We start from the raw sequence: 57,671 nt of genomic DNA, 5'->3' as shown, positions 1-57,671 counted from the left end.
TGCAGCAGGCCGATGACGCTGAATTTAACCAGAAGCTGAATATCGCCTTTGATAATCGCCTGGGGCTGTGCAAGGTAGAGAGCGAGCGTCAGGTGTACCCGTTGACCGGGCGCTATGCGCGTCAGTTTGCTGCCCACCGCCTGGCGCTGGTCGGCGATGCGGCGCACACCATCCATCCTTTGGCCGGGCAGGGCGTGAACCTGGGCTTTATGGACGCCGCCGAGCTGATAGAAGAGCTGCGCCGTCTGCATACACAGGGCAAAGATATCGGGCAGCACTTCTATCTGCGTCGCTACGAGCGCAGCCGTAAGCACAGCGCCGCGCTGATGCTGGCGGGAATGCAGGGTTTCCGCGAGCTGTTTGCCGGTGAAAACCCGGCGAAAAAACTGCTGCGCGACCTCGGCCTTGCGCTGGCCGATACGCTACCCGGCGTCAAGCCGCAGCTGATTCGTCAGGCGATGGGCCTCAACGACCTGCCTGAGTGGCTTCGTTAAGTTGCTCACACTTTTACTCCCGGTGGTTCTACCGGGAGTCTCCTTCCTCATTTGAAAAATTCTAATTTCACGCCATTTTTCGCATTAGTTTTATTAATCCATGCGTTTTCATGTTACGGAAAAGTCGCCCTGTTTTACGCATAAAATATTATCTTATGCTGAATTGTTACCCGTTGTTGTTAATTAAATGTGGTGTATTTCGCTTTTTTGCAGTCGATTCCTCTGTATGATTTTTCGCGACTTTTGGTCATAAGCTAATGTGATGTCCCCTTTCTCAGGATGGTTTACCACGATGTTCGGTGGTAAGTTCAGGGAAAAGAGAACGTTTGCGTCGGTGCCCAAATGGGCGTCGGCGTTTGGTTTTGTGGTGCGATATATTCAACGAGGACATGATGGCTCAACAAACGCCTTTGTATGACCAGCACGTGTTATGTGGCGCGCGTATGGTGGATTTTCACGGCTGGATGATGCCGCTGCACTATGGCTCACAAATTGATGAGCACCACGCGGTGCGTACCGATGCCGGGATGTTCGATGTGTCGCACATGACCATCGTCGATCTGCACGGACCACGGACCCGAGAGTTCCTACGCTATCTGCTGGCAAACGATGTTGCCAAGCTCACCAAGCCCGGCAAGGCGCTCTACAGCGGTATGCTGAATGCATCGGGCGGCGTGATTGATGACCTTATCGTCTACTACCTCACCGAAGATTATTTCCGCCTCGTCGTAAACTCCGCCACTCGCGAAAAAGACCTCTCCTGGATTACCCAACACGCTGAACCTTATGCCATCGACATCACCGTCCGTGATGACCTGTCGCTGATTGCCGTACAGGGTCCAAACGCGCAGGCGAAAGCGGGCACGTTGTTCACCGATGAGCAGCGTCACGCAGTGGAAGGCATGAAGCCGTTCTTTGGCGTGCAGGCGGGTGACTTCTTTATTGCGACCACCGGCTATACCGGTGAAGCGGGTTATGAAATTGCCCTGCCAAAAGAGCAGGCCGCCGATTTCTGGCAGAAACTGGTACAGGCAGGCGTGAAGCCTTGCGGCCTGGGCGCGCGTGACACGCTGCGTCTGGAAGCCGGGATGAACCTCTACGGTCAGGAAATGGATGAAAGCGTTTCTCCGCTGGCGGCCAACATGGGCTGGACCATCGCCTGGGAACCCGCAGACCGCAACTTTATTGGTCGCGACGTGTTGGAACTGGAACGCGAAAAAGGCACCGAACAATTGGTCGGCCTGGTGATGACCGAAAAAGGCGTGCTGCGCGGTGAACTGCCGGTGCGCTTTACCGATGCTCACGGCAACGCGTGCGAAGGTGTGATCACCAGCGGGACTTTCTCGCCAACCTTAGGCCATAGTATTGCGCTGGCTCGCGTCCCGGCTGGGATTGGCGAGACGGCGATCGTGCAGATCCGCAACCGCGAAATGCCGGTCAAAGTAACGAAACCTATTTTTGTGCGTAACGGCAAGGCCGTCGCGTAAGCCCTTTTTATTCTGGAGATTTTTTGATGAGCAACGTACCAGCAGAACTGAAATACAGTAAAGAACACGAATGGCTGCGCAAAGAAGCTGACGGTAGCTACACCGTTGGCATCACCGAGCACGCACAGGAATTACTGGGCGACATGGTCTTCGTTGACCTGCCGGAAGTTGGCGCGACCGTTAGCGCGGGCGATGACTGCGCCGTGGCGGAATCCGTTAAAGCGGCATCCGACATCTATGCACCAATCAGCGGTGAGATCGTTGCCGTGAACGAAGAGCTGGGCGACTCGCCGGAGCTGGTGAACAGCGAACCGTACGCGGGCGGCTGGATCTTTAAGATCAAAGCCAGCGACGAAGCGGAAGTGGCCGCGCTGCTGGATGCGACCGCGTACGAAGCCCTGTTAGAAGACGAATAAGGATTTGCTCCCTCTCCCTGAGGGAGAGGGCCGGGGTGAGGGTGCTCTGGCATCGTCACCCCAAACTTCTTCCTCCGTGAAGAGGCAATCTTAAAATCACCGCACGTTTCAGGAACCATCGCTCATGACACAGACTTTAAGCCAGCTTGAAAACCGTGGCGCGTTTATTGAACGTCACATCGGGCCGGATGCCCAGCAGCAGCAAGAGATGCTCAAAACAGTTGGCGCGGATTCATTAAACGCACTGATTGCGCAGATCGTGCCGAAAGATATCCAGCTTGCTACGCCGCCGCAGGTAGGTGAGGCCACCACAGAATTCGCCGCGCTGGCGGAGCTGAAGGCCATTGCCGGTCGCAACAAGCGCTTTAAGTCATACATTGGCATGGGCTACACCCCGGTACAGTTACCGCCGGTTATCCAGCGCAACATGCTGGAAAACCCGGGCTGGTACACCGCGTACACCCCGTATCAGCCAGAAGTCTCTCAGGGACGTCTGGAAGCGCTGCTCAACTTCCAGCAGGTCACGCTGGATCTGACCGGTCTCGATATGGCTTCCGCTTCTCTGCTGGACGAAGCCACCGCTGCCGCTGAAGCGATGGCAATGGCGAAGCGCGTGAGCAAACTGAAGAACGCCAACCGTTTCTTCGTCGCCGCCGACGTGCATCCGCAGACACTGGACGTGGTACGTACCCGTGCGGAAACCTTTGGCTTTGACGTGATTGTTGACGACGCTGACAAAGCGCTGGAGCATCAGGACGTCTTCGGCGTACTGCTCCAGCAGGTTGGGACAACCGGTGAAGTTCACGACTACAGTAAGCTGATTGCTGAGCTGAAATCCCGCAAAGTGGTGGTGAGTGTTGCCGGTGATTTCATGGCGCTGGTGCTGTTAACCGCGCCGGGCAAACAGGGCGCGGACATTGTCTTCGGTTCTGCCCAACGTTTCGGCGTACCGATGGGCTACGGCGGCCCGCACGCGGCATTCTTTGCCGCTAAAGATGAATTCAAACGCGCCATGCCTGGCCGTATTATCGGCGTATCGAAAGATGCCGCTGGCAATACCGCGCTGCGCATGGCGATGCAGACCCGTGAGCAGCATATTCGCCGCGAGAAAGCGAACTCCAACATCTGTACCTCGCAGGTACTGCTGGCTAATATCGCCAGCCTGTACGCGGTCTTCCATGGCCCGGTTGGTCTGAAGCGTATTGCGAACCGCATTCACCGCCTGACCGACATTCTGGCGGCCGGCCTGCTGCAGAAAGGGCAGAAGCTGCGCCATGCGCACTACTTCGACACCCTGTGCGTGGAAGTGGCGGATAAAGCCGCCGTGCTGGCGCGCGCTCAGGCTGCGGAAATCAACCTGCGCAGCGATATCCTCAACGCCGTAGGCGTCACCCTGAACGAAACGACCACTCGTGAAGACGTGCTGGCGCTGTTTAGCGTGATTCTGGGTGATAACCACGGTCTGGACATCGACGCGCTGGATAAAGACGTGGCGCTCGACAGCCGCTCTATTCCACAGGCGATGCTGCGTGACGACGCGATCCTGAGCCATCCGGTGTTTAACCGCTACCACAGTGAAACCGAGATGATGCGCTACATGCACTCGCTTGAGCGTAAAGATCTGGCGCTGAATCAGGCGATGATCCCACTCGGTTCCTGCACGATGAAGCTGAACGCCGCAGCGGAAATGATCCCTATCACCTGGCCGGAATTTGCTGAACTGCACCCGTTCTGCCCGGTTGACCAGGCGGAAGGCTACCATCAGATGATCGGCCAGCTCTCCGAGTGGCTGGTGAAATTGACCGGTTACGACGCGCTCTGCATGCAGCCGAACTCCGGCGCGCAGGGTGAATATGCGGGTCTGCTGGCGATTCGTCACTACCACGAAAGCCGCAACGACGGTCATCGTGATATCTGTCTGATCCCAAGCTCAGCGCACGGTACCAACCCGGCTTCCGCACAGATGGCGGGGATGCAGGTGGTTGTCGTGGCTTGCGATAAGAACGGCAACATCGATCTGCCGGATCTGCGCGCGAAAGCGGAGCAGCATGCGGACAATCTTTCTTGCATCATGGTGACCTACCCGTCCACCCACGGCGTGTACGAAGAGACCATCCGTGAAGTATGCGAAATCGTCCACCAGTTCGGCGGCCAGGTTTATCTCGACGGCGCGAACATGAACGCCCAGGTCGGCATTACCTCTCCGGGCTTCATTGGCGCGGACGTCTCGCATCTCAACCTGCATAAAACCTTCTGCATTCCGCATGGCGGCGGTGGCCCAGGTATGGGTCCTATCGGCGTGAAATCACACCTGGCACCGTTTGTTCCGGGCCACAGCGTGGTGCACATTGAAGGCATGCTGACCCGTCAGGGCGCCGTTTGTGCAGCACCGTTCGGCAGCGCCTCCATTCTGCCAATCAGCTGGATGTACATCCGCATGATGGGCGCAGAAGGCCTGAAGCAGGCAAGTCAGGTGGCAATCCTCAACGCGAACTATATTGCGACTCGCCTGAAAGATGCCTATCCGGTTCTCTACACCGGTCGTGACGGTCATGTGGCGCACGAATGTATTCTGGATATTCGTCCGCTGAAAGAAGAGACCGGCATCAGCGAGCTGGATATTGCTAAGCGCCTGATTGACTACGGTTTCCACGCGCCGACCATGTCCTTCCCGGTCGCGGGTACGCTGATGGTTGAGCCGACGGAATCCGAAGGCAAAGCTGAGCTTGACCGCTTCATTGACGCGATGCTGGCTATTCGCAGCGAAATCGACCGCGTGAAAGCGGGCGAGTGGACGCTCGAGGACAACCCGCTGGTCAACTCCCCGCACACTCAGAATGAGCTGGTGGCGGAGTGGAACCACGGTTATACCCGCGAAATCGCCGTCTTCCCGGCAGGCATGGCGAACAAGTACTGGCCGACGGTGAAACGCCTCGACGACGTTTACGGCGACCGCAACCTGTTCTGCTCCTGCGTACCGATGAGCGAATATCAGTAATTCTCTGATTAGGCTATCTTTTAAAGGCGCTGCGGCGCCTTTATTTTTTGGGAGACGCGAATGGCAATAGCATTAGTGACCGGCGCCAGCCGGGGAATCGGCCGGGCGACGGCGTTACAGCTGGCGCAGGAAGGATATACGGTGGCAGTGAACTATCACCGTAATGAAGCCGCCGCCAGCGAGGTGGTAGGTGCGATTATTGCGCAGGGTGGCAAGGCCTTTGCCGTTCAGGCTGATATTGGCGATGAAGCGCAGGTGGAAGCGATGTTTGCGCGCCTCGACATGCAGGGCGAACCGCTAACGGCACTGGTCAACAACGCGGGCGTGCTGTTTACCCAAAGCCGCGTCGAGGCGCTAACCGCCGAGCGTATTAACCGAGTGCTGACCACCAACGTTACCGGCTATTTTCTCTGCTGCCGGGAAGCGGTAAAGCGAATGGCGATACCGCACGGTGGGCAGGGCGGGGCGATTGTTAACGTCTCCTCGGCGGCTGCACGTCTAGGCTCACCGGGTGAATATGTGGATTATGCGGCTTCGAAAGGGGCGATTGATACGCTGACGACCGGGCTGTCGCTGGAGGTGGCGGCGCAGGGTATTCGGGTGAACGGGGTGCGGCCTGGGTTTATCTATACCGAGATGCATGCCGACGGCGGGGAGCCGGGGCGTGTTGATCGCGTGAAGTCGGTGCTGCCAATGCAGCGCGGCGGTCAACCGGAAGAGGTGGCGCAGGCGATAGTCTGGCTGTTGAGCGAGAAGGCGTCGTATGTGACGGGGAGCTTTATTGAGCTGGCGGGTGGGAAGTAGTGCGGTCAGCCCCCTCACCCTAACCCTCTCCCCAAAGGGGAGAGGGAACCGATGGTGCGGCTATCTGATATTAAGCTCGGACTGCTTTGCCCCCTCTCCCCTTTGGGGAGAGGGCCGGGGTGAGGGGGAAACAGACTTACAGACTCTCGCCGTTGCTAGCAATCACCGCTTTATACCACTCAAAACTCTTCTTGCGTGAACGTGACATATCGCCCGTGCCGTCGTCGTGCTTATTCACGTAGATAAAGCCATAGCGCTTGCTGTACTGCCCGGTAGTGAACGACACGCAGTCGATGCAGCCCCACGGCGTATAGCCCATCAGATCCACACCGTCATAGGTGACCGCTTTCATCATCTCTTCGACGTGCGCGCGCAGATAATCAATGCGGTAGTCGTCGTTGATGCTGCCGTCGGCTTCGACTTTGTCGTACGCGCCAAAGCCATTTTCCACGATGAACAGCGGTTTCTGGTAGCGCTCGTACAGTTCACACAGCGAGTAGCGCAGGCCGACCGGGTCAATCTGCCAGCCCCAGTCTGATGCCTTCACGTGTGGGTTCGGTACACTGCCTTCAAAGCCGGAGATTGCGTCACCGCTGCCGCCTTCCGCCTTCACGGCGTTGGTCATGTAGTAGCTGAAGCCGAGGTAGTCGCAGGTGCCTTCACGCAGAATCGCCTCGTCGCCCGCTTCCATTTTGATGTTGAAGCCACGGCGTTCCCATTCGTTCAGCACGTAGCTTGGGTAGTAACCGCGCAGCTGCACGTCGGTGAAGACGTAGCGCTCACGCATCGATTCCTGGGCAAACATCACGTCTTCTGGTTTGCAGGAGAACGGATAGAGCGCCACCATTGCCAGCATGCAGCCGACTTTCATCTCTGGGTTGATGCGACGAGCGGCTTTCACCGCCAGGGCGCTGGCCACGAACTGGTGGTGCAGCACCTGGTACATGGTCTCTTCCGGATTTTCATGTTCGGTGTAGACCACGCCGGAGCAGCAGTAGCCGAACAGCGGCGCGCGCCAGTTACGCTGGTTGTTGATTTCGTTGAAGGTCATCCAGTATTTGACCTTATTCTTGTAGCGCTCAAACACCACTTCAGAGAAGCGAACAAAGAAATCAACAACTTTGCGGTTAGTCCAGCCGCCATACTGCTGCACCAGGTGCAGCGGCATTTCGAAGTGGGAGAGGGTGATCACCGGCTCGATGTTGTACTTCAGCAGTTCATCGAACATGTCATCATAGAATTTCAGCCCTTCTTCATTTGGCTGAGTTTCGTCACCGTTCGGGAAAATACGCGTCCAGGCGATAGAGGTGCGGAAGCATTTGAAGCCCATCTCGGCGAACAGCTTGATGTCTTCTTTGTAGTGGCCGTGGAAGTCGATGGCTTCGTGGTTCGGGTAGTATTTGCCCGGCTCGACCTGCTGGGTAATTTCGCGCGGAACGCCGTGGGCGCCGCCGGTTAGCACGTCACAGATGCTGGGGCCTTTGCCGCCTTTATTCCAGCCGCCTTCAACCTGGTGCGCAGCAACCGCGCCACCCCATAAAAAGTCTTTCGGTAAGGTCAGTTTTTTCATCTTTGCTATGCTCAGTTATTGGGCTTAATAAGGCTGAGTCTAACAAAGGGGAAATAAATGTCACGATATAACAAATCCCACAACAGGGAATATGTTACATCGAAAAAACACCCTGTATTTTTATGCTAATTTCTTCGCCAGCTTACGGCCTAATGATTCCAGAATATAGATAACCGGGATCTGGGTCGTAATATCGTAGACGCCGCCGATGCGCGTTTGCGGCACGTGCCAGGAGAGGTTGAAGTCGGCAAGCTTTGCCAGTCGTGAGTGTTCATGGCTGGTGATGGACATTACTTTGCAGCGATGCAGGCTGAACTGCCCGGCAAAGCGCAGAATTTCTTCGGTTTCACCCGATACTGAAAGCACAATAGCCAGCGCGTTTTTTGCCATGTCGTTGGTGACGGGGAAATAAGGATCGTCGATATGGTTGCTGAATTTCCCTATATTCGAGAAAAAACGTGCGCCATATTTTGCCAGCGAACCAGAGGTTCCCGCACCGACAAATATAATACGTTCTGATGCGAGAATAATATCAACCGCATCATCCAGCAACTTATCAAATTCGTCATTATTAACGCCTTTGAAAAAGCTGATGATTTCGCTGGCACCAAAATTTGCCTGTTGCGGTTCATCCTGCTCTAAATACAATTTGAAGCGCACCCGAAACTCCGAGTAACCTTCGCAGTTGAGCTTTTTACAAAAGCGCATCACCGTGGTGGTGGAGACGCCCGCCGCGTCGGCCAGTTCACGGATGGTCATGTACATCACCGTGTCACGATTTTTAATGACGTAGTGATAGACCATCATCTCAAGATTATTGAGGCTGGCAACGGCGGCGTGGGAGAACATGCTCACGGTGATGGATACTCGTAAAAATAGATGACCTGAGGGAATGATAACATGCAGCCAAACGACATTACTTTTTTTCAGCGCTTTCAGGACGACATTCTCGCCGGACGGAAAACCATTACGCTGCGCGACGCGGCTGAGTCGCACTTTAAGGTCGGGGATGTGTTGCGCGTCGGGCGCTATGAAGATGATGGGTATTTCTGCACGATTCGTGTGGTGGCGACCTCAACCGTTACGCTGGATACGCTGAGCGAGCGCCATGCGGAGCAGGAAAACATGAGCCTGCCGGAGCTGAAAAAGGTGATTGCCGATATCTATCCCGGCGAGAACCTGTTTTATGTGATTGAATTTAAACGCGTTGAATGAAAACGTGTACAGGTGTTAGCTGAATGATTTTGTTAACTAATTGATTATTCTTAGTTTACAAAAATTCATCTTTTTATTTTAGCTTACATGTGTTCACTGGAACCATTCTCAGTTACGCTAGGGTGTTTGCTTTATTTGTCGTTCGCCCGGAGCGCGTAATGGATAAGAAACCACTCATTAAACAGGGATATTCTCTGGCAGAGGAAATTGCCAATAGTATCAGCCACGGCGTTGGCTTTGTCCTGGGAATTGTCGGGCTGGTTTTGCTGCTGGTTCAGGCGGTTGACGCCAATGCCAGCGCTACGGCTATCACCAGCTATAGCCTGTACGGCGGCAGTATGATTCTGCTGTTTTTGGCCTCTACGCTGTATCACGCTATTCCGTCACAGCGCGCCAAAGTATGGCTGAAAAAATTCGACCACTGCGCTATCTACCTGCTGATTGCCGGTACCTATACGCCGTTCCTGCTGGTGGGGCTGGACTCGCCGCTGGCGAAAGGGTTGATGATTGTTATCTGGAGCCTGGCGCTGCTGGGGATCCTGTTTAAGCTGACCATTGCGCATCGCTTTAAAATCTTGTCGCTGGTGACCTATCTCACGATGGGCTGGCTGTCGCTGATTGTGGTCTATCAGTTGGCGGTGAAGCTCGACATTGGCGGCGTTACGCTGCTGGCGGTGGGCGGAGTGGTTTATTCGCTGGGGGTGATTTTCTACGTCTGCAAGCGCATTCCTTACAACCACGCTATCTGGCATGCGTTTGTGCTGGGCGGTAGCGCCTGTCATTTTCTGGCGATTTATCTGTACGTGGGGCAGCACGCGTAGGAACGGAGCAAACCCGGCGGCGCTGCGCTTGGCCGGGCTACGGTTAATGGGTAGACCGGGCGAGGCGTTTACGCCGACCCCGGGGAAACACCTGACTCAATTACTCTTCGTCTAACGAATACGGCAGCGGCTTGATGCTCAACGTGTTGGCATCGTCGCGCACGCGGAACACGCTGTCGGCTTCCATATCATTGTTCATCACTACCTGCACCAGTACCTGACCATCTTCCAGCTGTACGGCGGCCAGCACGGTGCCGGTACGTCGCCAGTTGTCGCCCATTTTGAGCTCAAGATCTTCACCGGCTTCCGGTACGCGAGCGGCTTTACCTGCCAGCGTCCACAGCGCGCGTTTGTTGGCTCCGCGGAACTTTGCGCGAGCAACCATCTCCTGCCCGGTATAGCAGCCTTTTTTGAAGCTGATACCGCCCAGCGCCTGTAGGTTGGTGGCCTGCGGAATAAACTGCGCGCTGTTCGCTTCATCAATCACCGGCAGACCGGCTTCGATATCCAGCGCCAGCCACTGTTGGCTGTTGTTGAGCTGTGCTTCACCGCGCAGCGCGTCGGTAACGCGTTCTGCGGTCGCAGTATCGGTCACCAGCAGGAAACGTTCTTCCGGATGGGCAAACCACAGCAGGGACGTTTCACCTTCTTGCAGGCATGGTTTCTCGGCGTTTGGCAGCGTTGTGAACAGGTTAGCCAGCGCAGCGCGAGCCTGGAAACCGGCGACGCCGAGCAGGACAACATCGTCGTTTGGCGCAATCACCACCTTCGAGAAGACCGCGTACTTTTTCAGTTGGGTCAGTTGCGCTTCGCGCACGCTTCGACGTTCAATAAAAGCGAAGCCATCCTGACGACGGAACAGACGCAGGTTACTCCACATTTTGCCTTTGGCATCGCAGTGGGCGACCAGCAGATGCTGATGCTCACCCATCTGGGCCACATCTGCCGTGACCTGACCCTGCAGGTATTTCTCACTGTCGGCACCGGTAACGGTCGCCAGCGCCCAATCATCAAGCGTCATCAGCGTCAGCGGCAAACGGGCTGCAACGCCGGGCTGACGTGGAGGAAACGGAGTAAAAGCCATATTGATGTCCTGAATAGAGTTGCGAACGCACTTATCCACTCATGGTAAAAGAGATGCTTACCATTGCAAGCGGTTTTGCAGGGCGTTTTGTGCCCTCTGCGCGTTCTGCGAAGCGGATCGAAAGAAAAATAATCCCATTCATTTTTAAGGGGTTTTATCGGAATATGACGCGCATAATGTGATATTCCGGTAAGGTAACGGCAAAAAACACGTTAAACTAGACGCAACGTAATGCTGGAAGGAAATTATGGACATCAATAATAAAGCCCGTATCCACTGGGCATGCCGCCGCGGTATGCGCGAACTCGATATCTCCATTATGCCGTTTTTTGAGCACGAGTACGACACGCTCAGCGATGAAGACAAAGCCATTTTCATTCGTCTCCTTGAATGCGACGATCCTGACCTTTTCAACTGGCTGATGAACCACGGTAAACCTGCCGACGCTAACCTTGAGCGCATGGTACAACTCATTCAAACACGGAATCGGGAACGTGGTCCTGTGGCAATCTGATTTACGCGTCTCCTGGCGCTCACAGTGGCTTTCCTTGTTACTCCACGGTCTGGTGGCGGCTTTCGTGCTGCTGATGCCCTGGCCGTTGAGCTACACCCCGCTCTGGCTGCTTTTGCTCTCTCTGGTGGTCTTTGACTGCGTTCGCAGCCAGCGACGCATTCATTCGCACCAGGGGGAAATTAAGCTGCTGATGGATTCAAGGCTGCGCTGGCGTAATCAGGATTACGAACTGCTTGGTGCGCCGTGGATGCTGAATTCAGGGATGATGCTGCGGATTCGTCGTCTGGAAGGAGGCCGTCGTCAGCACCTGTGGCTGGCGGCAGATAGCATGAATCCTGAAGAGTGGCGTGACCTGCGGCGGATACTTCTGCAACAGCCCACGCCAACGAAGCACTAGGAGAACTGCTCGGCCATCTCGCCGAGAATCTGTTCGCACCAGCTCTGAATGCGTTCATCGCTAAGATCGTACTGGTTGGTTTCATCCAGCGCGAGACCGACAAAAAGCTGACCATCAGCAATAACCGGTTTCGGGCTGGTGAACTCGTAGCCTTCGGTTGGCCAGTAGCCGACAAACTTCACCCCTTTAGTCGCCAGCTTATCGTGCAGCATGCCCAGCGCATCAAGGAACCACTCGCCGTAGCCGAGCTGGTCGCCCATGCCGTACAGCGCGATGATTTTACCTTCCAGATTGAGCGTATCCAGCTGTTCCCAGACCGCTTCCCAATCTTCCTGAATCTCACCGAAATCCCAGGTCGGGATACCAAGAATGAGCACATCGTATTGCTCCATCAGGGTGGGGGAATCATCTTTCAGGTTATGTAATGTGATCAGTTCCGGGCCGATAATGTCGCGAATTTTTTCCGCTGCCATCTCGGTGTAGCAGGTGCTGGAACCGTAAAAAAGGCCGATATTCATGACGTACTGCTCTCGATTCTTGCGATGATGATGCGCCCAGTGTACCAGAAAGGGGGCTAATTCAGGCATAATGGTGCTGATTTAACACGCAGAGGGGCCGAGGTGGATAAGGATCTTGCACGAATCGAACAGTTTCTCGATGCGCTGTGGCTGGAGCGCAATCTGGCTGAAAATACCCTTAGCGCGTACCGCCGTGATTTGACCATGGTGGTCGAGTGGCTGGCGCATCGCGGGCTCTCGCTGGAGACGGCTCAGAGCGACGACCTGCAAAATTTGCTCGCCGAGCGTCAGCTGGGGGGCTATAAAGCAACCAGCACCGCACGACTGCTGAGCGCCATGCGCCGCTTCTTCCAGCATCTGTACCGCGAAAAATTCCGCCCGGACGATCCCAGCGCGCAGCTGGCGTCGCCGAAGCTGCCACAACGGTTGCCAAAAGATCTTAGCGAAGCGCAGGTTGAACGACTGCTGCAGGCACCGCTGGTCGATCAGCCGCTGGAGCTGCGGGATAAGGCTATGCTTGAAGTGCTTTATGCAACCGGGCTGCGCGTTTCCGAACTGGTGGGGCTGACGATGAGTGATATCAGCCTGCGTCAGGGTGTGGTTCGGGTGATCGGTAAAGGAAATAAAGAGCGTCTGGTGCCGCTTGGCGAAGAGGCCGTTTATTGGGTGGAGAACTGGCTGGAGCACGGCCGCCCGTGGATGCTCAACGGCGTGGCGATTGATGTGCTGTTCCCCAGCCAGCGCGCCCAGCAGATGACACGCCAGACCTTCTGGCACCGCATTAAGCACTATGCCCAACTGGCGGGAATCGATAGCGAAAAGCTGTCACCGCACGTGTTACGCCATGCCTTTGCAACGCATTTATTGAACCACGGCGCGGACTTACGTGTCGTACAAATGCTGCTGGGCCATAGCGATTTGTCGACCACACAAATTTATACGCACGTCGCGACAGAGCGGCTGCGACAACTTCATCAACAGCACCATCCACGAGCATGATGCTGATTTAAAAGGACAGTTTATGAAACAAGGTTTAATGATGTTCACCCTGCTGGCGACGGCATTTTCCGGCCTGGCGCACGCTGACGATGCGGCTATCAAACAGTCACTGGCGAAACTGGGCGTGCAGAGCACCGATATTCAGCCAGCGCCGGTAGCCGGGATGAAAACCGTCCTGACCAACAGCGGCGTGCTGTACGTCACCGATGACGGGAAGCACATTATTCAGGGGCCAATGTATGACGTGAGCGGCGCGCAGCCGGTCAATGTCACCAACGCGCTGCTGATGAAGCATCTGAACGCGCTGGAAAAAGAGATGATTGTCTACAAAGCGCCGCAGGAAAAACACGTCATCACCGTTTTCACCGACATCACCTGCGGCTACTGTCACAAGCTGCATGAAGAGATGAAAGACTACAACGCGCTGGGCATTACCGTGCGCTATCTGGCTTTCCCACGTCAGGGCATTCAGAGCCAGGCTGAGCAGGATATGAAATCTATCTGGTGTGCCAAAGACCGCAACAAAGCGTTTGACGATGCGATGAACGGCAAAGGCGTTCAGGCGGCGACTTGCGATATCGACATTGCCAACCACTACGCGCTTGGCGTGCAGTTTGGCGTGAACGGTACTCCGGCTATCGTGCTCAACGACGGCTACGTGGTACCGGGCTATCAGGGGCCGAAAGAGATGAAAGCGTTCCTCGACGAACACCAGAAACAGACCAGCGGTAAATAATTCGCGTGAAACCACAGACTCAACTTCGCCGCCGAGAGGTGGATGACTCAATCGCACTGCCTGACGAACTGTCGCCGCTGCTGCGCCGTCTGTACGCCAGCCGCGGCGTGAAAACCCCGAGTGACCTGGAGCGCGGCCTGAAAGGCATGCTGCACTGGCGCTCGCTGACGGGTGTGGAAAAAGCCGTCGAGATGCTGCATGACGCGTTTGAAAAAGAGCTTCGCATCATGGTGGTGGGGGATTTCGATGCCGATGGTGCGACCAGTACCGCGCTGAGCGTGCTCTCCCTGCGGGCGATGGGCTGCCACAACGTCGAGTATCTGGTGCCGAACCGTTTTGAAGATGGCTATGGGTTAAGCCCTGAGGTGGTCGATCAGGCCCACGCTCGCGGCGCGCAGATGATCATGACGGTGGACAACGGGATCTCTTCCCATTCCGGGGTTGATCATGCGCATGACCTCGGGATCAGCGTATTGGTTACGGATCACCACCTGCCGGGCGAAACGCTGCCTAACGCCGATGCGATGGTGAACCCGAACCTCATCGACTGTCCGTTCCCATCGAAATCGCTGGCGGGCGTTGGCGTGGCCTTTTATCTGATGCTGGTGCTTTGCAACCATCTGAAAGAGAAGGGCTGGTTCGAAAAACGGGGGATTCCAGCGCCGAAGATTGTCGAATTTCTCGATCTGGTGGCGCTTGGCACGGTTGCCGACGTGGTGCCGCTGGATGCCAACAACCGCATTCTCACCTGGCAGGGGCTGAGCCGCATCCGCGCCGGTTACTGCCGCCCGGGAATTAAAGCGCTGCTGGAGATTGCCAACCGTGATGCAGCCAAGCTGGTGGCAAGCGATCTCGGCTTTGCGCTGGGGCCGCGTCTGAATGCCGCCGGTCGCCTGGACGACATGTCGGTCGGCGTGGCGCTGCTGCTGTGCGATAACCTCGGCGATGCCCGCGTGCTGGCAAACGAGCTTGATGCGTTGAACCAGACGCGTAAAGAGATTGAGCAGGGAATGCAGGCGGAAGCGCTGACGTTGTGCGAACAGCTTGAGCGCAGCCGCGCCGAGCTGCCCGGTGGACTGGCGATGTATCACCCCGAGTGGCATCAGGGCGTGGTCGGCATTCTGGCCTCTCGCATTAAAGAGCGTTTCCATCGCCCGGTGATCGCCTTTGCGCCAGCGGGTAACGGTCAGTTGAAAGGCTCGGGTCGCTCCATTCAGGGGCTGCATATGCGCGATGCGCTGGAGCGTCTGGATACGCTGCATCCCGGCTTGATGCTGAAGTTCGGCGGTCACGCGATGGCGGCGGGGCTCTCTTTGGAGGAAGAACGCTTCGAAGAGTTTCAACGCTGCTTTGGCGAACTGGTTACCGAGTGGCTGGACCCGGCGCTGTTACGGGGTGAAATCCTCTCCGACGGTGAGCTGAGCCCACAGGAGATGACGCTGGAGATGGCGCAGATGCTGCGCGAAGCCGGGCCGTGGGGGCAGATGTTCCCGGAACCGCTATTTGACGGGCGTTTTCGTCTGTTACAGCAGCGTCTGGTGGGCGAGCGTCACCTGAAGGTGATGGTGGAACCGGTCGGCGGTGGCCCGCTGCTGGACGGCATTGCGTTTAACGTCGATACCGCCGTCTGGCCGGATAACGGCGTGCGTGAAGTGACGCTGGCTTACCGCCTGGATATCAATGAATACCGTGGCAACCGAAGTTTGCAGCTTATCATCGATCATCTCTGGCCGATTTAGCATCTCTTATACTGTAATTAAGGGCGGGAATCCGCTAAGATTCCACTCTTATAACCGCATTTTTCTCGTCCATTAAAAGAAAATAGACCATGTTTGAAATAAACCCGGTAAATAATCGCATTCAGGACCTCACGGAACGCTCCGACGTTCTTAGGGGGTATCTTTGACTATGACGCCAAGAAAGAGCGTCTGGAAGAAGTAAACGCCGAGCTGGAACAGCCGGATGTCTGGAACGAACCCGAACGCGCGCAGGCGCTGGGTAAAGAGCGTTCCTCGCTTGAAGCGATTGTCGACACCCTCGATCAAATGTCTCAGGGTCTGGAAGATGTTTCCGGTCTGCTGGAACTGGCTGTAGAAGCCGAAGACGAAGAGACCTTCAACGAAGCCGTTGCAGAACTCAATACCCTGGAAGAAAAGCTGGCACAGCTGGAATTCCGTCGTATGTTCTCCGGCGAGTATGACAGCGCCGATTGCTATCTCGATATCCAGGCAGGTTCTGGCGGTACTGAAGCGCAGGACTGGGCAAGCATGCTCGAGCGTATGTATCTGCGTTGGGCAGAAGCGCGCGGCTTTAAAACCGAAATTATCGAAGAGTCCGAAGGGGACGTGGCCGGGATTAAATCCGTGACCATCAAAATCTCCGGCGACTACGCGTACGGCTGGCTGCGTACGGAAACCGGCGTTCACCGTCTGGTCCGTAAGAGCCCGTTCGACTCCGGCGGCCGTCGTCACACCTCGTTCAGCTCCGCATTCGTGTATCCAGAAGTTGACGACGATATTGATATCGAAATCAACCCGGCGGATCTGCGCATTGACGTATACCGCGCATCCGGTGCGGGCGGTCAGCACGTTAACCGTACGGAATCTGCGGTGCGTATCACACACATCCCAACCGGGATCGTGACGCAGTGCCAGAACGACCGTTCACAGCACAAGAACAAAGACCAGGCCATGAAGCAGATGAAAGCGAAGCTTTATGAACTGGAAATGCAGAAAAAGAATGCAGAAAAACAGGCGATGGAAGACACCAAGTCCGATATCGGCTGGGGTAGCCAGATTCGTTCCTATGTCCTGGACGATTCCCGCATTAAAGACCTGCGCACCGGGGTTGAAACCCGCAATACGCAGGCGGTACTGGACGGAAGTCTGGATCAATTTATCGAAGCAAGTCTGAAAGCAGGGTTATGAGGAACCAACATGTCTGAACAAAACGCACAAGGCGCTGACGAGGTAGTCGATCTTAATAACGAAATGAAGGCACGCCGCGAGAAGCTGGCTGCACTGCGTGAGCAGGGCATCCCGTTCCCGAACGATTTCCGTCGTGACCGTACCTCTGATCAACTGCACGCTGAATTCGATAGCAAGGACAGCGAAGAGCTGGAAGCGCTGAATATCGAAGTTTCCGTTGCCGGTCGTATGATGACTCGCCGTATTATGGGTAAAGCTTCCTTCGTGACTTTACAGGACGTTGGCGGCCGTATTCAGCTGTACGTCGCGCGTGACGATCTGCCGGAAGGCGTTTACAACGAGCAGTTCAAGAAATGGGACCTCGGCGACATCCTGGGTGCGAAGGGTAAACTGTTCAAAACCAAAACCGGTGAACTGTCTATCCATTGCACCGAGCTGCGTCTGCTGACCAAAGCACTGCGCCCGCTGCCGGACAAATTCCACGGCCTGCAGGATCAGGAAGCGCGCTACCGTCAGCGTTACCTGGACCTGATCTCCAACGATACTTCCCGCAATACTTTCAAAGTGCGTTCCCAGATCCTGGCGGGTATTCGTCAGTTCATGGTTGGCCGCAACTTTATGGAAGTGGAAACCCCAATGATGCAGGTGATCCCTGGCGGCGCGTCTGCCCGTCCGTTCATCACCCATCACAATGCGCTGGATATGGACATGTACCTGCGTATCGCGCCGGAACTGTACCTGAAGCGCCTGGTGGTTGGCGGCTTCGAACGCGTGTTCGAAATCAACCGTAACTTCCGTAACGAAGGTATCTCCGTTCGCCACAACCCAGAGTTCACCATGATGGAACTCTATATGGCGTACGCGGATTATAAAGATCTGATCGAGCTGACCGAATCTCTGTTCCGTACCCTGGCACAGGATATTCTGGGCAACACCGAAGTGCCTTATGGCGACCAGACTTTCGATTTCGGTAAGCCATTCGAAAAACTGACCATGCGTGAAGCTATCAAGAAATATCGTCCAGAAACTGACATGGCCGATTTGGATAACTTCGACTCTGCGAAAGCCATTGCTGAAAGCATCGGCGTTCACGTTGAGAAGAGCTGGGGTCTGGGCCGCATCGTGACCGAGATCTTCGAAGAAGTTGCCGAAGCGCACCTGATTCAGCCAACCTTCATTACCGAATATCCAGCAGAAGTTTCTCCGCTGGCGCGCCGTAATGACGTGAACCCGGAAATCACTGACCGCTTTGAATTCTTCATCGGCGGCCGCGAAATCGGTAACGGTTTCAGCGAGCTGAACGACGCAGAAGACCAGGCACAGCGCTTCCAGGATCAGGTTAACGCCAAAGAAGCGGGTGATGACGAAGCGATGTTCTACGACGAAGACTACGTCACCGCGCTGGAACACGGCCTGCCACCGACCGCGGGTCTGGGTATCGGTATCGACCGTATGGTCATGCTGTTCACCAACAGCCACACAATCCGTGACGTGATTCTGTTCCCGGCGATGCGTCCGGTGAAATAATCGCGATAGCGAGAGGCAAAAAACCCGGCGATGCCGGGTTTTTTTATGCCTATTGTCTGTGGACCGGCTCAGCGACGAGCAAATGCCATAAACGCCTGACGTGCCTCTTCATCGGCCGCTTCCATCACCATCCACGGGCTAAACGCCCACGGCGTTAACGTTAGCGCCTGCAAAATATCGTTAAGCTAGCACCACTGATACTCAATTACTTCATCGTGGTTGGCCTTCACGTCGCTGGTCACGCGCGCGGCATAGACCGGGCAGACTTCGTTTTCCACAATGCCGTTTGGCGCCACGGCGCGGTAGCGGAATTCGGTGGCGATAGGGGTGATATCGGCAATCTCAACGCCAAGCTCAAAGCGGCAGCGGCGGATGATCGCTTGTTCGAAGGTTTCGCCCTGCTGTGGGTGACCGCACACCGAGTTGGTCCACACGCCGGGCCAGGCTACCTTGCTTAAGGAGCGGCGCGTTGCCAGAAGCTGGCCGCGTTCGTTGAATAACCAGCAAGAGAAAGCGAGATGCAGAGGGGTGGAGAGGGTGTGAGCGGCGTACTTCTCCAGAATACCTGAAGGTTTATCGTGCTCGTCGAGCAAAATGACGTGTTCGCCTGTCATGACAACTCCTGAAAATGAATGATGACCCGGCATAAACCCGCCGGGTCATATACTCAGGCAACCAGCGTAGCCCATAAATGGGAAAAAGGCATTACCAAAACAAGCCCCGGCAACATGTTGGCAACCGGGAAAAGCTTAATGTTACAGATACGCAACCCGGTCGCGACCATCAGCAGCCCACCGGCGCAGGAGAAATCGGCCATCATGGATGGAGTGATCATCGGCATCAGGAATACTGCCAGCATCGCCAGCGCCAGCTGAATCACCAGCTGTGGAATGGCAATAGTCATCACCGCAAAGCCTAGCAGAGTGGCGAAAATCCCGGCGGTAAACAGGTCGAGAATCGTTTTGATGTACAGAATTGACGGGTCACCGCTCATCCCTTCGGTCATTGCCCCGAACACGCCCGTACCGCTGGCGCAGAACAGCACCAGAATCGCCACAAACTTCTCGGTGAATTCTTCGTGGCTTAGCCCCTGTACCGGTGGGAAGACCTTGTTGATAAGGCCACGGGTAGAGCCTGCCGCTTTACCAATACCGCGTTCCAGATGCAGCAGTTCGCCAATCAGCGCGCCGACGATCATCGCCAGCACCACCGCAGGCATATATTTCACCTTCAGCACCAGCGTAATCCCCAGACCTACCGAGCACAGCCCGAAGGTCATCGGCAGCGCCGTTTTCACGCGTTCAGGGAGTTTACCGCCCGCCACTGCGCCAATCAGCCCGCCGATAATCACGGCGGACCCGTTAACATAAGGACCGATCAACATAAAAGTATTTCCTTTATCGCACTAGTCGCCGTGGCGCAGTGACCCTTCACCCCAGCGTGGAATGTTGTCCACGTCGATGTCGAACAGGTCCAGCGCGCGATTTACGCTGTGCGTAATAATGTCGTCCGCCGTTTGCGGACGCTGATAGAGAGCTGGAACCGGCGGGAAGATAATCCCGCCCATTTCCGTTACAGCGGCCATATTGCGAATATGGCCGAGGTTAAGCGGCGTTTCACGCGCCAGCAGCACCAGACGGCGGCGCTCTTTGAGCACTACGTCCGCCGCGCGGGTGAGCAGGTTATCGGTAAGACAATGTGCAATCGCGCCCAGCGTTCTCATGGAACAAGGGGCAACCAGCATCCCCAGCGTTTTAAATGAACCGCTGGAGATGGCGGCACCCAGATTGCCAATTGGGTGGACAACGTCAGCCATCGCCATCACCTCATCCAGACGGAAATCCGTTTCCAGTTCACAGGTTTTTTCCGCGCCTTTTGAGACGACCAGATGCACCTCCAGCGGAAGAGGCTGAAGGAGTTCCAGCGCCTTAACGCCATACTGAAAGCCGGATGCGCCGCTGATGCCGATGATGATGCGTGGTTTCATTGTCTATTCCTCTTACTCGAAGTCCGGCAGGAAGCGTTTCACGTCCACTTCTTTGAATTTAGAGCGTTCAAAGTGGTGTTTCAGGTGGAAAGGTACGGTGCAGTCAAAGATGGTTTTGCACGACATGCCCTGTTGCAGAATGCTTGGGCTGTACTCCGGCACCTGAGACGGGTCCAGCGGGTGGCAGCGCACGCCTGGGATGGTGATGGTATCCACGTCGCCCTGGTAGCGAGTTTGCATCGCCCACAGCACATCATCGCTGTCGAAGATATCCACGTCTTCGTCTACCAGAATCACATGCTTCAGTTCCGGGAAGGCGGAGAACGCCAGCAGTGCCGCCTGACGTTGGCGGCCTTCGTCCGCCGGGGAGAATTTCTTGAATTGCATGACCGCCAGCAGTTTGCCGCCGCCCGCAGAGTGCGCGAAGACGTTAAGCAGTTTGCCCGGCATCGCGCGGCCAACCATATCCAGAATGCTCGCTTCGGTTGGGATACCCGCCATGTTGACGTGTTCCTCGCCAGGACCGACGGTGGTGCGCCAGATTGGGTTATGACGATGGGTGACGGCTTTGACTTTAATCACCGGCAACGCGTCTTTGGACTCGCCGGTATAGCCCGGGAACTCCGGCATCGCGCGGCCAGTGTTGGTGTTCTGGTCTTCACGAACGCGCACGTTTGGCAGCAGCTCGCCTTCGATAATAATCTCGGCGTGGGCAATCGCTTTTTCGTTGATAGTCAGGCATTTCACCATTTCAACGGCCTGGCCGCGCAGGGAACCGGCGATGCTCAGTTCATCAAAACCGAGTGGGGTAGTTGGTGGCTCGAAGCAGGCGGCAATCTCAATCGCCGGGTCAACGCCAATGCTGATGGAGATTGGCAGCGGCTGGACTAGCTCTTCCGCTTTCATGCGGAAAGCATCAATGTGACGGCCTGGAGTCAGCCACATAGAGAGCTCATCGCGGCTCTGGACGCATAGGCGGTGAATGGTGATATCCGATTCGTGGGTTTCCGGATCGGAGGCGTAGCACAGCCCCATGGTGATGTACGGACCTGCATCTTCTTCGGTATTGGTTGGCGCTGGCAGCAGTTTGCGCAGGTCAAAATCGGCGTCAGTGGCCAGATGAACCACTTCCTGAGCGACGGCTTTTTCAGTAGTCAGAACCGGTGGAATTGGGCTTTGTACGGAGTCCTTCAGCAGGTGCCCCAGCTTTTCTGGTGGGCAATCGAGGAAGTGGCTGACGCGTTTGCGGGAACCGTTGATGCCGATAGCCACGCTGATGTCGTTAAAGCCTTTAATCTTGTTGAACATCATAACCGGGCCGTTTTTACGGGTTGGACGCTGGCAGGTGCCACCGGCGCCGACGTAACGGTATACGCCGGACAGCTCCGCATGTGGGTCTACTTCGGTATCGGTTTCAACGTATTCACCTGGCAGCGTTTTCAGCAACGCTAACGCAGAACGCAGGTCGCGAACGGTTGTTGTATTTTTCACGGTTTGTTCCTGTTGATAATCGGAAAGAATGTCTGCGCTAACCCTATTCCTTACACAATTAAGGGGCAAATACCGTTTAGCTTGGTCAGGGAAGATCAAAAAGATGTGGGTACAACAATAAAGGCTTCGTGCGTAAACTATAGCAAAGCGAAAAGGGAGCGGAGAGGGCATGGATTTAAAACGATTACGGTATTTCTGTCGGGTGGTTGAGCAGGGCTCGATAAGCCAGGCGGCAAAGGTGCTGAACATGGCGCAGCCACCGCTGAGTAAGCGCATTCAGGAGCTGGAAGATGAGCTGAAAACGCCGCTCTTCCTGCGTCACGGTAACCGTATTGAGCCAACCGAAGCGGGGTTTTTCCTTTACCGTAAAGCCTGCGAAATTCTGCGCCAGGTGGAGGATACCGCGCGCGAAACGATGGAAATCGCACAAAAAGATCGGCTGCAGTTCCGTTTTGGGATGAGCCATCTGTTCCAGTCGTACTTTAAGCCGCTGCTGTTGGCGCTATACCAGCGCTATCCGGAAATTGAAGTGAATATCTCGGTAACGGACTCCAGCCACCTGGAGATGATGCTCAATGAAGGCGCTATCGACCTCGCCTTTATTCAGCGCCCCTATCGCAGCGAAGGGTTTGACTATGTGTCGTTAGACCCGGTGAAGCTGGTGGCGGTTATCAATAAAAAATGCCTGCCACAGCCGCCTGCGAACCCGTTTGATTACAATGCGCTGGGCGCACTGCCGCTGGTGTTGCTTCACCGCGCGAAAGATTCGGGCACTTACGAGATGCTTATCGATCTGTTCCGCAAAGCCGGGGTAAACCCAAAGGTGATTATGCACATCACTCAGCCGGGGGTGATTATCGACTGGCTGGAATCGGGGCTTGCTGCCGCGACGCTGCTGCCATCGTCTGAGGTCTGCGCTGAAAGGCTTAAGGAGTGCTATGTCGTGGAAGTATTCCCTTCACCGCAGATTTTCTACCCGGCGATGGTGAAAATACCGGCGGTAAACTGGTGCTCGCAGGTCATGGAGCTGGTGGCGGAAGGCTACCCGTTTCCAGACAACTCGCCGCGTTGATGGTTTGGTATCCAGCGTGACCCTGCTATCATAGTCCAACCGAACGTTTATGACCTGAGGATTCGTTTTGCGAGCAGGACGCCAACTCTCTTCCCCACTACGTCTGTTAATGTGCCTGATTATCGGGCTTGTCCTGTCTGGTTGTGCTGGAAATTCATCCAAATCAGAAGGCAGCTACAGCGGCTCGGTCTATACCGTGAAGCGGGGCGATACGCTTTCGCGCATCTCGCGGATGACGGGCACGAGTGTAGGGGAACTGGCGCGCCTTAACGGCATCTCGCCGCCGTATAACATCAACGTCGGCCAGAAACTGAGGGTGAGTGGTTCGGCAAAATCCTCCGGCAGTAAGAAATCCAGCGCGACGCAGACGGCGAAGGTTATTCCGTCCTCCGCCGTTCCGCAGTCCTCATGGCCGGCGGTAGGTCAACGCTGCTGGCGCTGGCCCGCCACCGGCAAGGTGGTGATGCGTTACTCCACCTCGGAAGGCGGCAATAAGGGCATTGATATCGCGGGTAGCCGTGGTCAGCCGGTCTACGCGGCGGCGGCGGGGAAGGTGGTCTACGTCGGCAATCAGCTTCGCGGCTACGGCAACCTGGTCATGATTAAGCATGACGAAGATTACATTACCGCCTATGCGCATAACGATAAGCTGATGGTGAACAACGGACAAAACGTGAAGATTGGTCAGCAGATTGCCACCATGGGCAACTCGGATGCGGACTCCGTGAGGCTGCACTTCCAGATTCGCTATCGCGCCACGGCCATCGACCCGCTGCGCTATTTGCCGCCGCAGGGTAGCAAACCGAAGTGTTAAGCGGTTATTTTATCGTCACTTAGCGGCCTAAAGACTTGCCAGGCGAGGCGTAACGTTTATAATGCTCCTCGCACACCTTAGCGGGCGTAGTTCAATGGTAGAACGAGAGCTTCCCAAGCTCTATACGAGGGTTCGATTCCCTTCGCCCGCTCCAAATCTCATTTCTCTATATTTTTCTAATTCATTAATGATGGCGTAAGGTAAGACTCTGGCAAGACTTCCTAAAATCGCCCAACAAGACTGTAGCGCGATTGTAGATAAATAGAATAGCGGAATGCGTATTCGTGCGTTAGCACGTAAATATGGTGCATCCAGAGCGACTATTGCTACAGCTTTACTCAAGGTGGGATAAATAATTACATGCTTTTCCGGCATACATTATAAATAATGTATTCAGCTTCTTTCGGCGTTTTACCGGCTAAATCGGTATAAACCGTGTGGGCGATGTAGTGTGCAAACACGATGTTCTGTTCAGTAATGCCCAGTTTGCCTCTTAACCCTTCTATTTGTTCATCAAACATAGATTGCGGGTCTTGATTATCTCTGCCTGCTGCAATGTTACGGGCCATCGTTGCCCACGAATTACAAAGAGTCTCGTTTTTAGCGCTGCTTAATTCGTTCTCCAGCACTTTGTCACCGGAAATTACGTGTTGTGCCCAAGCTGAATTGTTGGCGATGAATTTCTTCGAATCGGTCGCTATACCGTACTCGACTCGAATGCCACTATCGTGATAGCTCCCGTCACCGTCTTTACTAGCTAACTTTAAAGAAATTCGACAGCCTGGAATTGTTTTATGATCCTTAACTGAAACAAAGACAGTATCCGTGTCGCAATCAGCAAAGCTATCATCAGGGTTAGCGTATGTATTCGTTTTGATGAGTAGTCCGGTAAGACCGTTTTTGTAGCCTTTTGCTGGCAGCGTTTTAAAAGCGTTGCGATCGCCCTTTTTTATTGCTTCCCGAAAGTGATCCATTCCAATGCGGGTTGCTAGTTGATCAATGCTCTCCGCTGCATAAGATAAAGATGGCACAGCGACTAAAATAATGGTCAGCAAAGACTTGGCTGGAAAACTGGACTTAGTAATCTGTGTTTGTGACATGTTGTTATCCTTCAGAATTCACCCCTGCGGCGTTGGTCATCGCATCATAGACCGTTGGCATGGAATGTCACTATTGGAGTGCGGCTCTTTGGTGGGTACCTACGCAAATTCAGGGGAAAGAAAAAAACCTTTGAACTATGTTGTTTCCCGAAGCATTAGCGTGTCTCCTTAGCCTGGAGACCGCAAAATAGCGTTGGCCTCACCCTGGCGTATCTGTGGTCAGATAGGGAAGAATTAAGAACTAGAGTAGTTAAAAAATTTAAATTTTAAATTACTGAATAAATAGTTACCGCGTGCGGTGAATGAACGCATGTTTTATCTAGAACTGCTCGCTTTAAGCACTCTTATCACATTAAAATGCGGGGCGTAACGTAGGTGTTTCAGTGGCGTTTTACTTAAGCAAAGGAGAGCAGATTTGAAAAATAATCATTTAATATCAGATGGTTTACTAACCTCGCTGAGCGTTCTTGAATTACTGTCGCTTCATTCCGAAATTTTAACTGAATTGCGTTCAAGAGATGTAATACGAACCAAGAATAATCCTGTAGGTGACTATGCTGAATGGCTGGTTTCTGAAGCACTAGGTATGACTCTTCTCAGTAATTCGTCGGCGGGCGCTGATGCCATCGATTCTGATGGTTTGAAAGTGCAGATCAAAGCGAGGAGAGTTACGCCGGATAATCCTTCACGGCAGCTTAGTGCCCTACGTAACTATGAAGCAGCCGACTTTGATTATTTAATCGCGGTTATTTTCGATGAAGATTACAACGTTCTTGATGGGTACAAAATTCCGCATGAAGTAATACGAGATTACGCGCGGCATAGCGATCACGTTAACGCACGCATCATTAACCTCAAAGGGGCGATTCTTGCTGATCCTCGAGTCACTTCTATCAAAGAAAGTCTGGCTGTCAGCAATCCAGTTTCAATAGATGAAGCATCTATCCAAACCTCTCCGTTAGAGACTGGGGAGAACGTTTTGGAGCAGCAAGAGAGGATAACAGGCCACGCTACGCTGGCTGAGCACCTCAAGGCTATCGGAATGGAGTGTTTCGTAAACTACTACCATCATTTTGCCGATTCAAACTTATCAAGCGCTGACATCATTGAGCAAATGCACTCATGCGAGGGATATACAGAGAAGAGCTGTCGGACCCGTATCAGTAAAGCGCGAAAAGTGATCAGGGATGGTTTAAGTATTGAAGCGCTCACGTTGATCGCTCACTCAGGGCGAATACAAGATTCTGTCAAAAAAGAGGTACTTGAACTTATCCGTGATCTTAAATAGTACGTGTTGTTGCTTCTCCTGTATTGCATCTAATTTTATTAATAAATTCATATTATTATGTGGTGTGGGGATATTGCCCCCTCCTGGAAGGCGAGTCTCATCGGCACGGATATTATGGCGCGTTGAAGAGACGGCGAAGACGCATATGTCAATGGATACACTTGCCATACCACCACGCCAGGCGGTGAAAATATCGAATATCACCGCCTCGTCGCCCATCATTGTCTCTCCACGTTTTCCCGTTCCGCGGCTATCAGGCGTTGCGACCAGCCATCACGCCCCCATCAACGTCCCAGATGGCGCCTGTCACCCAGCTCGCTTTATCGGAAAGCAGGAAGGAGACCGCTTCTGCAACATCGGCAGATGTACCAACTCGACCAATCGGATGGAAGCTGTCAAAACTATTCATCACAGAGCCAACCTCTTCTTTCGGGATAAAGCCTTCGTAAATTGGCGTGTGTACCACCGCTGGAGAAACCGCATTGACGCGGATCCCATTACCGCCCAGCTCAATGGCCAGGTTTTTGGTCAGCGCGTGCAGACCCGCTTTCGCCATCGAATAAGCCGAAGAAGGCGTGGCACCAATGGCCTGCTGCGCCCACATTGAACCGATATTGACGATAGCGCCGTGAATCCCGGCATTCACCATGTTGCGTACCACGTCACGGGTGATGAAGAAGGTGGCGCGGTTGATGCTCATATACATGTCATAGTCCGCCGTCTCGTGCTCGGTGAACGCTTTTGGGAAGAATACGCCGGCGGCGTTGACCAGCAGGCTGATGTCCTGATGTTCCGCATTAATGGTGTTGATGACGTGCTGCATTCCCTCTTCCTTCATCAGGTCGGCAATGATGATAGAGACCTGACCGTCGGCCATCAGCGCCTGACGAGCCTGTTCAGCTTTATCCTGACGATTCCCGACCAGTACGACGCTGCCGCCATTTTTCAGTACCAATTTTGCGGTTTCAAAGCCCATACCGCTTGTACCGCCAACCACTAACAATTTTTTACCGGAGAATAATGCGCTCATTGCAGACCTCATTTGTCATGTACGTTTCAACGGCGACATGCCGTTTGCTGTGGGGGCATGATGACAGCGAGTACAGAGGGTGACGAATCAGAAGATATCGCTAAGCGGTAAAGAAAAACTATCTCGTGATGCAAGAATGATGGTTCCTCGTGGGATGAGGGCAACGTAAGGCATTACCTGAGAGGGAATACCGTCTTAGGGGATATGAGTAAAGGGGGATAATTAGCTACTAAAAATGGTTGTTTTTATATTTCTAATCATTAATGCCCTCGCTCGATTTCTACTTAATTCGTAGGTTTATTCTTTATATTAATATTATTAGGTATCGTAACTATTGTTGAAAAATAAGTAACCAACGAAACTATTTTTCTTTATTGCATTGATTTTAATGAATAAAATTGTTTTATAAAGATATGTAAGTCTAATGTAAATTAATCTTTTGTGTGATCTAAAACGCTATTTTCGATTAGTCAATCGTGCATTTCTTGAGCTCTGTCACGTCTCTCAATCCGATACATTCATGAAATAAATCTTTACGATCTTGATCACTAAAATATCTTTCTTAAAAAAATAAAATGCAATTTCATAAAAATGAAACATAATTCCAATTGAGGGTTATTGCATGTTTAAGAAATCTCTGGTCATGATTGCTTTATGTGGCGCATCCTTCGCAGCATCCGCAGTGACAGTCGATCTCCGTCATGAATTTATTGATGGTGGCAAAACAGATAAAACTAACGCAGACCGTGTTTCAGTTTCTCACCGCTTCGCGAACGGATTTGGTTTCTCGGTAGAAGCGAAATGGAAATCAGGCGGGGATAATACCGATCAACCGTTCTCCGACTTTGTCGGCAACGGCCATGAAGAATCGATTAGCTACCAATACAAATTCAATAAAAACTTCTCTATTCAACCAGGCTTTAATATCGAAAGTAACGATAGCCGTTCTATTTATAAGCCGAATCTGCGCGTACAATACAGCTTCGATAGCGGCTTCTACGTCGCCGCACGTTACCGCTACGACTACACCCGTTACCCGTCAAATGCTAACAAAGACGATGATAAGGTGAACCGTGGTGACGCATGGGCAGGTTATGTGTTCGGCGACTGGCGTACCGAGCTGAACTACGTTTATGCGCGCAGTTCAGAAGGTAATGCACGTAACAACAATAAACCGTACTCCCAGGAATATAACGTCAAAGTGGCGTACAAAATCGATAAAAACTGGGCGCCATACGGCGAGATGGGTAACGTAGGCGTAAACGACCGTGACGACCGCCAGACCCGTTTCCGTGTAGGTGTGGCATACTCGTTCTAATATATCTCTCTTAGCAATAGCCCCGGCATAATTGTCGGGGCTGCACCTTTTCTTTTTCCATATCGTCAGGTATGAAAATGTAGATTCTTTATTATGCGGCTTCTGCTGCCGTCTATTTTTAATTCTGTGGCATCGTATCGATACTCCTCCATCTCCAACGGATAAAAACTTTCTCGCTGCGTTTTTTTGCGATAGGTGATGATTCATCCCCCTGGACAGGTCTATGCTTAGTCTCGAACCTATATAAAAATTAGAGGCAATGTCATGGATAAGGAACTACTGGACGCAGGTTATCGTGTCTATACCGGGGAGAAGATTGACGTCTACTTCAATACGGCGATTTGCCAGCATTCTGGGAACTGCGTGCGCGGAAGCAGCAAGCTGTTCAACCTGAAGCGCAAGCCGTGGATCATCCCGGATGAAGTCGATGCGCAAACGGTAGTACGCGTTATCGACACCTGCCCAAGCGGGGCGCTGAAATACCGTCATCATGATTAAGCGAGGGATACATGGAAATTCTGGAAGGGCATAACAAGTTTTACGTCAACGACGGCGACGGTAACCAGGTGGCGGAAATCGTCTTTGTTCCCACCGGTGAGCACCTGAGCATTATTGAACATACCGATGTTGATGAGAGCCTGAAGGGGCAGGGCGTGGGTAAACAACTGGTGGCAAAGGTGGTTGAGAAAATGCGTCAGGAACAGCGCAAAATCATTCCACTGTGCCCGTTCGCCAGGCATGAGTTTGATAATACCCGCGAGTATGACGACATTCGTGCCTGAAATGTGGCGCCAGCTTAGGCTGGCGCACCTTTTTTAGCGGAGCTGTTCAACTAACAGGGCAACCGCGATAAGCACCATCAAACCGCCTGAAATACGGCTGACAACCCGTGACGCCTGTGGGCGACTCGCCAGCAACGCGCGTGAACCGTAGCCCACCAGTAAATAGATAATCGTGCAGGTAATAAGGTGCATCACCCCAAGTGCCGACATCTGCATAGCCACCGACCACCGTCCGTGTGGGTCGGTGAACTGTGGCAGCAGCGCCAGAAACAGTAAAAATACTTTTGGGTTCAGGCCGCTGATGCACAGACCTTTTAATGCCCACTGGTTCCAGCCACCACATTCCTGAGAAGCGCTGGCGACCGTTGCCGGATGGCGCAACAGCGATATGCCGAGCCACAGCAGATAGCACGCGCCCAATAGGGTAATGACCGATAGCGCCAGCGGATGTCCGGCAATGAGCACGCCCACCCCAGCCACCACTACGACGGTTGCCAGCAAATGTCCAGACATCAGCCCCGCCACTGCTGGAACGATGCTGCGCCCGTGGATCCCGGCGCTGATGGTATAAGCCCAATCGGCCCCCGGCGTCATGATCAGCAAAAACGAAACCAGCCAGAATCCCGCAACCAAACTCATCTCCATGCCCGATACTCTCCGCGCTTACCCATGACGTTAGCCTTTAAAAACCGTACTGAATGTCAGGAAAGAATATCGTTATTGCCACGCAATGAGCTTTCAATGTTATGCTGAAAACCCGGTCGGAATGAGAGAATCTTCTAAATGGATAGCATTGATCGAAAAATTCTTGCTGAACTACAGGCCGATGGCCGTTTATCTATCACCGAGCTCGCTGAACGGGTGAATCTGAGTTTATCGCCGTGCCACCGACGCTTGCGGGTGCTGGAGCAGGAAGGGGTGATTACCGGCTACCGCGCCAACCTGGACCCAGGAAAAATGGGCTTTAACTTTGTGGCGTTGGTCTTTGCGACGCTGAAAGAGGGCGACAGAAAGGCGGTCAGCGCGTTTGAAGAGGCGGTGGAAGAGATCCCGCAGATCGTGATGGCCCAGCGTCTGTTTGGCGATCCGGACTATCTGATGCAGGTGGTGACGCGCGATCTCTCTTCGTTCCAGAAGCTCTACGATCAAAAGCTATCCGCGATGCCGGGCGTGCAGCACCTGCGTTCAACGCTGGTGATGAAAACGGTGGTGCAGGACCGGCCTTTCCCGCTGGAGACGCTGAAATAATTTCAGTTGCCATGTATTTGGCTGAAACGATTCGTGTGCTAATATTTATGCGTAGGGGATGGCATTCCCCCTTGAACCGCCGTGTGGCTGATGATGCCTGTTTGTATTCCTGGACCGGGAATGAACAGGCACACCTCTATCGCGTCCAGGATGATTAATTCATCTGAGGATGCGTCAATGCTCTCTGAACACTTCGCTCGTAAAAATTCGCTTTTCTTCCTGATACAGTGGCTCTTGCTGGCTGTCGTGATGGCCGTGCTGGTTGGCTCTGCATCTGCGCTGTTCCTCTTTTCCCTGGATTGGGCAACCACCACGCGTCTGCAACATCATTGGCTTATCCTGCTGCTGCCCTTTGCCGGTTTTGCGGTGGGCTGGATTTACCTGCGTGTTGGTCGCTCGGTTGAAGCGGGAAATAACCTGATTCTGGAAGAGGTGCATAGCCCGGCTAACACTATCCCGCTGCGGATGGCGCCGCTGGTGTTTATCGGCACGGTCGTTTCTCATCTGTTTGGCGCGTCTGTCGGCCGTGAAGGGACGGCGGTACAAATGGGCGCCTCGATAGCCGATCGGTTCACGCCGCTGCTCGGGCTTGATAACGATGCGCGTCGCATGGTGCTGATGGCGGGCGTCAGCGCGGGCTTTTCCTCTGTGTTCGGTACCCCGCTCGCCGGGGCGATTTTTGGTCTCGAGGTCATGGCGATTGGCCGCATGCACTACACCGCGATCTTTCCCTGCCTGGTGGCCGCAGTGGTGGCAGACCAGGTTGGCCTGATGTGGGGCGTGCACCATACGCACTACGCGATGTCATCCATCCCGGCGGTATCGGCCTGGACGCTGGCGGCGGTTATCGTCGCTGGCTGCTGCTTCGGTCTGGCTGCGCGCGTTTTTGCTGATGCGACGCATCTGGTCGGGGGCATGATGAAAAAATGGATTGCCTACGCACCGCTGCGCCCGTTTATCGGCGGGGCCGTTATCGCGGCGGCAGTCTACTTGCTGCACGCCGATCGATACATTGGTCTGGGGATCCCCGTTATTGTCGATGCTTTTCAGCATCCACTGGCACCGTGGGACTTCCTCGGTAAGCTTATCTTTACCGTTGCTTCGCTCGGCAGCGGGTTTAAAGGTGGCGAGGTGACGCCGCTTTTTTATGTGGGGGCAACGCTTGGGAACGCGCTCGCACCGCTGCTTCATCTGCCGTTTGCCTTCCTGGCGGGGCTGGGCTTTGTCGCGGTCTTTGCCGGGGCGGCAAATACGCCGATTGCCTCGATGCTGATGGCAATTGAACTGTTCGGTGCTGACGTCGGCGTTTATGCGGCGATGGCCTGCGTGGTGGCCTATCTGGTTTCAGGTTACACCAGTATTTATCGCTCTCAGCGGGTGGCCTGTCTGAAACACAGCATTGTGCCGGAAGGGATAAAGCTGGCGGAGCTTCCTGCCTGGCAGCGTGAAAATCGTCGTCCGGAAGCGGTCGTTGAGGATACGAAAGCATCATGACTCGTAGCTTCATTGCAAAAATGTAAATAACTAACTCAATATTTGTTATTTCAGAATGACTGCGCATTCTGGCTATCTTGATTTCAGCCCACTTTCGGCATCGAATCAGGAGAAACCAGAATGAGCAGACAGATCAAATTAGGGGCTTTCCTTCCCGGCGGCGGCCAGCATATTGCGGCGTGGCGTCACCCGGACTCCCCGGCCGATGGCGCAACCAGCTTCGAATTTCATAAACAGCTTGCCCAGACCGCCGAGCGTGGTCTGTTTGATGCCTACTTCCTGGCCGATGGCCTGGCGATTCCCGCTTCCGGCGTCACCGATGGCGGCACCGCCAAAGTCGCAGGTTTCGAGCCCGTCACCCTGTTTTCCGCGCTGGCCCCGCTGACGCAGAACATTGGTTTTATCGCCACCGCCTCCACCACCTATGAAGAACCCTACAACCTGGCGCGCAAGTTCGCTTCGCTGGACTTGATTTCGGGCGGGCGTGCTGGCTGGAACGTGGTGACCACCGCCACTGAAGCCGCGGCGCACAACTTTAATCTGGACACCCAACACCCGCATGAATACCGCTATCAGCGGGCGAAAGAGCACGTTGAGGTGGTGAAAAAACTGTGGGACAGCTTTGAGGACGACGCGTTTTTGCGCGACAAAGCCTCAGGCCAGTTCTTCGATCGCAGTAAGGTGCATAACACCGATCACGTCGGCAAATTCTTTAAGGTGCGCGGGCCACTGAACGTGCCGCGTTCAGCCCAGGGTCAGCCGGTCATCGTGCAGGCGGGGCAGTCTGAAAGCGGCCGCACGCTGGCTGCCGCCACCGCCGAGGTTATTTTTACATCACACCAACATCTCAACACCGCGCAGGACTTCTACCGCGATATTAAATCGCGTGCCCGCGCCGTGGGTCGCAACCCGAACCACGTGCTGATTATGCCTGGCGTCGCGCCGTTTATTGGCCGTACCGAGGAAGAAGCCAAAGAGAAGTACCACAAGCTCACTTCACTGATTGTGGAAGCTGACGGTATCGCTTTGCTGAACGGGCTGGCCGGTGGCGGTATCGACCTCGGTAAATTTGACCCTGACGGCCCGTTGCCGCCGCTGCCAGTCACTGAAGGCATGAAATCGCGTCCTGAGCTGATTCGCCAGATTGCCGACGAAAACAACTTCACCATTCGCCAGCTCTACCAGTGGGTGGCGACCGCGCGCGGTCATTTCACCGTGGTGGGCAGCGCCGAGCAGGTGGCGGATACGCTGCAGGAGTGGTTTGAAAACGAAGCCGCGGACGGCTTCAACGTGCTGCCGCCGTGGCTTCCGGGCGGACTGGATGACTTTATTGAGCTGGTGGTGCCGATTTTACAAAAACGCGGCCTGTTCCGTACTCAGTACGAGGGCAAAACGCTGCGTGAAAATCTGGGGCTGCCGTTTGCCAGCAATCGCTATAGCGCCGTGCGCGACAGCAAAGTGGCTTAAGGAGGCACTATGTTCTACTCCACGACCCGCATTCGTCTGAAGGCGCGCGTACAGAATAAGCCTGCGTATCTGCTGTGGTACCAGCGCAGCCTGTCGCTGATTGCGCGCTACGGCCTGCTGGTGCTGTTCTTCGCCGGTTGGCAAATCGCCAGCACCGCCGGCTGGCTGAACGCGGCGATTATCCCGCCGCTGGATAAAATCTTTATTGCGCTGTGGAACGGTATAACGCAAGGCGCATTGCTGGGCGATATCACTATCAGTCTCCAGCGCGCCGGGCTGGCTTTTGCCGCCGCCATCGTCGTGGGGATCCCGCTAGGGCTGTTTATGGGGCAAATTCGCCCGCTGGAACAGGCGCTGGACCCCATTTTACAACTGTTCCGCCAAACCTCGGCGCTGGCGCTGTATCCGATCTTTATTCTGCTGTTAGGGCTCGGAGAAACATCTAAAGTGTTCGTGATTTTCTGGGCGGCGCTGTTCCCGATTCTGCTGTCGACCATCAGCGGTGTGAAAGAGGTGGATACCAAACTGCTGGAGATGGCGCGCACCTTTGGTGCCGGACGTATGACGCTGTTCTATCGGGTGATTGTTCCCGCCTCCGTGCCCTCTATTTTTATCGGTCTGCGCCTGTCGGCCACCACGGCGTTGCTGCTGTTGATTGCCGCCGAAATGATCGGTGCGAATCAGGGGATCGGTTTTAGGGTGATGAATGCGCAATATAACTTCCAAATACCCATGATGTTTGCCGCGATATTTCTGCTGGCTTTTGCCGGACTATTAGCTAATGCGATTCTGGTTGTACTTCAACGTCGCTTGTGTCGATGGAATATCCGTAGCCGTTAATTTTGCACGTTATTTTGCGTTTTTACTTATCGCCATAAAGGAATTTTTATAATGAAAAAACAGTTCTATTCTGCGTGGGTTGCGGTGCTTTTCTTATTGGGTATTAGTGCGTCGGTTCGCGCTCAGGATGAGGTGACGATGCGTTATATGGCGAGCTACGGCGGTATTTCCGCTCATGAACTGGCGGAAGCGCTGGGATATTTTAAAGGCACCGGGGTGTCGATTAAAAACGCCGGTTATGCCAGCGGCGGCCCGGAGTCTTTATTTGCTCTGGCTTCAGGCAGCATTGATATCGGGTCGGCTGCCACACCGGCGGTTATCAACGCTATCGCCAACGGTAACGACTTTGTGGCGGCTTATCCCACCAACGGTATCAACGAGACCACCAAATCCATCTTCTACGTGAAGGAGGATAGCCCGATTAAGTCCATCAAAGATTTAGTCGGAAAAAGCGTGGCGGTAAACACCCTGGGCGCCCATCTGGACTACACCCTGCGTGAAGCGCTGCACCAGGCGAATCTGCCGGAAAACGCCGCCAGACCGGTAGCGGTTCCGGGCCCGCAGCTTGAGCAAACTCTGCGTTCTGGGCAGGTTGACGTTGCGGCCTTTGGCTACTGGCAGACGACGTTTGAAGGCGTTGCGCGCAGCCACGGTGGCCTGCGTCCAATCTTCAACGACGCCGACGTGTTGGGGCCGATTGCCGGGGGTTTTACGGTACTGAGTTCAGACTTCGTGAAGCAGCATCCGGACGCGGCACGTATCTTCGTCGTGGAGTCGGCGCGTGCGCTGGACTACGCTCGTGAGAACCCTGCGCAGGTACGTGAGATCATGGCGAAGATCCTCAAAGAACGCGGTGAAAACCCGGATGTGGCGCAGTACTTCACCGGCTACGGTGTACGTAAAGGCGGGCTATCAGAGCCTCATGACGTGCAGTTCTGGCTGGATATTCTTGAGCGCGACGGCGTGCTGAAAAAAGGCCAGCTCAAAGCGTCAAATATTTTGCTGAAAACGGAAGGTGTATGATGACATCAACCCCGCAGACCGCCCGCGGTGATATTTCTATTCGCCGCTTACGTAAGACCTTCTCCCTTGAGGGGAAGCCGTTTGATGTCTTCCGCGACCTTAATTTACAGATTGAAAGCGGGCAGAGTATTGCTATCGTCGGGCCCAGCGGCTGCGGGAAAACCACGCTGCTGCGAATCCTCGCGGGGCTTGAAACGCCGGACGCGGGCGATGTGGTGATTGACGGTCAGGCGGTGCATGGGATGAGCCGCGAACGAGCGGTGATTTTCCAGGAGCCGCGCCTGCTGCCGTGGCTGACGGTGCTGGAAAACGTCAGCTTCAGCCTGGATGTCCAGGGCGTACCGCGTAAGCAGGCCAGAGCGCGGGCGAAAGAGGCGATTGAGCTGGTGGGGCTCAGCCACTGTGAACAGGCGCTGCCCAACCAGCTTTCCGGCGGCATGGCCCAGCGTGTCGGCATTGCCAGAGCGTTGACCATCCAGCCGGAGATCCTGCTGCTGGATGAGCCGCTGGGGGCGCTCGATGCGATGACCAAAATCACCATGCAGGAGGAGCTGGCCCGCATTCGCGATGTGGAAAAGATGACGATGGTGTTGGTCACACACGATCTGGAAGAGGCGATTTATCTCGCCGACCGCGTGATTATTTTACCGAAAATTAAAGGCGACCCGATTCGCATCATTGAAGTGACATTGCCGCAGCCGCGCGAACGTAGCAGTACGGATTTTGTCCTGCTGCGCCAGCAGCTTATGGCGGAATTCGGTCTGCATTAATTTCGTGAATTAAACTGAAATTATTTAAATTTTATTTCCACGCAAATAATACGGATGATTTTTTTAATTAAAAAAAGCAAAGTGGTAATTTGTTAATAACTCTAAGTGGAAAGTGAGTGGTATTTTAAAATAATGTAAAAGTGCGCTACTATTGGCGCACACATTACATTTAGCTATGCGAATATCATCATTATGCCTGCTATTAATAAAAAACTATTTTCTCTGGCGACCATCGCGCTGCTGGTCAATTCAGCGGCTTACGCAAATACCGATACCACCGAAAAAACCGATGTCCTGCTGATTGGCGGCGGTATTATGAGTGCTTCTCTGGGCACCTGGTTGCAGGAATTGCAGCCTGACTGGAAACAGGTGATGGTTGAGAAGCTCGACAAAGTCGCGCTGGAATCATCTAACGGCTGGAATAACGCCGGTACCGGTCACTCCGCCAATATGGAACTGAACTACACGCCGGAACGCCCAGATGGCACCATCGACGTGACCAAGGCGCTAGAAATTAACGAACAGTTTATGATTTCCCGCCAGTTCTGGTCTTCGCAGGTGAAGCGCGGCATTCTGAATAATCCGCATAGCTTTATTAACTCCACGCCGCACATGAGCTTCGTCTGGGGCGACAAAAACGTTGATTACCTCGGTAAACGTTACGATGCGCTGCAGAAAACTACGCTGTTCCAGGGCATGAAATTCTCCACCGATCATCAGCAAATTGCCCAGTGGGCGCCGCTGGTCATGGCTGGTCGTGACCCGCAGCAAAAAGTGGCTGCTACCTGGACGCCAGTGGGCACCGACGTTAACTACGGTGAAATTACCCGTCAGCTGATAGGCAGCTTGCAAAAGAACAACCACTTCACGCTGCAAACCTCCTCTGAAGTGACCGAGTTTAAACGCAACGGCGACAACTCCTGGCATGTGACCATTGAAGATGTGAACAGCGGCAAGCAGCACGCTATCGACGCGAAATACGTCTTTATCGGTGCAGGCGGCGGCGCGCTTAAACTGCTGCAAAAAACCGGCATTCCAGAAGCGGATAACTATGCGGGCTTCCCGGTAGGCGGTTCCTTCCTGATGACGGAAAACCCTGACGTCACGCGTCAGCATATGGAAAAAGTGTACGGCCAGGCTTCCGTTGGGGCACCGCCGATGTCCGTGCCGCATATCGATGCGCGCTTTATTGATGGTAAACGCGTGGTACTGTTCGGGCCGTTCGCCACCTTCTCCACTAAGTTCCTCAAACAAGGTTCGTTCTTCGACCTGTTAAGCACCACCACGACCAGCAACGTCATGCCGATGACTCACGTAGGTCTGGATAACTTCGACCTGGTGAAATACCTGGTAAGCCAGGTGATGCTGAGCGACGACGACCGCTTTGCTGCGCTGAAAGAGTACTACCCAGAGGCGCGTAAAGAAGACTGGAAGCTGATTCAGGCCGGCCAGCGCGTGCAGATTATCAAGAAAGATGCCGACAAAGGCGGCGTGTTGAAGTTGGGTACCGAAGTGGTGGTTGACCAACAGCGCACCATCTCCGCGCTGCTGGGTGCATCTCCAGGTGCGTCTACCGCAGCGCCAATCACCCTGAACGTGATTAAGAAGCTGTTCCCGGAGCAGTTCAACTCACCGGAATGGCAGAGCAAAATTCGCAATATCGTACCGAGCTTTGGCCAGAACCTGAACGGCAACGTCGCGCTGACCCAGCAGGTTTGGGATGACACCGCCGCCACGCTGGAGCTGACCAAACCGCCGGTTATTCAGATGCCAGCGGCACCGGTTGCTCAGGCAAAACCGGCAGAACAGCCAGCGAGCGCGTCACCGCAGCACGACATGGCGCTGTAATCGCATCATGATTGCCGGATGGCGGCTCCGCCTTATTCGGCCTACAAAAAAGCCTGCCAGGTTACCCTGGCAGGCTTTTTTACATCCGCAATTACTAAACCGTAGCCCGTCCAGGCGGAGCGCCGCCGGGAACCGGAATTACCTTACCCGAAGAACATCACCGACACGCACAGCAGACCGACAATCAGCGTAATCAGGCTACCAATAGAACGGTAAGGCTTGAGCGACGGAATCAGGTAGGTCGACAGCGTCGGCATGATAAACAGAATCATGGCAATCAGCGGGCCGCTGATGGCGTAGATCATTGAGATAGCGTTCGGGTTAATGCAGCAGACGATAAAGGTCACCGCCGACACCAGCAGGATAGATAGCCCGCGGTTAAAGGAACGGCTTTTGCGAACGCCAACCTGGTTCAGCGAGGATTTCACCATCTCGCTTGCCCCTTCAATTACCCCGAAATAGGTGCCGAGGAACGATTTTGACATCGCCACCACGGCGACCACAATCCCGGAAATCGACAGCCAGCTCGGTGAGTTCGGCATCATCGACAGCGCAGAAAGAATGGTTACGCCTTCGGCCTTCGCCGTGTTGATATAGGACGGCGGAATCGACATCAGGCAACTGAACACGAAGAACAGCACGCTCAGGCAGATGATCAGATACGCCACCTTCATGATTTTTTTGCATTTACCCATGGCCTGCTCGCCATATTTCTCCCGCCGGTCAATAGCGAAGGTGGAGATAATCGGCGTATGGCTAAAAGCGAAAACCATCACGGGAATGGATAACCACACCTGGTGCAACGTATGCGTGCTGACTTCCATCTGCGTGGTCAGCAGCGACGGCTGCCAGCTTCCGGTCAGGTAGATAGACAGGAACAGGAAGTAGGCAATCAGCGGGAAGACTAGCATGCCCATCACTTTGATGGTCGTCTGACGACCCGTCAGGAAGATCAGGTTCAGCAACAGTACAACGCCAAGACTCACTAACGCTCGCGTGGTGAGGTCGACCGGCATGTGGTGACCAATTTGCTCGGTGAGCGAGTTGGTAATGGCGACCGCGTAAATCAATACCACCACGAAGAAGGCCACGAAGTAGAGCGTGGTAATCAGGTTACCGATCTTCTTGCCGTAATAGTGGCTGACGGCACCGGTAATACCAACGCTTGCCGGGGTGTTAGCAGACAGGATGAACTGACATAGGGCGCGATGCGGCCAGTAGGTCAGGGGCCAGGCGACGAGGGCGGTAATAAACAGCACCACGGCACCGGCGGCGCCAAGCTGGATGGGCAGGAAAAGGGTCCCCGCGCCGACGGCTGTGCCATATAGGGCAAAGCTCCATAGCGTCTCTTCTTTAGACCAAATTTTAGACATTATCTGAATATATCAACCATAAAACCAAAAAAATGGCGGATAATTTACCATAATTAGCTTTTCGTGTGGCTGAACATTTTCAGACCGATTGTTATCGGCCTGAAAAGCAGATTAATTTTGCGCGTAAAGGTTCTGTTGACGGCGCTTGATAATGCGCTCGCGCAGCATGTCGTACACCCAGTTGTAGAGCATGGTGTAGGGCAGGAAGAACAGGAAGAAACCAATCTCCAGCGTGAGGGCCTGCAGAAGCGTTACGCCCAGCACCCACGACACGATGCTTACCCCGATAACGATAAACCCGCACTCAAAGCCGAGCGCGTGCAGCGCACGAACCTTAGCGGTACGGATAACACGGGTTACCGGCCAGAAGCGGTCGAATCCGGCGTTATAGATGATGTTCCAGATCATCGCGGTGGTAGCCAGAATCACCGTTAGCCCGCCCATTTCAAGTACGGAGCGCTGCATCAGGTAGGCCGCGGTAGGGGCGAGGATCGCGGTGGCGATCCCCTCGAAGCACACGGCATGGAAGATACGCTCCGGGAGTTTTCTGCGATGTAATGAATCGTTTTGCATTTTGTGACCTTTGATTTATGGAAGGCAATAGTGCGCATTTTATGGATAAATATGATAAGTAAAAGATAGAAACCATCGATAAAGTAGATACATCATGCGCTATTCTCCCGAAGCCCTGACGGCGTTTGTCGAAACCGTCTCCTGCGGCTCTTTCTCAGCGGCGGCGCGTCGTCTGCGAAAGAGTCAATCGACCATCAGCACCGCCATCGCGCATCTGGAAGCGGATCTCGGCGTGACGCTGTTCGATCGCTCCACGCGCCAGCCGCTGCTCACCGCCGAAGGACAGCGGGTGCTGAGCTACGTGCAGGCCATTCTGAGCGCCAGCGAACGGTTGGATGAGCTGGCGGTGTCGCTGAGTGGCGAGACCGAGGCGCGGCTCACCTTCGTGCTTTCCGATACGCTGCATCCGGATGTGCTTGAAGATCTGCTGGCCCAGTTTGACCGCCGCTTCCCGCATACGGAGTTTGAGTGCCTGGTAGGGGAAGATGACGACGTTGTCGATCTCCTGCAAAAAGGGCGCGCGCAGGTGGGGTTGATTGAAGCGCGGGATAGCTATCCTACCGATATTGGCCATACCCGATTGCCGATGCAGACTCGCATGGCGATTTACGTGTCGCCTACGCATCCCCTGGCCGCCGAGCGGGGGCTGGAGTGGGAGCAGTTGAGCACCTGGCGTGAGCTGCGGCTCAACACCTATCTGGAAAACCACACCACGCCAGCGCGTGGGCCAGTGTGGTCTGCGCCAAACTATCTGATGCTGCTGAGCATGGCAGCACAGGGGCTTGGCTGGTGCGCGTTGCCCTGCGCGCTGGTGGATGAATTTGCGCGGTCCGCAGAGCTGACTATGCTGGATATAGTGGGCTGGCCAATTTCGGTATCAACCGATCTGCTTTGGCATAAGGCCTCACCGCTGGGCGCTGCGGGAAGCTGGTTGCGACAGTATCTACAGCAGGTTTCCGCCTAGCGGATTTGATATGAATTTCCTTTGTGATAAAACTCACTTTTTTTAAACAATTACGAAAATAGTTGATAACAATCATCTACTATACGCGGATAAATTTGCGCTGAGGTCGAGATGAAAGACGTCGTTATCGTAGGTGCTGTCCGCACGCCCATAGGCTGTTTTCAAGGGGCGCTTGCCCGTCATTCTGCCGTGGAGTTGGGGAGCCTGGTGATTAATGCTCTGGTTGAGCGTAGCGGCATTTCTGCCGCGACGATTGACGAGGTGATCATTGGTCAGGTGCTGACAGCGGGGACCGGACAAAACCCGGCACGACAGTCTGCGATTAAAGGCGGTCTACCCAATACCGTTTCGGCTATCACCATCAATGACGTTTGCGGCTCCGGGTTGAAGGCGCTGCACCTGGCGACACAGGCGATTCAGTGCGGTGAAGCCGACGTGGTGATTGCCGGTGGGCAAGAAAACATGAGCCGTGCTCCGCACGTGCTAACCGACAGCCGTACCGGCGCTCAGCTTGGCAACAGCCAGCTTATCGATAGCCTGGTGCACGACGGCCTGTGGGATGCTTTCAACGACTACCATATGGGCGTGACGGCAGAGAATCTGGCGCGGGAATACGGTATCAGCCGCGAACAGCAGGATGCCTGGGCGCTCAGTTCCCAGCATAAAGCCCGCAGAGCTATCGACTCCGGACGTTTTCGCGATGAAATTGTGCCGGTGGTGAATCCGCAGCCGGGCGGCCCGCGAATTGTCGACACCGACGAGCAACCGCAAACTGATGCCAGCGCCGAAGCGCTGGCTCGCCTTGTTCCCTCTTTTGATCATGCAGGGTCGGTAACAGCGGGCAATGCGTCATCGATTAATGATGGCGCGGCGGCGGTGCTGATGATGAGCGAAAGCAAAGCGCTGGAGCTCGGGCTGCCGATCCTGGCGCGGATCCGCGCGTTTGCCAGCGTCGGTGTCGATCCTGCATTGATGGGGATTGCACCGGTTTATGCCACTCGTCGCTGTCTTGAACGTGCTGGCTGGCAGTTGAGCGATGTGGATTTAATTGAAGCCAATGAAGCTTTTGCAGCGCAGGCCATTTCGGTGGGCAAGATGTTGGAGTGGAACGAACAGAAGGTGAACGTGAACGGCGGAGCGATTGCATTGGGGCACCCTATCGGTGCTTCAGGCTGCCGTATCCTGGTTTCACTGGTTCACGAAATGGTGAAACGCGATGCCCGCAAAGGGCTTGCCACGTTGTGCATTGGTGGTGGTCAGGGCGTTGCGCTGGCCGTGGAACGAGATATTCAGTAATAACGCTTTAGCTTCCTCGTAATTACCCTATCCCAGAAAGGCCTCAACAGAGGCCTTTTTTGTTTCTCTGCACTGAGTTACGCGAACATCGCTGTGATTTTGTCTAGTTCATTCCTTTATGAATTTATGTTTATTTGTGTCGGTTGTAAATCTTATGCATGAGAAGATACTTAGTCGAATTATTAGTTAAACATAAATTATTACTATTGCTAAGAATAACGTACGTTATTTTAATTTGAATAACTCATTGAAAATATTGTTTTTTATTTTTATAAAAATAAAAGTATGTGATCCGTATTATATTTTTTGCGGCTAGTTTCTATTTTTTGTTGAGCTTTATCACGTCCTCCTTGTGCCACTTTTTCTGAAACAAATAATTACGATCCTGATCACTAAAATGCATATCCGGAAAAAATAAAATCAAATTTCATAAAAAAGAAACATAATTTTAATTGAGGGATGGCAAATGTTTAAGAAAACTCTGGCCCTGGCCGTATTAACTGGCATGTCTTTCGCTGCTTCGGCGGTTACCGTTGACCTGCGTCATGAATATATTGACAGTGGATCTAACGCGGACCGTGTTGCGGTGTCTCATCGCTTTGATAATGGTCTTGGTTTTGGCGTGGAAGCAAAGTGGAAGACGGGCGGTGATACTGATAAACAGGATCGTCCGTTTAACGAAATCGTCGGTAATGGTCATGAAGAGTCCATTAACTGGCGCTGGAAGGCGACGGATAATTTTGCCTTGAACCCAGGCTTTAACATTGAAAGTAAAGACAGCTTCTCAATCTACAAACCTTATCTGCATGCGCAGTACAGCTTTGATAACGGTTTCTATGTTGCGGCTCGTTACCGTTATGAATATACCCGCGTACCGGCAAGCGGCGGCGTTGACGATAAAGTCAATAAAGTGGATACCTGGGTTGGTTGGGCGATGGGCGACTGGCGCGTAGAGCTGAACTATGTGTACGCGCGTAGTACGGTGGCCGACGATCAGCATAAGAGCCTGTATCGTAACGACAACAAACCGTACAGCACCGAATATAACGGCAAGCTGGCGTATAAATGGGATAAGAACTGGTCCCCGTACTTTGAAGTGGGCAACGTGGGCGTGAAATCTACCGATGAGCGTCAGACCCGTTTACGTGTCGGTGTGGCTTATTCCTTCTAAATAAATTCGGACCCTCATCCGTTATCCCCCCGGAGCATTTGGCCGGGGGTTTTCGTTTTTGTGGGGGCTCTTATCTAAAAGGCGTGAATGCTCAGAAAGGCACAATGTATCCCCTCGCCCCTTTGGGGAGAGGGTTAGGGTGAGGGGAATGTACGCACGGAGTAAAACCCTCACCCCAACCCTCTCCCTTAAAAAGGGAGAGGGGGCAGTCCGTGCGAGGGAATAATATTGTGCGCTCTTTCTTCTTTCCTGAACAACAGGCAAAAAAAGGCCCTCCGAAAGGAGGGCAAGGCCAGTTACAGAAACACAAAACTCAGAAGGTAATTATGCTTTCACTAATACACGTTCAGAGGGCAGCTTAGCGATGTACAGCGCCGGCTTGCCGTCCTTGTCAGAGCTGAACAGCACCGCGCTATCATCCGGGGTAAAGGACGGATGCGGGTGAGTCACCTGACGGCTGTTTTGTACCGTTGCCCACGACGTATCGTGACGAGCAACGCGGAAGTAGGCCTGTTTCGCCACGTCAAAGGCGTACAGATATGGATCGTTATCGATGGTGTAGCCGCTGGTGTCTTTCACATCAACTGGCGTACCGGAACCGTCACCAACCAGCATAGTGCCGTCGAAGTTACTCATCAGGTGTGAGCAGGCAGGCATCTGCATCAGCGCTTCGTTTACGTTGGTATCCGGGTTGAAGCGGTAGATTGTGCGGCCCTGCTTCCCTTTCAGGTAGGAGACGTACACCAGCGCGGAGCCGTTTGGTACCCAGAATTCATGCGTGCAGCTTTCGCCTTCCGCATGTTCTTTTACTTTGCGAACGTTAGTGCCGTCTTCGTTGACCAACCACATGCGCGCGTCCACCAGGTCATGCGGGCCTTCATGGCAGAATGCGACGGTGCTGTCGTCAAACGGACGGTAAATTGGGTGACCAAGCCAGATTTTTTCTTCGTGGATCACCGCGCTTTCGCCGGTTTTCAGGTCAACGCGCAGCAGGCGGCAGTGCGGACCTTTATGGAAGAAATCGTGGAACAGCTGCCAGTCGTTCAGCGGCGTCCAGTCGCTTTTCGCAATCTCAATGCCAACCAGCTTGGTGCAGTCGCTGTTAGAGACCCAGGTGCCGTAGCCAACCCACTCTTCCGGCACGCGGTACACTTCGCGCTCGGCCAGGGTTTTCAGGTTCACTTCCAGCAGGGTGCGGTCGTTCTTCACGTAATAGAGTGATTTATCATCTGGAGAGAGGAAACCACCAAACGTATTGTCGCCCGCGCCTTCGGTAAGCTGTACCGCTTCGGCGTTAGCCACGTCCAATAAGTAGTAGTTCCAATGGCCATCGAACTCGCCGGCAAATAACAGATGACTGCCATCATTAAAGAAACACTTCTGATAGAAGTAGTTACGATGACAAGTTACCTCCGGTGGCGTTAAGCGGGTGACCTCCGCGCCGGTATCTGGGTCGCGGCTGACCTCATAGTTCAATTTAACCCGCATGCCTTTAGCCATGATGCTCTCCTTTTACTCAAGCGGTCTCGGGGTGCTATCTCCCTCACAGGCCGATTTAGATGTTATTTTAAAAACTGAGTGTCAATTTATCAAAACAGCGTTTCATTGTTTGTGATGTCAGACTCACTTTATACGAAAAATCATCATCTCTGCTACTTTTTTGAGAAGCCATTCATCGCGTTGTCAAGCCCACCTTTGTTTTCACGTCGTCCTTTCCACTAAAGTGGTAATTTTTCAAAGAAAGCTGTAACTGAATGAATAATATTGTTTTTTATTTTTTCACAACGCGGATGAGGTGCGTATTCGTGATCGGTTTTGCATTTTTGAGAATATTACCCAGGAAAAATGAAACGATGTTTTATTTGCAATTGAAAACCCATTTCATCAGGGATAAGATACAAGCAATAAACAAATCGGAACGTAGTTTCGTTTCAATAAATAGAACATAAGACCACATTATCCTGGAGGTTCAGGTGGAAGTACGACAGAGCATTCATAGCGCTCATGCTAAAACGCTGGATACGCAGGGTCTTCGCGATGAGTTTTTAGTTGAGCAGGTTTTCAAGGCTGATGAATACACCATGGTGTATAGCCATATCGACCGCATTATCGTTGGCGGCATTATGCCGGTAGCGAAAACAGTCTCCGTCGGCGGTGAAGTCGGTAAACAGCTTGGCGTCAGCTATTTCCTTGAGCGTCGCGAGCTTGGCGTTATCAACATTGGCGGCGCGGGTACGATTACCGTCGACGGCCAGTGCTACGAAATTGGTCATCGCGATGCGCTTTACGTAGGTAAAGGCGCGAAAGAGGTGGTGTTTGCAAGCGTCGATGCGGCGAAACCGGCGAAGTTTTACTACAACTGCGCACCGGCCCATACGACTTATCCGACGAAAAAGGTCACGCCTGCGGACGTTGCGCCAGTGACGCTTGGGGATAACCTCACCAGCAACCGACGCACCATCAATAAATACTTTGTTCCCGATGTGCTGGAAACCTGCCAGCTCAGCATGGGCCTGACCGAACTGGCGCCGGGCAACCTGTGGAACACCATGCCGTGCCATACCCATGAGCGCCGCATGGAAGTGTACTTCTACTTCAACATGGATGAAGACAGCTGCGTGTTCCATATGATGGGGCAGCCGCAGGAGACGCGTCATATCGTCATGCATAACGAACAGGCGGTGATTTCACCGAGCTGGTCAATTCATTCCGGTGTCGGTACCAAAGCGTATACCTTCATCTGGGGTATGGTCGGCGAGAACCAGGTCTTTGATGACATGGATCACGTCGCAGTGAGGGATCTGCGCTAGTCGCGGACAGCATTAGATTAACAATGCCTGTCCGGTACAGGCGCAAAACGACAAGGAATTAAAAATGATTTTGGATTCATTCTCTCTGCAGGGCAAAGTTGCCGTAGTGACGGGTTGCGATACCGGTCTGGGTCAAGGTATGGCGTTAGGTCTGGCGGAAGCGGGCTGTGATATCGTCGGTATCAACATCGTTGAACCAACCGAAACCATCGAACGCGTTACCGCGCTGGGCCGCCGCTTCCTGAGCCTGACCGCTGACCTGCGTAAAATCGATGGCATCCCTGCGTTGCTGGAGCGTGCGGTGGCTGAATTCGGCCATATCGATATCCTGGTGAACAACGCGGGCCTGATTCGTCGTGAAGACGCGATCGACTTCAGCGAAAAAGACTGGGACGACGTTATGAACCTGAACATCAAGAGCGTGTTCTTCATGTCTCAGGCGGCGGCTAAGCACTTCATTGCACAGGGTAACGGCGGCAAAATCATCAACATCGCGTCCATGCTCTCCTTCCAGGGCGGTATCCGCGTGCCGTCTTACACCGCTTCCAAAAGCGGCGTTATGGGCGTTACCCGCCTGATGGCGAACGAGTGGGCGAAACACGGTATCAACGTGAACGCGATTGCGCCGGGCTACATGGCTACCAACAACACCCAGCAGCTGCGTGCGGACGAAGAGCGCAGCGCGGCTATCCTTGACCGTATCCCGGCGGGGCGTTGGGGTCTGCCAAGTGACCTGATGGGGCCAATTGTCTTCCTGGCGTCTCCGGCATCTGACTATATCAACGGTTATACCGTTGCGGTTGATGGCGGCTGGCTGGCGCGTTAAGTTCGCGTTTGGATGATAAAAAACCTGCTTCGGCAGGTTTTTTTATGTCTGCGGGATTCCCAGCGTCGCTTTGCTCGACCGGGCTCTTTAATCATCCATATCCATATATTCATTTAGTCCATGCTGTTCTGCCCATCAGGAAATAGTAACGCATGTGTAATAGGGTTTTTTGCCGATGTGTAACGGGTTTCCCTTCCATGCGAAAGTCTAATGTCCATCACAAAACGGACCTGTGCAGCAATATAGTCCATATTAATAACGTTTCTCGCCTGACAGCCTGGCGTGGCTATCTCGTATTTTCATCTCATGTTTTATTTTGTCAGGCGGGAAAAAAATGACTTCAATCAGTAACGATTCAACGCTAGTACCGGGTGCGCAACGTGATACCCGGCGTATGAATATGTTTGTTTCCTTTGCTGCTGCGGTGGCGGGTCTGCTTTTTGGTCTGGATATCGGGGTCATTGCCGGGGCGCTGCCCTTTATCACCGACCACTTCGTGTTAACCAACCGCCTGCAAGAGTGGGTGGTGAGCAGCATGATGCTGGGTGCGGCGATTGGCGCACTCTTTAACGGCTGGTTGTCATTCCGCCTGGGACGTAAGTACAGCCTGATGGTGGGTGCCGTACTGTTCGTTGCGGGTTCTCTTGGCTCTGGGTTTGCCGTCAATGTCGAAATGCTGCTGGCCGCCAGGGTTATCCTCGGGGTGGCCGTCGGGATTGCTTCGTATACCGCACCGCTGTATCTATCTGAAATGGCGAGCGAAAATGTGCGTGGCAAAATGATCAGCATGTATCAATTGATGGTTACGCTGGGCATTGTGATGGCGTTTCTCTCCGACACCGCGTTTAGTTACAGCGGCAACTGGCGCGCGATGCTCGCCGTACTGGCGCTGCCTGCTCTGGTGCTGATTGTGCTGGTGGTCTTCCTGCCGAACAGCCCGCGCTGGCTGGCGGAAAAAGGCCGCCATATTGAAGCGGAAGAGGTGCTGCGCATGCTGCGCGACACTTCTGAAAAAGCACGTGACGAGCTGAACGAAATTCGTGAAAGCCTGAAGCTCAAGCAGGGCGGTTGGGCGCTGTTTAAGGTGAACCGCAACGTGCGCCGCGCGGTGTTCCTCGGCATGCTGTTACAGGCGATGCAGCAGTTTACCGGCATGAACATCATCATGTACTACGCGCCGCGCATCTTCAAAATGGCGGGCTTCACCACCACTGAGCAGCAGATGATTGCGACCCTGGTGGTCGGCTTAACCTTTATGTTCGCCACCTTTATTGCGGTGTTTACCGTCGATAAAGCCGGACGTAAACCGGCGCTGAAAATTGGCTTTACGGTGATGGCTATCGGTACGCTGGTACTGGGCTACTGCCTGATGCAGTTTGATAACGGTACCGCGACCAGCGGGCTCTCCTGGCTCTCCGTCGGCATGACCATGATGTGCATTGCGGGCTATGCGATGAGCGCCGCACCGGTGGTGTGGATCCTCTGCTCTGAAATTCAGCCGTTGAAATGCCGCGACTTCGGTATCACCTGTTCGACCACCACCAACTGGGTGTCGAACATGATTATCGGCGCGACCTTCCTGACGCTGCTGGATTCCATCGGTGCGGCGGGAACGTTCTGGCTGTATACCGCGCTGAATATCGCCTTTATCGGCGTGACCTTCTGGCTGATTCCGGAAACCAAAGGGGTTACGCTGGAGCACATTGAACGTAAGCTGATGAAAGGCGAGAAATTGCGGGATATCGGCGTCTGATTGAGTGCCCGGTGGCGCTACGCTTACCGGGCCTACAGGTAGCGCCAAATGCAGACCGGGTAAGGCGTAGCCCCACCCGGCTTTTTTACACCCTCGCTAGATACAGCGCCGGCATTCCCTCAGCGTCCGAGGTATACAGCACCCACTCACCGTCCGGTGAAAACGACGGATGCGGATGCGTCACCTGACGGTCGCCGTCCAGTACTTTCCAACTGCTGTTGTGCTGGCAAATCGCTTTTTTCTCACCGGTTTTCAAATCAAACACCCAAATAAACGGATCGTTCAGGCTGATATCACCGGTATTATGCGGCGCGCCGTCTCCGACCACCCGCGAGCCGTCGTGGTTGCTCATCAGGTGGGAGCAGGGCGGAATCTCCATCAACTGGCGGTTTTCCAGCGTTGCCGGGTCAGCGCTGTAGAGATAACGGTGCGGGCTGTTCTCCTGATGCGCCACGTAGTAAAGCGCAGAGCCGTCCGGCACCCAGAATTCATGGGTGAAGCTTTCCCCTTGTTGATGCTGGCGCACGCAGCGCATGTCGCTGCCATCTTCATTTATCAGCCACATACGTGCATCGATAGCGTCGCGCGGGCCCTCGTGGCAAAACGCGACGGTCTTATCGTCAAACGGACGGTAGATAGGGTGCCCAAGCCAACGTTTTTCTTGCAGGATGGTCCGCTGCTCCCCGGTTTTCAGGTCGATGTTAATCAGGCGGCATTCCGGGTTGGTAAAGTAGTAGGCGCGGAACTTCGACCAGTCGGTCAGCGGCTGCCAGTCGCTTTTTTTAATTTCGATGCCGACGAGCTTCGTGCAGTCTGCGTTCGCCACCCACGTGCCGTAGGCGACCCACTCATCGTCCACTTCGTAGACCACGTACTCTTCGAGCGTGGTGAGATCAACGCGTCGAAGCTGGCGCGTATCTTTGACATACCATAAGGATTTATCGTCGTCGGACAGGAAACCGCCGAAGGTGTTATCCCCTGCGCCATCGGTAAGCTGGGTTGCCTGTTGAGCGGCAATATCCAGTAAATAGTAGTTCCAGTGCCCCTCAAATGCGCCGCCAAAAATCAGCTTGCCGCCGTCGCGGGTAAAGCATTTTTGGTAGAAGTAGTTTCGGTGGCAAATAATGTGCGGTGGCGTCATCCGGATCACCTCGTGACCGGTTTCGCTGTCTTTCTGCGTGCGGAAATTCAGCGGGATGATTTTGCCTTTCATGTGCTTTCTCCTTGAATAAAAAAATACCCCGCAACCGGAAGTTGCAGGGTATCAATAGGTCAATCGCGATTAGCGCATGGCGCGTTTCAGAATACGCTCGCCCTGACGCTGGAAGTCAGTTGCCGCTTCTTCTACGGATTTCTGGCCGTAGTCGATGTACTGCAGCGTGGTACCGAACTGGGCAACGATCTGCGGGTCATCAAAGTAAGGAGAGACGCTCAATTTCGCTGGCAGAGACTGCGCCAGACGAAGGCCCGCAACAGAAGGATCGCTCTCTTTCAGGATGCCGTCTTCGGTCAGGTATTTCACCGCGACTTTGCTCAGCGGCACGCCACGCTCCAGACCCAGCGTATCGACCCCTTCTTTGCTGTTCAGCAGGAAGTTGATCACTTTCGCCGCGGCTTCTGGGTTCTTGGTAGATTTGCCGATAGAGAGCATTTGCGCTGGTTTGAAGAACAGACCCGCGTCGGTAGCGCCTGGCAGCATTGGGTAGCTACCCAGTTCCAGCTTCGCAGGTGGCTTCAGGTTATCGGAGTACTTGTTAATGGTGGAGTTCCACATGTAAGTACCGCCCCATTCGCCCTGAATCCATGGCTTCATTTCATACATGTTGCTCTTACCGAAGGACGCGTAGTACTTGGTATCCGGCATCACGTGGCTGTCGACCAGCTTTTTATACATCTGGAAGAACTCAACCCACTGCTCTTTGCTGTAGGAGAATTTCTTGGTTTCCGGGTTGATGGCCGGAATGTTGTATTTCTGGGTCATGTAGGAGTTCAGCAGCGCCAGGGTATCCTGGTGCTCCAGCACGACCGGATAGTACTGTTTGCCCAGCTTGCTTTCGAAGGTTTTACCCGCGGCCATCAGGTCGTCCCAGGTTTTCGGGTATTCAACGCCAGCCTGTTTCCAGGTTTCATCGTTGAAGTAGAACACGCGCGCGGTAACGGAGATTGGGATCCCGTTCAGCTTGCCGTTGACGGTGGTGGACTGCAGTTCTTTCGCATCGAACTGGCTTAAGTCAATCACGTCTTTCATTTTGTTCAGATCGTAGAAGCCGTCGCCGTTTTTCGAGAAGATCGGCAGCCAGTTCCAGTTAGTCTGCATCACGTCTGGCTCGGTGCCACCGGCAATCTGGGTGGTCAGACGGGATAAGTGACCGTCCCAACCGGTGTATTCGGCTTTAACGTTAATATCTGGGTTCTGCTTATGGAACTCTTCCAGCGCCTTCAGAGTGACCTGGTGACGACCGTTACCGCCCCACCAGGACATACGAAGATCGACATCCTTTGCCATAGAAGGGAGGGCCGTGAGGCCCAGGGTGGCGGAGATTGCTGCGCTTAAAAGCACTTTTTTCATTTTAATACTCCAGATTAAAGGGAGAGGTTCTGTTCAGTTTTAGCATCAAAAATATGGCATTTATTCATATCAAACTTGAAGTACACCTTGCGATGAAGCCCCTTATCAATCATTGGCTTAGCTTCATCCGAAGGGATTCGCGCTGTCAGCTCGTAGTTCGCGACTTTCAGGTAAACGAAGAACTCGTGGCCCATGTTTTCCACGCGAACCATTTCACCGCTGCAGCCGCCTTCGGCAAACGGCTCGTCGGACAGCGAGACGAATTCAGGGCGAATACCGTAGAACACCTCTTCGTTGTCGTGACCGGCGAGCTTCTGGTTCAGCCCTTCGCTGAGCGCCATGAACTCATCGCCAATCGCCAGGTTTAAGGTGCCGTCTTTGTTCACCAGCTTGCAGGAGCGGATGTTCATTTCCGGCGCGCCGATAAAGCCCGCGACGAACATGTTTTTCGGTTTGTGGTACAGATTGTCCGGGGTGTCCACCTGCATGATGTGACCCAGTTTCATCACGCAGATACGGTCGCCCATGGTCATCGCTTCGGTCTGATCGTGGGTAACGTAGACGGTGGTCGCTGGCTTACCAGATTTTTTGAGCTGCTTGTGCAGGTCGGAAATACGGATACGCATCGATGCACGCAGCTTGGCGTCAAGGTTAGACAGCGGTTCATCGAACAGGAACACATCTGGTTTTTTCACAATCGCACGGCCCACGGCCACACGCTGTGCCTGGCCACCGGAGAGCTGACGCGGCAGACGGTCCAGCAGTTCTTCCAGTTCGAGGATTTTCGCTGCTTCATTCACCTGCGCTTCAATCTGGTCTTTCGGCAGCTTGCTAAGCTTCAGGCCGAACGCCAGGTTTTCACGAACGGTCATGTGTGGATAGAGCGCGTAGTTCTGGAACACCATCGCAATCCCACGCTCTTTTGGCGCGAGGTTGTTGACGATTTTCTCACCGATACGAACTTCACCGCCGCTGATGGTTTCAAGTCCTGCCAGCATACGCAGGGTGGTGGACTTGGCGCAGCCGGAAGGACCGACGATAACCATGAACTCACCTTCTGCGATTGAAAGGTCGATACCATGTACCGCTTTGAAGCCGTTGGAGTACACTTTTTCCAGTTTGTTGAAAATAACTTCAGCCATGATATATCCCTCTTAACCTTTAATTCCGCTGCTGGTAACGCCCTGTACGAAGTAGCGCTGTGCCAGGAAGAACACAATGATAGATGGCAGAATGGAGATGCTCGCCATTGCCAGAATTTCGTTCCACGGCGCGCCTTCGGTCACGTCGATGGACATTTTCAGTGCCAGTGCAATCGGATACTTATCAACGCTATAGACGTAGATCAGTGGGCCGATAAAGTCGTTCATAGACCACATGAACTGGAACAGTGCGACGGAGATAATCGCCGGCTTCAGAATCGGTACGACCACGTACCACAGCACCTGGATGGAGTTACAGCCGTCAATCTGCGCTGCTTCTTCCATGTCACGCGGCACACCGCGCAGGAACTGAATCAGCATGAAGACGAAGAACCCTTGCGTAGCGAAGGCCAGCGGCAGGTACAGCGGCATGTAGCTGTTCAGCATGCCCATTTCGCGGAACATCAGGTACTGAGGAATCAGCAGTACGGTGCTCGGCAGCAGCATGGTGGTGATGAGCGTGGCGAACCAGAATTTCTTCCATGGAATCTCGAAGCGGGCAAAGCCGTACGCCACGATAGTGGAGGAGATAATGGTCAGGATCACCTTAGGAATGACATACTTGAAGGTGTTCAGCATGTAATGACCGAAGGTGTACTCGGTACCGGTTTTCCAGCCGTTAATGAAACCGTCCCAGGTGGCATGTGCTGGCCACAGGCTCAGCGTGGTGAAGATCTCATGGTTCGGTTTGAACGACGCCGAGAACATCCACGCCAGCGGGTAAAGCATTAACAGACCGACGATCAGCAGGATGGTGTAGCGAATCCATGCGTTGATCTTCTCGCGACGAAGGGTGCGGGCAACCTCACGCTCTGCGATGGTTCTTGCGTCAGAGATTTGTTGGATATCAGCCATTTTTGCCTCCCTTATCGGCGGAGTAGAACACCCAGTATTTTGAAGACTTAAAGGCGATGCCGGCGAAGACCGCAACGACCAGGAACAGAACCCATGCCAACGCAGCGCCATAGCCCATATCGAAGTACTTGAACGCCGTGTCATAGATGTACAGCGAGAACAGATACGTCGAGTAGGTTGGGCCGCCACCGGTGATGACGTACGGTCCGGTGAACTCCTGGAATGCCTGGGTGGTCTGCATGATGAAGTTGAAGAAGATAACCGGCGTAATCAGCGGCACGGTCACTTTCATAAACATCTGCCATTTAGAGGCGCCATCGATCATGGCGGCTTCGTACTGAGACTGCGGAACGTTTTGCAGGGCCGCCAGGAAAATAACCATCGCGGAGCCGAACTGCCATACGCGCAGCAGGGTAACGGACATCAGCGCCAGTGAAGGCTCGCCCAGCCAGTTGACCGGGTCGAAGCCCAGTACGCCGATAAAGCTATTCAGCAGGCCGTCGATGGCGAACAGCGCACGCCATAAAACGGCGATAGCCACGGAGCTACCGAGGATTGACGGAATATAATAAGCGGTACGGAAGAAGCCGATACCGCGTAATTTAAAGTTAAGAACAAACGCAATCCCTAACGCAAAAGCGAGTTTTAAAGGGATGGTCAAAAATACGTAGGCGAACGTTACACCCATGGATTTCCAGAAGAGTGTGTCTTCTGTAAACATGTAGCGATAGTTTTCAATGCCGTTAAATACCGGCGGGCTCATCAAGTCATACTCAGTAAAACTGAGGAAGAAAGATGAAACGAACGGGAAGGCCGTGAAGATTATCAACCCAATGATATAGGGTGAAATCCAGGCCAATCCCAACATTCTGTTTTCATTCATACATACCTACCTGGCGAACAAGTGTGTCAAACGGATTGGGTGTCTGTTACATCCCCTGCGCCTGCTGGCGCCCGGGCGTTAAAGTCTTAGCTTGTTATAAGTCATGCAGCCTTTCCCTGTAAGTAGATATAATTCAGTGTGTTAAGCGCTATTCCGTCGTTGGTTTTTGTCGCGTTTTAAAAGCTCACTCTCTAGAAGGTCTTTTTTATAAAACGCCGTTTTAAATTTATTTTATTGCGATTTGTTTCTGCGTCATTCGATTAATGGTGAAAGTGTGATCGGAGTCGAAACGATGTTTCATTATAGTGATGTTGATGGCGTTTTTGCCGGTAGAGCGGGGGTTTTACGACGATCTGGTATGGAAGTTGGTGACCTGGTTGGTATAAAAAATATATAATTAACTATTAAAATGATTAACGAACTAATCTTTTGATATGTATGTAAAATATAAAGCCTCAACTAAAAAGATGAGGCTTCAGGTAGGGGCGAATTAATTATTCCATCAGCTTGCTTGCTGTATTCTCAGGCATTGCTGATAGGCGTTAGCCATTTTTATATCATAGTGATTTTGTGCGTATCCGGGGCCGTTGTAGCGTCTGGCAAAGCTGACCCAGTCTTTATTTTGCAAATAAAGATGAAGATTATTCGCCACCATTAATTGGCAAAGGGCTTCCAACTGCTCGTGGTTACCGCGGCTTTGCGCCGTGACAAAATCCTCCACTGAGCGAAATCCGCATAAGGCAAAATTAAACCCCATGATCTGGAATGCTCCCCATGACGTGGAGCATAGCGCCGCTTCACGGTGGAGGCTCATTGCCGTCTCGAGCCGGGCATGTTCTTTCTCTCCCCCCAGATAGTGCATTGCCGTCCATTGCCGATAAAGAATGGTGGGAAAACTGGCTGCCAGAATCTCGGGTTGATAGCGACGTTTTGCTAGCTCGCGCCAGAAAATATGTCCTTCAAATAAGATCTTTGGCTTTCCGGAAGGGAGAAAACCCTGTCCTGACGACTCCACGGTACAAACTGCCTGTAGCGCACAGGGCTCGATCTGTAGCCGTTTGGCGGCAGCGACAATCTCCTTCCAGCCAATCTTTTCCCGGTTAGACCCGTGGTCCAGAGAGGCTGATTCTTCATCTAACATCATGCTATTCCTCCGTTACTCGCTGGTTTCGGTCCTCGGGAGGTGCATTTGTAAGGCATCCCGGTTATAGGTTTTGTTGTAGTCGTCGAGCATAGACTGGAAGTTTTTAATAAAATCCAGGATGGAAATGTAGTCGTTGTTGGCGTTGCGTCCTTCGCTGAGGGTCCTGCTTTCGTCCGGCGGCGTCGCCTCCAGGTAATAGCCAAGAATTTGCGGGCTGGTAAAGCGCACGGTGACGCTGTTGGCCGTAGAGCTGGCGCGCGAGTTGCTGCGCGCGGAACTGGACGATGATGATGAACTGCCGCCAAAGATAAAGAAGCCACCGCCGCTTGCGGAGTGATCTTCAACGCTCTGGGCAAAGCTGCTCGACATTGCATTGTTAGATGAAAATTTGATGGTGACGTCGCGAGCGATGATAAATGCCACTGGGAAGCACGGGAAGACACATTCGTTCATGGCATTAAAACGCGCGTCCTGGAACGGCTTACCTTTTTGGTCCGGGGCGATTTTTTTGCTGGACGTGTTGTACATATCTTTGGTGAGCAGGAATACGCCGGGGTTAAACCATTCCCGGCTGATGCTAACCTTCGCAATCGACATCCCTATCTGAATTTTGACATCCTGGGACTTCATTGTGCTGTTGTCCACAGACTCCCGGTGCGACCGACTGCTGCTGTAGCCGCCAAAGAAGAAGGATGAACGACATGAGGATGCGGAGGCCGAGCTGGCACTACTGGAGCTTTGCTCAACGGAAGCCATCGTTGATTGGATAATGACCTGGGTAAAGCGCTCGGGAACGGCGTTTGGCGTGACGTCACTGTCAATAGCGCCTTCCGCTTTGATGTTCTTCTGCATGACTGATGCCAGAGCAATATGTTGCCGTACTTCGGTAATATCGTTCTCGGTTCGGGCGAGCTGCGTTTGCAGCGGTAACAGCATTTGCTTGTACTGGAGCAAGTTATTTTGCTGGAAATACTCCAGCGCGCTGTCCGTTGCGCTTTGGGCTGCCGCGATTAAGTTATCCTGGGCCTCCATGCATTTGTTGGCGCTATTTATTAATGCGCCGATGATTTTGCCTGCGTCGTCAGGCTTGATGCCGGGGACTCTGGAAAGGGTGTTTTCCCCTTTATCCTTTTCATTGGATCGACCGACAATATCGACAACCAGCTTGAGCGTGTCATTGGTGATATTTTTATAGGTATCACCGAGAGCCGTCCTGGCCGCAGCAAGTGCATCGTCTGCCGCCTTCTGTTTCTCCTTGAGGTTAGCGAGTATCGCCTGGTCAGGAAGAATTTTTAGGAACGAGTCTAGCGTCATGGAGATATTGCTGCGCTGCACCAACAGCACGGACAGCTGCTGCGCCAGCGCTGCTGGGCTTTCTAACAGGTCGATAGGAGTGAACGACGTATCGAGTAGGTCGAACCAGTTTTCCGGATACAGCGTGACCGGGTAGACATAGCCACCGTCGGGGTTGAGCTTTTGTACATTGGCCAGCGTTTGCCGGGCCTCGGCGATTTCGCGCCCTGAGCCGCTATCGAGGATCCCGGTGATAATCTCCATATCGCCCGGTGAGAAAACGTTGAGCACTTTACCCAGCTTCTCCTGTACCTTCAGTAGCTGAGATTCGGCGGTGGTCTCATACCAGTCGAGATAGTCGTTTTGTTTGCTGCGATTATTTTCCTTCGTATCACCGGGATATCTGGCCTCCAGTTCCGCCTTTTTATCTAGTTGAACTTTAGCCCAGGCCTGCTTGGCATCAACGTATTCGCTGTACAGGCGGTAGAAGACCTGTTGTAGCGTGAAGCCGGTGGTTAACCCGTCGCCAAAATTATACGGATAGGGAGTCATCAGGACTTTACGCAGCTTGGATTTTGCGTCGAACAACTTGCCGTTAAGCTGCGGTGTCAGCATATCCAGCGCGCTTTTATACTGGGTTTGCAGGTGACGACCATTGTCAGAACCGGTCATCGTGCAGGCATCAAATAGGCGGTTAACCAGCTTTGATTCGTTAGCTTCTACTAGCGGTGGCTTCGGTTGATTTTCCTCAATATTGTAACTGTAGAGATTTTTATCAATCTGCATACCGGGAAGGCTCATGCAGAAAAATTGATTGGGGTTATTTCCGCCGATGACTGAGGTGATTTTTTCATAAAGCTGATCGGCAAAACTTGGTATC

General features: G+C 53.6%; 52 protein-coding genes, 1 tRNA gene, 2 pseudogenes and 1 riboswitch (2 of these 56 only partly in view). Of the genes and pseudogenes, 34 read left to right on the top strand and 21 right to left on the bottom strand.

All coding sequences use genetic code 11. The annotated features are described in order from the left end of the window. The 5 genes from ubiI to RDN66_RS09050 form a co-directional block, all read left to right on the top strand. Positions 1 to 494 carry the end of an FAD-dependent 2-octaprenylphenol hydroxylase gene (gene ubiI, locus RDN66_RS09070; RefSeq protein ID WP_035896243.1) on the top strand. Its footprint begins 709 nt before the window's first position, so 494 of the gene's 1,203 nt are visible here — the last part of the coding sequence; its start codon lies off the left edge, out of view; the stop codon is at positions 492 to 494. A gap of 392 nt (positions 495 to 886) precedes the next feature. Then, on the top strand, positions 887 to 1,981 hold the full coding sequence (gene gcvT, locus RDN66_RS09065) for a glycine cleavage system aminomethyltransferase GcvT (protein WP_035896242.1): 1,095 nt from the start codon (positions 887 to 889) through the stop codon (positions 1,979 to 1,981). A gap of 26 nt (positions 1,982 to 2,007) precedes the next feature. Further along, positions 2,008 to 2,397, top strand: a complete 390-nt coding sequence (gene gcvH / locus RDN66_RS09060) for a glycine cleavage system protein GcvH (RefSeq protein WP_064542751.1) — start codon at positions 2,008 to 2,010, stop codon at positions 2,395 to 2,397. 124 nt (positions 2,398 to 2,521) lie between these two features. Beyond that, positions 2,522 to 5,395: an aminomethyl-transferring glycine dehydrogenase gene (gcvP, locus tag RDN66_RS09055; protein WP_202217206.1), complete on the top strand. Its 2,874-nt coding sequence runs from the start codon at positions 2,522 to 2,524 to the stop codon at positions 5,393 to 5,395. Positions 5,396 to 5,455: 60 nt separating this feature from the next. Beyond that, complete coding sequence (locus RDN66_RS09050; RefSeq protein ID WP_035895544.1) at positions 5,456 to 6,199, top strand: SDR family oxidoreductase; 744 nt, start codon at positions 5,456 to 5,458, stop codon at positions 6,197 to 6,199. A 136-nt stretch (positions 6,200 to 6,335) separates the two neighbouring features. On the opposite strand, the gene bglA is transcribed toward RDN66_RS09050, so the two are convergent. Next, positions 6,336 to 7,769: a 6-phospho-beta-glucosidase BglA gene (gene bglA / locus RDN66_RS09045; protein WP_035895545.1), complete on the bottom strand. Its 1,434-nt coding sequence runs from the start codon at positions 7,767 to 7,769 to the stop codon at positions 6,336 to 6,338. 120 nt (positions 7,770 to 7,889) lie between these two features. Beyond that, positions 7,890 to 8,618, bottom strand: a complete 729-nt coding sequence (locus RDN66_RS09040) for a MurR/RpiR family transcriptional regulator (RefSeq protein ID WP_035895546.1) — start codon at positions 8,616 to 8,618, stop codon at positions 7,890 to 7,892. A gap of 51 nt (positions 8,619 to 8,669) precedes the next feature. Between RDN66_RS09040 and yqfB the strand changes: the two genes are divergently transcribed. Continuing rightward, entirely contained in the window at positions 8,670 to 8,984 is a 315-nt protein-coding gene (yqfB, locus tag RDN66_RS09035) for a N(4)-acetylcytidine aminohydrolase (protein ID WP_035895547.1), read from the top strand. 158 nt (positions 8,985 to 9,142) lie between these two features. After that, positions 9,143 to 9,805: a hemolysin III family protein gene (locus RDN66_RS09030; protein ID WP_123650677.1), complete on the top strand. Its 663-nt coding sequence runs from the start codon at positions 9,143 to 9,145 to the stop codon at positions 9,803 to 9,805. 100 nt (positions 9,806 to 9,905) lie between these two features. On the opposite strand, the gene ygfZ is transcribed toward RDN66_RS09030, so the two are convergent. Then, a complete protein-coding gene (gene ygfZ, locus RDN66_RS09025) occupies positions 9,906 to 10,889 on the bottom strand; it encodes a tRNA-modifying protein YgfZ (protein WP_202217207.1) in 984 nt (327 codons plus the stop codon). Positions 10,890 to 11,136: 247 nt separating this feature from the next. On the opposite strand from ygfZ, the gene sdhE reads away from it, so the two are divergent. Continuing rightward, positions 11,137 to 11,403 carry an FAD assembly factor SdhE gene (gene sdhE, locus RDN66_RS09020; protein ID WP_035895552.1) on the top strand — a complete coding sequence of 89 codons (267 nt, stop codon included), beginning with the start codon at positions 11,137 to 11,139 and terminating at the stop codon, positions 11,401 to 11,403. Further along, positions 11,384 to 11,800 (top strand): protein YgfX, encoded by a 417-nt coding sequence (locus RDN66_RS09015; RefSeq protein WP_035895554.1) that lies wholly within the window; start codon positions 11,384 to 11,386, stop codon positions 11,798 to 11,800. Before sdhE ends, RDN66_RS09015 begins: the two co-directional genes overlap by 20 nt. Here the strand turns inward: RDN66_RS09015 and fldB are convergent. Beyond that, complete coding sequence (fldB, locus tag RDN66_RS09010; protein WP_035895556.1) at positions 11,797 to 12,318, bottom strand: flavodoxin FldB; 522 nt, start codon at positions 12,316 to 12,318, stop codon at positions 11,797 to 11,799. The genes RDN66_RS09015 and fldB overlap by 4 nt on opposite strands. 102 nt (positions 12,319 to 12,420) lie before the next feature. Between fldB and xerD the strand changes: the two genes are divergently transcribed. From xerD to lysS, 5 genes are all read left to right on the top strand, one after another. Next, on the top strand, positions 12,421 to 13,317 hold the full coding sequence (xerD, locus tag RDN66_RS09005) for a site-specific tyrosine recombinase XerD (RefSeq protein WP_202217208.1): 897 nt from the start codon (positions 12,421 to 12,423) through the stop codon (positions 13,315 to 13,317). A 22-nt stretch (positions 13,318 to 13,339) separates the two neighbouring features. Then, positions 13,340 to 14,053: a bifunctional protein-disulfide isomerase/oxidoreductase DsbC gene (gene dsbC, locus RDN66_RS09000; protein WP_035895560.1), complete on the top strand. Its 714-nt coding sequence runs from the start codon at positions 13,340 to 13,342 to the stop codon at positions 14,051 to 14,053. Between the two features lie 5 nt (positions 14,054 to 14,058). Further along, positions 14,059 to 15,792, top strand: a complete 1,734-nt coding sequence (gene recJ / locus RDN66_RS08995; RefSeq protein ID WP_202217209.1) for a single-stranded-DNA-specific exonuclease RecJ — start codon at positions 14,059 to 14,061, stop codon at positions 15,790 to 15,792. Between the two features lie 89 nt (positions 15,793 to 15,881). Beyond that, a protein-coding gene (gene prfB, locus RDN66_RS08990; RefSeq protein WP_115073720.1) for a peptide chain release factor 2 occupies positions 15,882 to 16,980 on the top strand; the annotation gives its coding sequence in 2 pieces (ribosomal slippage) (positions 15,882 to 15,956 and positions 15,958 to 16,980; 1,098 coding nt in all). A gap of 9 nt (positions 16,981 to 16,989) precedes the next feature. Continuing rightward, complete coding sequence (gene lysS, locus RDN66_RS08985; RefSeq protein WP_123650673.1) at positions 16,990 to 18,507, top strand: lysine--tRNA ligase; 1,518 nt, start codon at positions 16,990 to 16,992, stop codon at positions 18,505 to 18,507. Between the two features lie 68 nt (positions 18,508 to 18,575). Here lysS and idi read toward each other — a convergent pair. The 4 genes and pseudogenes from idi to RDN66_RS08965 form a co-directional block, all read right to left on the bottom strand. After that, positions 18,576 to 19,121, bottom strand: a pseudogene (idi, locus tag RDN66_RS08980) (isopentenyl-diphosphate Delta-isomerase). A gap of 53 nt (positions 19,122 to 19,174) precedes the next feature. Further along, a complete protein-coding gene (locus tag RDN66_RS08975) occupies positions 19,175 to 19,891 on the bottom strand; it encodes a DUF554 domain-containing protein (protein ID WP_035895569.1) in 717 nt (238 codons plus the stop codon). A 21-nt stretch (positions 19,892 to 19,912) separates the two neighbouring features. Beyond that, positions 19,913 to 20,494: a UbiX family flavin prenyltransferase gene (locus tag RDN66_RS08970; protein WP_202217212.1), complete on the bottom strand. Its 582-nt coding sequence runs from the start codon at positions 20,492 to 20,494 to the stop codon at positions 19,913 to 19,915. A gap of 12 nt (positions 20,495 to 20,506) precedes the next feature. Further along, positions 20,507 to 21,985 carry a UbiD family decarboxylase gene (locus tag RDN66_RS08965; RefSeq protein ID WP_308537791.1) on the bottom strand — a complete coding sequence of 493 codons (1,479 nt, stop codon included), beginning with the start codon at positions 21,983 to 21,985 and terminating at the stop codon, positions 20,507 to 20,509. A 169-nt stretch (positions 21,986 to 22,154) separates the two neighbouring features. On the opposite strand from RDN66_RS08965, the gene RDN66_RS08960 reads away from it, so the two are divergent. The 3 genes from RDN66_RS08960 to RDN66_RS08950 all read left to right on the top strand — a co-directional run bounded on the left by RDN66_RS08960 (position 22,155) and on the right by RDN66_RS08950 (position 24,025). After that, a complete protein-coding gene (locus RDN66_RS08960; RefSeq protein WP_202217213.1) occupies positions 22,155 to 23,057 on the top strand; it encodes a LysR family transcriptional regulator in 903 nt (300 codons plus the stop codon). Positions 23,058 to 23,124: 67 nt separating this feature from the next. Further along, positions 23,125 to 23,871, top strand: a complete 747-nt coding sequence (actS, locus tag RDN66_RS08955) for an amidase activator ActS (protein WP_035895576.1) — start codon at positions 23,125 to 23,127, stop codon at positions 23,869 to 23,871. A gap of 80 nt (positions 23,872 to 23,951) precedes the next feature. Continuing rightward, positions 23,952 to 24,025 (top strand) — tRNA-Gly (locus RDN66_RS08950). A 456-nt stretch (positions 24,026 to 24,481) separates the two neighbouring features. Here RDN66_RS08950 and RDN66_RS08945 read toward each other — a convergent pair. Continuing rightward, positions 24,482 to 24,971, bottom strand: a pseudogene (locus RDN66_RS08945) (hypothetical protein); the annotation flags it as partial. A 415-nt stretch (positions 24,972 to 25,386) separates the two neighbouring features. Between RDN66_RS08945 and RDN66_RS08940 the strand changes: the two are divergent. Continuing rightward, positions 25,387 to 26,259 (top strand): hypothetical protein, encoded by an 873-nt coding sequence (locus tag RDN66_RS08940; protein ID WP_202217221.1) that lies wholly within the window; start codon positions 25,387 to 25,389, stop codon positions 26,257 to 26,259. Positions 26,260 to 26,512: 253 nt separating this feature from the next. On the opposite strand, the gene RDN66_RS08935 is transcribed toward RDN66_RS08940, so the two are convergent. Continuing rightward, positions 26,513 to 27,289 (bottom strand): SDR family NAD(P)-dependent oxidoreductase, encoded by a 777-nt coding sequence (locus RDN66_RS08935; protein WP_202217222.1) that lies wholly within the window; start codon positions 27,287 to 27,289, stop codon positions 26,513 to 26,515. A 622-nt stretch (positions 27,290 to 27,911) separates the two neighbouring features. Here RDN66_RS08935 and RDN66_RS08930 point away from each other — a divergent pair. The 3 genes from RDN66_RS08930 (at position 27,912) to RDN66_RS08920 (ending at position 29,389) form a co-directional block, all read left to right on the top strand. Next, entirely contained in the window at positions 27,912 to 28,607 is a 696-nt protein-coding gene (locus tag RDN66_RS08930; protein WP_308537790.1) for an oligogalacturonate-specific porin KdgM family protein, read from the top strand. Positions 28,608 to 28,871: 264 nt separating this feature from the next. Further along, positions 28,872 to 29,105 (top strand): 4Fe-4S mono-cluster protein YjdI, encoded by a 234-nt coding sequence (gene yjdI / locus RDN66_RS08925; RefSeq protein ID WP_035896502.1) that lies wholly within the window; start codon positions 28,872 to 28,874, stop codon positions 29,103 to 29,105. Positions 29,106 to 29,116: 11 nt separating this feature from the next. Continuing rightward, positions 29,117 to 29,389: a GNAT family N-acetyltransferase gene (locus RDN66_RS08920; RefSeq protein WP_035896503.1), complete on the top strand. Its 273-nt coding sequence runs from the start codon at positions 29,117 to 29,119 to the stop codon at positions 29,387 to 29,389. 33 nt (positions 29,390 to 29,422) lie between these two features. Here the strand turns inward: RDN66_RS08920 and RDN66_RS08915 are convergent, their stop codons facing one another. Further along, the gene (locus tag RDN66_RS08915) at positions 29,423 to 30,034 is read right to left on the bottom strand and encodes a LysE family translocator (protein WP_202217223.1); all 612 of its coding nucleotides are present in this window, start codon (positions 30,032 to 30,034) and stop codon (positions 29,423 to 29,425) included. A 138-nt stretch (positions 30,035 to 30,172) separates the two neighbouring features. Here RDN66_RS08915 and RDN66_RS08910 point away from each other — a divergent pair, with 138 nt between their 5' ends. The 7 genes from RDN66_RS08910 (at position 30,173) to mqo (ending at position 38,079) form a co-directional block, all read left to right on the top strand. After that, on the top strand, positions 30,173 to 30,637 hold the full coding sequence (locus RDN66_RS08910) for an Lrp/AsnC family transcriptional regulator (protein ID WP_035896505.1): 465 nt from the start codon (positions 30,173 to 30,175) through the stop codon (positions 30,635 to 30,637). A 45-nt stretch (positions 30,638 to 30,682) separates the two neighbouring features. Next, a riboswitch (Fluoride riboswitch) is annotated at positions 30,683 to 30,744 on the top strand. 70 nt (positions 30,745 to 30,814) lie between these two features. Then, complete coding sequence (locus tag RDN66_RS08905; protein WP_308537789.1) at positions 30,815 to 32,131, top strand: voltage-gated chloride channel family protein; 1,317 nt, start codon at positions 30,815 to 30,817, stop codon at positions 32,129 to 32,131. 120 nt (positions 32,132 to 32,251) lie between these two features. Beyond that, on the top strand, positions 32,252 to 33,598 hold the full coding sequence (locus RDN66_RS08900) for an LLM class flavin-dependent oxidoreductase (RefSeq protein ID WP_035896507.1): 1,347 nt from the start codon (positions 32,252 to 32,254) through the stop codon (positions 33,596 to 33,598). 9 nt (positions 33,599 to 33,607) lie between these two features. Next, a complete protein-coding gene (locus RDN66_RS08895; protein ID WP_035896509.1) occupies positions 33,608 to 34,438 on the top strand; it encodes an ABC transporter permease in 831 nt (276 codons plus the stop codon). 51 nt (positions 34,439 to 34,489) lie between these two features. Next, positions 34,490 to 35,461, top strand: a complete 972-nt coding sequence (locus RDN66_RS08890; protein WP_308537788.1) for an ABC transporter substrate-binding protein — start codon at positions 34,490 to 34,492, stop codon at positions 35,459 to 35,461. Then, entirely contained in the window at positions 35,458 to 36,231 is a 774-nt protein-coding gene (locus tag RDN66_RS08885; protein WP_115073723.1) for an ABC transporter ATP-binding protein, read from the top strand. The genes RDN66_RS08890 and RDN66_RS08885 overlap by 4 nt, the downstream gene beginning before the upstream one ends. Before the next feature lie 192 nt (positions 36,232 to 36,423). Then, on the top strand, positions 36,424 to 38,079 hold the full coding sequence (mqo, locus tag RDN66_RS08880; protein WP_123650665.1) for a malate dehydrogenase (quinone): 1,656 nt from the start codon (positions 36,424 to 36,426) through the stop codon (positions 38,077 to 38,079). A 143-nt stretch (positions 38,080 to 38,222) separates the two neighbouring features. Here mqo and RDN66_RS08875 read toward each other — a convergent pair whose 3' ends face one another. Continuing rightward, on the bottom strand, positions 38,223 to 39,452 hold the full coding sequence (locus RDN66_RS08875) for an amino acid permease (RefSeq protein ID WP_202217224.1): 1,230 nt from the start codon (positions 39,450 to 39,452) through the stop codon (positions 38,223 to 38,225). A gap of 111 nt (positions 39,453 to 39,563) precedes the next feature. Further along, positions 39,564 to 40,025 (bottom strand): multidrug/biocide efflux PACE transporter, encoded by a 462-nt coding sequence (locus RDN66_RS08870; protein ID WP_035897650.1) that lies wholly within the window; start codon positions 40,023 to 40,025, stop codon positions 39,564 to 39,566. A 94-nt stretch (positions 40,026 to 40,119) separates the two neighbouring features. On the opposite strand from RDN66_RS08870, the gene RDN66_RS08865 reads away from it, so the two are divergent. From RDN66_RS08865 to RDN66_RS08855, 3 genes are all read left to right on the top strand, one after another. Next, positions 40,120 to 40,989 carry a LysR family transcriptional regulator gene (locus tag RDN66_RS08865; protein WP_035897651.1) on the top strand — a complete coding sequence of 290 codons (870 nt, stop codon included), beginning with the start codon at positions 40,120 to 40,122 and terminating at the stop codon, positions 40,987 to 40,989. Positions 40,990 to 41,100: 111 nt separating this feature from the next. Beyond that, complete coding sequence (locus RDN66_RS08860; protein ID WP_035897652.1) at positions 41,101 to 42,285, top strand: acetyl-CoA C-acetyltransferase; 1,185 nt, start codon at positions 41,101 to 41,103, stop codon at positions 42,283 to 42,285. Between the two features lie 466 nt (positions 42,286 to 42,751). Beyond that, positions 42,752 to 43,456, top strand: a complete 705-nt coding sequence (locus RDN66_RS08855; protein WP_035897654.1) for an oligogalacturonate-specific porin KdgM family protein — start codon at positions 42,752 to 42,754, stop codon at positions 43,454 to 43,456. Positions 43,457 to 43,780: 324 nt separating this feature from the next. Here the strand turns inward: RDN66_RS08855 and RDN66_RS08850 are convergent, their stop codons facing one another. Then, positions 43,781 to 44,956 carry an oligogalacturonate lyase family protein gene (locus RDN66_RS08850; protein WP_202217225.1) on the bottom strand — a complete coding sequence of 392 codons (1,176 nt, stop codon included), beginning with the start codon at positions 44,954 to 44,956 and terminating at the stop codon, positions 43,781 to 43,783. 473 nt (positions 44,957 to 45,429) lie between these two features. On the opposite strand from RDN66_RS08850, the gene kduI reads away from it, so the two are divergent. The 3 genes from kduI (at position 45,430) to RDN66_RS08835 (ending at position 48,845) form a co-directional block, all read left to right on the top strand. Continuing rightward, positions 45,430 to 46,266 carry a 5-dehydro-4-deoxy-D-glucuronate isomerase gene (kduI, locus tag RDN66_RS08845; protein ID WP_115073724.1) on the top strand — a complete coding sequence of 279 codons (837 nt, stop codon included), beginning with the start codon at positions 45,430 to 45,432 and terminating at the stop codon, positions 46,264 to 46,266. A 64-nt stretch (positions 46,267 to 46,330) separates the two neighbouring features. Then, positions 46,331 to 47,092 carry a 2-dehydro-3-deoxy-D-gluconate 5-dehydrogenase KduD gene (kduD, locus tag RDN66_RS08840; protein WP_115073725.1) on the top strand — a complete coding sequence of 254 codons (762 nt, stop codon included), beginning with the start codon at positions 46,331 to 46,333 and terminating at the stop codon, positions 47,090 to 47,092. Between the two features lie 334 nt (positions 47,093 to 47,426). Beyond that, on the top strand, positions 47,427 to 48,845 hold the full coding sequence (locus RDN66_RS08835) for a sugar porter family MFS transporter (RefSeq protein ID WP_202217226.1): 1,419 nt from the start codon (positions 47,427 to 47,429) through the stop codon (positions 48,843 to 48,845). Positions 48,846 to 48,930: 85 nt separating this feature from the next. On the opposite strand, the gene RDN66_RS08830 is transcribed toward RDN66_RS08835, so the two are convergent. From RDN66_RS08830 to RDN66_RS08800, 7 genes are all read right to left on the bottom strand, one after another. Continuing rightward, the gene (locus RDN66_RS08830) at positions 48,931 to 50,058 is read right to left on the bottom strand and encodes an oligogalacturonate lyase family protein (RefSeq protein WP_308537787.1); all 1,128 of its coding nucleotides are present in this window, start codon (positions 50,056 to 50,058) and stop codon (positions 48,931 to 48,933) included. 69 nt (positions 50,059 to 50,127) lie between these two features. Further along, positions 50,128 to 51,414, bottom strand: coding sequence for an ABC transporter substrate-binding protein (locus RDN66_RS08825; RefSeq protein ID WP_035897630.1), 1,287 nt, complete (start codon positions 51,412 to 51,414; stop codon positions 50,128 to 50,130). A 14-nt stretch (positions 51,415 to 51,428) separates the two neighbouring features. Further along, a complete protein-coding gene (locus tag RDN66_RS08820; protein ID WP_115073726.1) occupies positions 51,429 to 52,556 on the bottom strand; it encodes an ABC transporter ATP-binding protein in 1,128 nt (375 codons plus the stop codon). Between the two features lie 12 nt (positions 52,557 to 52,568). Further along, positions 52,569 to 53,471 (bottom strand): carbohydrate ABC transporter permease, encoded by a 903-nt coding sequence (locus RDN66_RS08815; RefSeq protein WP_035893992.1) that lies wholly within the window; start codon positions 53,469 to 53,471, stop codon positions 52,569 to 52,571. Beyond that, entirely contained in the window at positions 53,464 to 54,354 is an 891-nt protein-coding gene (locus RDN66_RS08810) for a carbohydrate ABC transporter permease (RefSeq protein ID WP_035893990.1), read from the bottom strand. The genes RDN66_RS08815 and RDN66_RS08810 overlap by 8 nt, the downstream gene beginning before the upstream one ends. A gap of 502 nt (positions 54,355 to 54,856) precedes the next feature. Continuing rightward, positions 54,857 to 55,498 (bottom strand): N-acetylmuramidase family protein, encoded by a 642-nt coding sequence (locus RDN66_RS08805; RefSeq protein WP_202217228.1) that lies wholly within the window; start codon positions 55,496 to 55,498, stop codon positions 54,857 to 54,859. Positions 55,499 to 55,510: 12 nt separating this feature from the next. After that, a protein-coding gene (locus RDN66_RS08800) for a hypothetical protein (protein ID WP_156105148.1) crosses the window boundary here: on the bottom strand, positions 55,511 to 57,671 show its 3' portion. 137 nt of this gene lie beyond the right edge of the window; only the last 2,161 of its 2,298 coding nucleotides appear in the window; its start codon lies off the right edge, out of view; its stop codon occupies positions 55,511 to 55,513.

The organism is uncultured Kluyvera sp. (assembly GCF_902485085.1).
Taxonomy (GTDB): domain Bacteria; phylum Pseudomonadota; class Gammaproteobacteria; order Enterobacterales; family Enterobacteriaceae; genus Kluyvera; species Kluyvera ascorbata.
The sequence above is the reverse complement of the archived record's forward strand: the minus strand, read 5'-3'. Positions and strand labels throughout refer to the sequence as shown.

Excerpts from the sequence above, each read along its gene's own strand:
- RDN66_RS08885 (WP_115073723.1), top strand. The coding sequence starts at position 35,458 with ATGATGACATCAACCCCGCAGACCGCCCGCGGTGATATTTCTATTCGC.
- RDN66_RS08835 (WP_202217226.1), top strand. The coding sequence starts at position 47,427 with ATGACTTCAATCAGTAACGATTCAACGCTAGTACCGGGTGCGCAACGT.
- fldB (WP_035895556.1), bottom strand. The coding sequence starts at position 12,318 with ATGAATATCGGCCTTTTTTACGGTTCCAGCACCTGCTACACCGAGATG.
- RDN66_RS08875 (WP_202217224.1), bottom strand. The coding sequence starts at position 39,452 with ATGTCTAAAATTTGGTCTAAAGAAGAGACGCTATGGAGCTTTGCCCTA.
- kduD (WP_115073725.1), top strand. The coding sequence starts at position 46,331 with ATGATTTTGGATTCATTCTCTCTGCAGGGCAAAGTTGCCGTAGTGACG.
- yqfB (WP_035895547.1), top strand. The coding sequence starts at position 8,670 with ATGCAGCCAAACGACATTACTTTTTTTCAGCGCTTTCAGGACGACATT.
- RDN66_RS08905 (WP_308537789.1), top strand. The coding sequence starts at position 30,815 with ATGCTCTCTGAACACTTCGCTCGTAAAAATTCGCTTTTCTTCCTGATA.
- RDN66_RS08930 (WP_308537790.1), top strand. The coding sequence starts at position 27,912 with ATGTTTAAGAAATCTCTGGTCATGATTGCTTTATGTGGCGCATCCTTC.
- RDN66_RS09040 (WP_035895546.1), bottom strand. The coding sequence starts at position 8,618 with ATGTTCTCCCACGCCGCCGTTGCCAGCCTCAATAATCTTGAGATGATG.
- RDN66_RS08810 (WP_035893990.1), bottom strand. The coding sequence starts at position 54,354 with ATGAATGAAAACAGAATGTTGGGATTGGCCTGGATTTCACCCTATATC.
- RDN66_RS08850 (WP_202217225.1), bottom strand. The coding sequence starts at position 44,956 with ATGGCTAAAGGCATGCGGGTTAAATTGAACTATGAGGTCAGCCGCGAC.
- lysS (WP_123650673.1), top strand. The coding sequence starts at position 16,990 with ATGTCTGAACAAAACGCACAAGGCGCTGACGAGGTAGTCGATCTTAAT.
- RDN66_RS08805 (WP_202217228.1), bottom strand. The coding sequence starts at position 55,498 with ATGATGTTAGATGAAGAATCAGCCTCTCTGGACCACGGGTCTAACCGG.
- gcvH (WP_064542751.1), top strand. The coding sequence starts at position 2,008 with ATGAGCAACGTACCAGCAGAACTGAAATACAGTAAAGAACACGAATGG.
- RDN66_RS08890 (WP_308537788.1), top strand. The coding sequence starts at position 34,490 with ATGAAAAAACAGTTCTATTCTGCGTGGGTTGCGGTGCTTTTCTTATTG.
- dsbC (WP_035895560.1), top strand. The coding sequence starts at position 13,340 with ATGAAACAAGGTTTAATGATGTTCACCCTGCTGGCGACGGCATTTTCC.
- sdhE (WP_035895552.1), top strand. The coding sequence starts at position 11,137 with ATGGACATCAATAATAAAGCCCGTATCCACTGGGCATGCCGCCGCGGT.
- bglA (WP_035895545.1), bottom strand. The coding sequence starts at position 7,769 with ATGAAAAAACTGACCTTACCGAAAGACTTTTTATGGGGTGGCGCGGTT.
- RDN66_RS08900 (WP_035896507.1), top strand. The coding sequence starts at position 32,252 with ATGAGCAGACAGATCAAATTAGGGGCTTTCCTTCCCGGCGGCGGCCAG.
- RDN66_RS09030 (WP_123650677.1), top strand. The coding sequence starts at position 9,143 with ATGGATAAGAAACCACTCATTAAACAGGGATATTCTCTGGCAGAGGAA.
- RDN66_RS08870 (WP_035897650.1), bottom strand. The coding sequence starts at position 40,025 with ATGCAAAACGATTCATTACATCGCAGAAAACTCCCGGAGCGTATCTTC.
- RDN66_RS08830 (WP_308537787.1), bottom strand. The coding sequence starts at position 50,058 with ATGAAAGGCAAAATCATCCCGCTGAATTTCCGCACGCAGAAAGACAGC.
- RDN66_RS08815 (WP_035893992.1), bottom strand. The coding sequence starts at position 53,471 with ATGGCTGATATCCAACAAATCTCTGACGCAAGAACCATCGCAGAGCGT.
- gcvT (WP_035896242.1), top strand. The coding sequence starts at position 887 with ATGGCTCAACAAACGCCTTTGTATGACCAGCACGTGTTATGTGGCGCG.
- RDN66_RS08865 (WP_035897651.1), top strand. The coding sequence starts at position 40,120 with ATGCGCTATTCTCCCGAAGCCCTGACGGCGTTTGTCGAAACCGTCTCC.
- RDN66_RS08935 (WP_202217222.1), bottom strand. The coding sequence starts at position 27,289 with ATGAGCGCATTATTCTCCGGTAAAAAATTGTTAGTGGTTGGCGGTACA.
- RDN66_RS08975 (WP_035895569.1), bottom strand. The coding sequence starts at position 19,891 with ATGTTGATCGGTCCTTATGTTAACGGGTCCGCCGTGATTATCGGCGGG.
- RDN66_RS09050 (WP_035895544.1), top strand. The coding sequence starts at position 5,456 with ATGGCAATAGCATTAGTGACCGGCGCCAGCCGGGGAATCGGCCGGGCG.
- RDN66_RS08910 (WP_035896505.1), top strand. The coding sequence starts at position 30,173 with ATGGATAGCATTGATCGAAAAATTCTTGCTGAACTACAGGCCGATGGC.
- RDN66_RS08920 (WP_035896503.1), top strand. The coding sequence starts at position 29,117 with ATGGAAATTCTGGAAGGGCATAACAAGTTTTACGTCAACGACGGCGAC.
- yjdI (WP_035896502.1), top strand. The coding sequence starts at position 28,872 with ATGGATAAGGAACTACTGGACGCAGGTTATCGTGTCTATACCGGGGAG.
- RDN66_RS08970 (WP_202217212.1), bottom strand. The coding sequence starts at position 20,494 with ATGAAACCACGCATCATCATCGGCATCAGCGGCGCATCCGGCTTTCAG.
- RDN66_RS08855 (WP_035897654.1), top strand. The coding sequence starts at position 42,752 with ATGTTTAAGAAAACTCTGGCCCTGGCCGTATTAACTGGCATGTCTTTC.
- RDN66_RS08820 (WP_115073726.1), bottom strand. The coding sequence starts at position 52,556 with ATGGCTGAAGTTATTTTCAACAAACTGGAAAAAGTGTACTCCAACGGC.
- RDN66_RS08960 (WP_202217213.1), top strand. The coding sequence starts at position 22,155 with ATGGATTTAAAACGATTACGGTATTTCTGTCGGGTGGTTGAGCAGGGC.
- RDN66_RS08860 (WP_035897652.1), top strand. The coding sequence starts at position 41,101 with ATGAAAGACGTCGTTATCGTAGGTGCTGTCCGCACGCCCATAGGCTGT.
- RDN66_RS08825 (WP_035897630.1), bottom strand. The coding sequence starts at position 51,414 with ATGAAAAAAGTGCTTTTAAGCGCAGCAATCTCCGCCACCCTGGGCCTC.
- RDN66_RS08915 (WP_202217223.1), bottom strand. The coding sequence starts at position 30,034 with ATGGAGATGAGTTTGGTTGCGGGATTCTGGCTGGTTTCGTTTTTGCTG.
- ygfZ (WP_202217207.1), bottom strand. The coding sequence starts at position 10,889 with ATGGCTTTTACTCCGTTTCCTCCACGTCAGCCCGGCGTTGCAGCCCGT.
- RDN66_RS08895 (WP_035896509.1), top strand. The coding sequence starts at position 33,608 with ATGTTCTACTCCACGACCCGCATTCGTCTGAAGGCGCGCGTACAGAAT.
- gcvP (WP_202217206.1), top strand. The coding sequence starts at position 2,522 with ATGACACAGACTTTAAGCCAGCTTGAAAACCGTGGCGCGTTTATTGAA.
- mqo (WP_123650665.1), top strand. The coding sequence starts at position 36,424 with ATGCCTGCTATTAATAAAAAACTATTTTCTCTGGCGACCATCGCGCTG.